60 protein-coding genes and 2 tRNA genes are annotated in these 55,123 nt (G+C 59.0%); 35 read left to right on the top strand and 27 right to left on the bottom strand.

All coding sequences use genetic code 11. The annotated features are described in order from the left end of the window. From EGI20_RS01810 to EGI20_RS01830, 5 genes are all read left to right on the top strand, one after another. Positions 1–1,246 (top strand): HAMP domain-containing protein (locus tag EGI20_RS01810; protein ID WP_498629180.1); only part of this gene is annotated, 1,246 nt, incomplete at its 5' end. A gap of 33 nt (positions 1,247–1,279) precedes the next feature. Beyond that, positions 1,280–1,822, top strand: coding sequence for a chemotaxis protein CheW (locus EGI20_RS01815; RefSeq protein WP_498629182.1), 543 nt, complete (start codon positions 1,280–1,282; stop codon positions 1,820–1,822). 7 nt (positions 1,823–1,829) lie between these two features. Continuing rightward, a complete protein-coding gene (locus EGI20_RS01820; RefSeq protein WP_498629184.1) occupies positions 1,830–2,432 on the top strand; it encodes a chemotaxis protein CheD in 603 nt (200 codons plus the stop codon). Then, positions 2,432–3,247, top strand: coding sequence for a CheR family methyltransferase (locus tag EGI20_RS01825; RefSeq protein ID WP_498629186.1), 816 nt, complete (start codon positions 2,432–2,434; stop codon positions 3,245–3,247). Before EGI20_RS01820 ends, EGI20_RS01825 begins: the two co-directional genes overlap by 1 nt. Further along, entirely contained in the window at positions 3,244–4,335 is a 1,092-nt protein-coding gene (locus tag EGI20_RS01830) for a protein-glutamate methylesterase/protein-glutamine glutaminase (protein WP_498629188.1), read from the top strand. The genes EGI20_RS01825 and EGI20_RS01830 overlap by 4 nt, the downstream gene beginning before the upstream one ends. A gap of 144 nt (positions 4,336–4,479) precedes the next feature. Here EGI20_RS01830 and EGI20_RS01835 read toward each other — a convergent pair whose 3' ends face one another. Continuing rightward, positions 4,480–4,758, bottom strand: a complete 279-nt coding sequence (locus EGI20_RS01835; RefSeq protein ID WP_498629190.1) for a YMGG-like glycine zipper-containing protein — start codon at positions 4,756–4,758, stop codon at positions 4,480–4,482. Between the two features lie 116 nt (positions 4,759–4,874). After that, positions 4,875–5,444, bottom strand: a complete 570-nt coding sequence (dcd, locus tag EGI20_RS01840; RefSeq protein WP_498629192.1) for a dCTP deaminase — start codon at positions 5,442–5,444, stop codon at positions 4,875–4,877. Between the two features lie 216 nt (positions 5,445–5,660). On the opposite strand from dcd, the gene EGI20_RS01845 reads away from it, so the two are divergent. The 3 genes from EGI20_RS01845 to EGI20_RS01855 all read left to right on the top strand — a co-directional run bounded on the left by EGI20_RS01845 (position 5,661) and on the right by EGI20_RS01855 (position 9,056). Beyond that, complete coding sequence (locus EGI20_RS01845; protein WP_498629194.1) at positions 5,661–5,888, top strand: FeoA family protein; 228 nt, start codon at positions 5,661–5,663, stop codon at positions 5,886–5,888. Next, the gene (feoB, locus tag EGI20_RS01850; RefSeq protein ID WP_498629195.1) at positions 5,885–7,651 is read left to right on the top strand and encodes a ferrous iron transport protein B; all 1,767 of its coding nucleotides are present in this window, start codon (positions 5,885–5,887) and stop codon (positions 7,649–7,651) included. Before EGI20_RS01845 ends, feoB begins: the two co-directional genes overlap by 4 nt. Before the next feature lie 133 nt (positions 7,652–7,784). Further along, complete coding sequence (locus tag EGI20_RS01855; RefSeq protein ID WP_498629197.1) at positions 7,785–9,056, top strand: DEAD/DEAH box helicase; 1,272 nt, start codon at positions 7,785–7,787, stop codon at positions 9,054–9,056. On the opposite strand, the gene EGI20_RS01860 is transcribed toward EGI20_RS01855, so the two are convergent. Beyond that, positions 9,030–9,686, bottom strand: a complete 657-nt coding sequence (locus tag EGI20_RS01860; protein WP_498629261.1) for a TIGR01621 family pseudouridine synthase — start codon at positions 9,684–9,686, stop codon at positions 9,030–9,032. The two genes, EGI20_RS01855 and EGI20_RS01860, sit on opposite strands and share 27 nt — an antisense overlap. A gap of 26 nt (positions 9,687–9,712) precedes the next feature. Beyond that, positions 9,713–10,189, bottom strand: coding sequence for an acyl-CoA thioesterase (locus EGI20_RS01865; protein WP_220789271.1), 477 nt, complete (start codon positions 10,187–10,189; stop codon positions 9,713–9,715). A 260-nt stretch (positions 10,190–10,449) separates the two neighbouring features. Here EGI20_RS01865 and EGI20_RS01870 point away from each other — a divergent pair, with 260 nt between their 5' ends. After that, a complete protein-coding gene (locus EGI20_RS01870) occupies positions 10,450–11,106 on the top strand; it encodes a YiaD family glycine zipper/OmpA-like lipoprotein (protein WP_498629199.1) in 657 nt (218 codons plus the stop codon). 69 nt (positions 11,107–11,175) lie between these two features. On the opposite strand, the gene EGI20_RS01875 is transcribed toward EGI20_RS01870, so the two are convergent. Together EGI20_RS01875 and EGI20_RS01880 are read right to left on the bottom strand one after the other, a co-directional pair. Then, positions 11,176–11,859, bottom strand: a complete 684-nt coding sequence (locus EGI20_RS01875) for an LrgB family protein (protein WP_498629201.1) — start codon at positions 11,857–11,859, stop codon at positions 11,176–11,178. Continuing rightward, positions 11,847–12,266, bottom strand: a complete 420-nt coding sequence (locus EGI20_RS01880; protein ID WP_498629203.1) for a CidA/LrgA family protein — start codon at positions 12,264–12,266, stop codon at positions 11,847–11,849. Before EGI20_RS01880 ends, EGI20_RS01875 begins: the two co-directional genes overlap by 13 nt. 101 nt (positions 12,267–12,367) lie before the next feature. Here EGI20_RS01880 and EGI20_RS01885 point away from each other — a divergent pair, with 101 nt between their 5' ends. The 4 genes from EGI20_RS01885 (at position 12,368) to EGI20_RS01900 (ending at position 14,599) form a co-directional block, all read left to right on the top strand. Further along, positions 12,368–13,267, top strand: a complete 900-nt coding sequence (locus EGI20_RS01885; RefSeq protein ID WP_498629205.1) for a LysR family transcriptional regulator — start codon at positions 12,368–12,370, stop codon at positions 13,265–13,267. Continuing rightward, complete coding sequence (locus EGI20_RS01890) at positions 13,264–13,728, top strand: LEA/WHy family protein (protein WP_498629206.1); 465 nt, start codon at positions 13,264–13,266, stop codon at positions 13,726–13,728. Before EGI20_RS01885 ends, EGI20_RS01890 begins: the two co-directional genes overlap by 4 nt. Before the next feature lie 276 nt (positions 13,729–14,004). Continuing rightward, on the top strand, positions 14,005–14,253 hold the full coding sequence (locus EGI20_RS01895; protein ID WP_498629208.1) for a hypothetical protein: 249 nt from the start codon (positions 14,005–14,007) through the stop codon (positions 14,251–14,253). Positions 14,254–14,350: 97 nt separating this feature from the next. Continuing rightward, positions 14,351–14,599, top strand: a complete 249-nt coding sequence (locus tag EGI20_RS01900; RefSeq protein ID WP_498629210.1) for a hypothetical protein — start codon at positions 14,351–14,353, stop codon at positions 14,597–14,599. 38 nt (positions 14,600–14,637) lie between these two features. Here EGI20_RS01900 and EGI20_RS01905 read toward each other — a convergent pair whose 3' ends face one another. Then, positions 14,638–14,769, bottom strand: a complete 132-nt coding sequence (locus EGI20_RS01905) for a DUF3149 domain-containing protein (RefSeq protein WP_124734170.1) — start codon at positions 14,767–14,769, stop codon at positions 14,638–14,640. A 144-nt stretch (positions 14,770–14,913) separates the two neighbouring features. Between EGI20_RS01905 and EGI20_RS01910 the strand changes: the two genes are divergently transcribed. Continuing rightward, a complete protein-coding gene (locus EGI20_RS01910) occupies positions 14,914–15,993 on the top strand; it encodes a glycerol-3-phosphate dehydrogenase/oxidase (RefSeq protein WP_498629212.1) in 1,080 nt (359 codons plus the stop codon). Positions 15,994–16,045: 52 nt separating this feature from the next. Here the strand turns inward: EGI20_RS01910 and sucD are convergent, their stop codons facing one another. The 14 genes from sucD to EGI20_RS01980 all read right to left on the bottom strand — a co-directional run bounded on the left by sucD (position 16,046) and on the right by EGI20_RS01980 (position 30,270). Beyond that, positions 16,046–16,930 carry a succinate--CoA ligase subunit alpha gene (sucD, locus tag EGI20_RS01915; protein ID WP_124734168.1) on the bottom strand — a complete coding sequence of 295 codons (885 nt, stop codon included), beginning with the start codon at positions 16,928–16,930 and terminating at the stop codon, positions 16,046–16,048. Positions 16,931–16,957: 27 nt separating this feature from the next. Continuing rightward, on the bottom strand, positions 16,958–18,127 hold the full coding sequence (gene sucC, locus EGI20_RS01920; RefSeq protein ID WP_124734167.1) for an ADP-forming succinate--CoA ligase subunit beta: 1,170 nt from the start codon (positions 18,125–18,127) through the stop codon (positions 16,958–16,960). A gap of 100 nt (positions 18,128–18,227) precedes the next feature. Next, positions 18,228–18,491, bottom strand: a complete 264-nt coding sequence (locus EGI20_RS01925; RefSeq protein WP_498629215.1) for a hypothetical protein — start codon at positions 18,489–18,491, stop codon at positions 18,228–18,230. A gap of 45 nt (positions 18,492–18,536) precedes the next feature. Further along, complete coding sequence (lpdA, locus tag EGI20_RS01930; RefSeq protein WP_124734165.1) at positions 18,537–19,967, bottom strand: dihydrolipoyl dehydrogenase; 1,431 nt, start codon at positions 19,965–19,967, stop codon at positions 18,537–18,539. Between the two features lie 51 nt (positions 19,968–20,018). Further along, complete coding sequence (locus EGI20_RS01935; protein ID WP_124734164.1) at positions 20,019–20,204, bottom strand: hypothetical protein; 186 nt, start codon at positions 20,202–20,204, stop codon at positions 20,019–20,021. 71 nt (positions 20,205–20,275) lie between these two features. Continuing rightward, complete coding sequence (odhB, locus tag EGI20_RS01940; protein WP_498629217.1) at positions 20,276–21,508, bottom strand: 2-oxoglutarate dehydrogenase complex dihydrolipoyllysine-residue succinyltransferase; 1,233 nt, start codon at positions 21,506–21,508, stop codon at positions 20,276–20,278. A gap of 59 nt (positions 21,509–21,567) precedes the next feature. Next, entirely contained in the window at positions 21,568–24,396 is a 2,829-nt protein-coding gene (locus tag EGI20_RS01945) for a 2-oxoglutarate dehydrogenase E1 component (protein ID WP_498629218.1), read from the bottom strand. A gap of 128 nt (positions 24,397–24,524) precedes the next feature. After that, positions 24,525–25,814 carry a citrate synthase gene (gene gltA, locus EGI20_RS01950; RefSeq protein ID WP_498629220.1) on the bottom strand — a complete coding sequence of 430 codons (1,290 nt, stop codon included), beginning with the start codon at positions 25,812–25,814 and terminating at the stop codon, positions 24,525–24,527. 43 nt (positions 25,815–25,857) lie between these two features. Then, positions 25,858–26,109, bottom strand: a complete 252-nt coding sequence (locus tag EGI20_RS01955; RefSeq protein ID WP_124734160.1) for an FAD assembly factor SdhE — start codon at positions 26,107–26,109, stop codon at positions 25,858–25,860. Then, positions 26,106–26,816 (bottom strand): succinate dehydrogenase iron-sulfur subunit, encoded by a 711-nt coding sequence (locus EGI20_RS01960; protein ID WP_498629222.1) that lies wholly within the window; start codon positions 26,814–26,816, stop codon positions 26,106–26,108. Before EGI20_RS01960 ends, EGI20_RS01955 begins: the two co-directional genes overlap by 4 nt. A 13-nt stretch (positions 26,817–26,829) precedes the next feature. Next, complete coding sequence (gene sdhA, locus EGI20_RS01965) at positions 26,830–28,617, bottom strand: succinate dehydrogenase flavoprotein subunit (RefSeq protein WP_498629224.1); 1,788 nt, start codon at positions 28,615–28,617, stop codon at positions 26,830–26,832. After that, a complete protein-coding gene (sdhD, locus tag EGI20_RS01970) occupies positions 28,614–28,961 on the bottom strand; it encodes a succinate dehydrogenase, hydrophobic membrane anchor protein (RefSeq protein WP_160794355.1) in 348 nt (115 codons plus the stop codon). Before sdhD ends, sdhA begins: the two co-directional genes overlap by 4 nt. Further along, positions 28,955–29,329 (bottom strand): succinate dehydrogenase, cytochrome b556 subunit, encoded by a 375-nt coding sequence (gene sdhC / locus EGI20_RS01975; RefSeq protein ID WP_124734156.1) that lies wholly within the window; start codon positions 29,327–29,329, stop codon positions 28,955–28,957. The genes sdhD and sdhC overlap by 7 nt, the downstream gene beginning before the upstream one ends. 215 nt (positions 29,330–29,544) lie before the next feature. Continuing rightward, on the bottom strand, positions 29,545–30,270 hold the full coding sequence (locus tag EGI20_RS01980) for a GntR family transcriptional regulator (protein ID WP_498629227.1): 726 nt from the start codon (positions 30,268–30,270) through the stop codon (positions 29,545–29,547). Between the two features lie 201 nt (positions 30,271–30,471). Between EGI20_RS01980 and EGI20_RS01985 the strand changes: the two genes are divergently transcribed. The 3 genes from EGI20_RS01985 to lysS all read left to right on the top strand — a co-directional run bounded on the left by EGI20_RS01985 (position 30,472) and on the right by lysS (position 34,248). Next, positions 30,472–31,458, top strand: coding sequence for a malate dehydrogenase (locus EGI20_RS01985; protein WP_124734154.1), 987 nt, complete (start codon positions 30,472–30,474; stop codon positions 31,456–31,458). 113 nt (positions 31,459–31,571) lie between these two features. Further along, positions 31,572–32,679, top strand: a protein-coding gene (gene prfB, locus EGI20_RS01990; protein WP_220789270.1) for a peptide chain release factor 2 whose coding sequence is annotated in 2 segments (ribosomal slippage) — positions 31,572–31,655 and positions 31,657–32,679 — 1,107 coding nt in all. Because the reading frame shifts where the segments join, the coding sequence is not laid out codon by codon here. A 63-nt stretch (positions 32,680–32,742) separates the two neighbouring features. Further along, complete coding sequence (gene lysS, locus EGI20_RS01995; RefSeq protein ID WP_124734153.1) at positions 32,743–34,248, top strand: lysine--tRNA ligase; 1,506 nt, start codon at positions 32,743–32,745, stop codon at positions 34,246–34,248. A gap of 101 nt (positions 34,249–34,349) precedes the next feature. On the opposite strand, the gene EGI20_RS02000 is transcribed toward lysS, so the two are convergent. Further along, complete coding sequence (locus EGI20_RS02000; protein ID WP_498629230.1) at positions 34,350–34,556, bottom strand: hypothetical protein; 207 nt, start codon at positions 34,554–34,556, stop codon at positions 34,350–34,352. A gap of 13 nt (positions 34,557–34,569) precedes the next feature. Between EGI20_RS02000 and EGI20_RS02005 the strand changes: the two genes are divergently transcribed. From EGI20_RS02005 to EGI20_RS02015, 3 genes are all read left to right on the top strand, one after another. Continuing rightward, a complete protein-coding gene (locus EGI20_RS02005; protein WP_498629232.1) occupies positions 34,570–35,901 on the top strand; it encodes a TRZ/ATZ family hydrolase in 1,332 nt (443 codons plus the stop codon). Then, on the top strand, positions 35,898–36,596 hold the full coding sequence (ubiG, locus tag EGI20_RS02010) for a bifunctional 2-polyprenyl-6-hydroxyphenol methylase/3-demethylubiquinol 3-O-methyltransferase UbiG (RefSeq protein ID WP_124734151.1): 699 nt from the start codon (positions 35,898–35,900) through the stop codon (positions 36,594–36,596). Before EGI20_RS02005 ends, ubiG begins: the two co-directional genes overlap by 4 nt. A gap of 350 nt (positions 36,597–36,946) precedes the next feature. Then, positions 36,947–37,612, top strand: a complete 666-nt coding sequence (locus EGI20_RS02015; protein WP_498629235.1) for a GntR family transcriptional regulator — start codon at positions 36,947–36,949, stop codon at positions 37,610–37,612. Between the two features lie 26 nt (positions 37,613–37,638). Here the strand turns inward: EGI20_RS02015 and EGI20_RS02020 are convergent, their stop codons facing one another. Both EGI20_RS02020 and EGI20_RS02025 read right to left on the bottom strand, forming a co-directional pair. Continuing rightward, positions 37,639–38,130, bottom strand: a complete 492-nt coding sequence (locus tag EGI20_RS02020; RefSeq protein WP_498629237.1) for a dihydrofolate reductase — start codon at positions 38,128–38,130, stop codon at positions 37,639–37,641. Next, positions 38,127–38,921: a thymidylate synthase gene (locus EGI20_RS02025; RefSeq protein ID WP_124734148.1), complete on the bottom strand. Its 795-nt coding sequence runs from the start codon at positions 38,919–38,921 to the stop codon at positions 38,127–38,129. Before EGI20_RS02025 ends, EGI20_RS02020 begins: the two co-directional genes overlap by 4 nt. Positions 38,922–39,114: 193 nt before the next feature. Here EGI20_RS02025 and flhB point away from each other — a divergent pair, with 193 nt between their 5' ends. The 6 genes from flhB to EGI20_RS02055 are packed head-to-tail and all read left to right on the top strand — an operon-like array spanning position 39,115 to position 46,228. Continuing rightward, entirely contained in the window at positions 39,115–40,281 is a 1,167-nt protein-coding gene (gene flhB, locus EGI20_RS02030) for a flagellar biosynthesis protein FlhB (protein WP_498629239.1), read from the top strand. An 8-nt stretch (positions 40,282–40,289) separates the two neighbouring features. Then, entirely contained in the window at positions 40,290–42,392 is a 2,103-nt protein-coding gene (gene flhA, locus EGI20_RS02035; protein WP_498629241.1) for a flagellar biosynthesis protein FlhA, read from the top strand. Between the two features lie 14 nt (positions 42,393–42,406). Then, on the top strand, positions 42,407–43,849 hold the full coding sequence (gene flhF / locus EGI20_RS02040) for a flagellar biosynthesis GTPase FlhF (RefSeq protein WP_498629243.1): 1,443 nt from the start codon (positions 42,407–42,409) through the stop codon (positions 43,847–43,849). A 1-nt stretch (position 43,850) separates the two neighbouring features. Further along, positions 43,851–44,714, top strand: a complete 864-nt coding sequence (locus EGI20_RS02045; RefSeq protein ID WP_124734144.1) for a MinD/ParA family ATP-binding protein — start codon at positions 43,851–43,853, stop codon at positions 44,712–44,714. Positions 44,715–44,716: 2 nt separating this feature from the next. Then, a complete protein-coding gene (locus EGI20_RS02050; protein ID WP_498629246.1) occupies positions 44,717–45,463 on the top strand; it encodes an RNA polymerase sigma factor FliA in 747 nt (248 codons plus the stop codon). 15 nt (positions 45,464–45,478) lie between these two features. Beyond that, the gene (locus EGI20_RS02055) at positions 45,479–46,228 is read left to right on the top strand and encodes a flagellar motor protein (RefSeq protein WP_124734142.1); all 750 of its coding nucleotides are present in this window, start codon (positions 45,479–45,481) and stop codon (positions 46,226–46,228) included. Here the strand turns inward: EGI20_RS02055 and EGI20_RS02060 are convergent. Then, on the bottom strand, positions 46,225–47,628 hold the full coding sequence (locus tag EGI20_RS02060; RefSeq protein ID WP_498629248.1) for an exonuclease domain-containing protein: 1,404 nt from the start codon (positions 47,626–47,628) through the stop codon (positions 46,225–46,227). The two genes, EGI20_RS02055 and EGI20_RS02060, sit on opposite strands and share 4 nt — an antisense overlap. A gap of 241 nt (positions 47,629–47,869) precedes the next feature. Between EGI20_RS02060 and EGI20_RS02065 the strand changes: the two genes are divergently transcribed. The 3 genes from EGI20_RS02065 (at position 47,870) to EGI20_RS02075 (ending at position 49,459) form a co-directional block, all read left to right on the top strand. Continuing rightward, positions 47,870–47,946 (top strand) — tRNA-Arg (locus EGI20_RS02065). A 3-nt stretch (positions 47,947–47,949) separates the two neighbouring features. Next, positions 47,950–48,024, top strand: a tRNA-Glu gene (locus EGI20_RS02070). A gap of 142 nt (positions 48,025–48,166) precedes the next feature. Further along, complete coding sequence (locus EGI20_RS02075) at positions 48,167–49,459, top strand: L-cysteine desulfidase family protein (protein ID WP_498629250.1); 1,293 nt, start codon at positions 48,167–48,169, stop codon at positions 49,457–49,459. A gap of 38 nt (positions 49,460–49,497) precedes the next feature. Here the strand turns inward: EGI20_RS02075 and coq7 are convergent, their stop codons facing one another. Then, on the bottom strand, positions 49,498–50,118 hold the full coding sequence (coq7, locus tag EGI20_RS02080) for a 2-polyprenyl-3-methyl-6-methoxy-1,4-benzoquinone monooxygenase (protein ID WP_124734139.1): 621 nt from the start codon (positions 50,116–50,118) through the stop codon (positions 49,498–49,500). A 142-nt stretch (positions 50,119–50,260) separates the two neighbouring features. On the opposite strand from coq7, the gene ppa reads away from it, so the two are divergent. Continuing rightward, positions 50,261–50,794 (top strand): inorganic diphosphatase, encoded by a 534-nt coding sequence (ppa, locus tag EGI20_RS02085; RefSeq protein ID WP_124734138.1) that lies wholly within the window; start codon positions 50,261–50,263, stop codon positions 50,792–50,794. Between the two features lie 136 nt (positions 50,795–50,930). Further along, the gene (locus EGI20_RS02090) at positions 50,931–51,563 is read left to right on the top strand and encodes a hypothetical protein (protein ID WP_498629253.1); all 633 of its coding nucleotides are present in this window, start codon (positions 50,931–50,933) and stop codon (positions 51,561–51,563) included. Between the two features lie 65 nt (positions 51,564–51,628). On the opposite strand, the gene EGI20_RS02095 is transcribed toward EGI20_RS02090, so the two are convergent. After that, positions 51,629–52,192, bottom strand: a complete 564-nt coding sequence (locus EGI20_RS02095) for a phasin family protein (RefSeq protein WP_124734136.1) — start codon at positions 52,190–52,192, stop codon at positions 51,629–51,631. Here EGI20_RS02095 and minC point away from each other — a divergent pair. From minC to EGI20_RS02115, 4 genes are all read left to right on the top strand, one after another. Further along, entirely contained in the window at positions 52,191–53,186 is a 996-nt protein-coding gene (gene minC, locus EGI20_RS02100) for a septum site-determining protein MinC (RefSeq protein WP_498629255.1), read from the top strand. The genes EGI20_RS02095 and minC overlap by 2 nt on opposite strands. Positions 53,187–53,218: 32 nt before the next feature. Beyond that, on the top strand, positions 53,219–54,031 hold the full coding sequence (gene minD / locus EGI20_RS02105) for a septum site-determining protein MinD (RefSeq protein WP_124734135.1): 813 nt from the start codon (positions 53,219–53,221) through the stop codon (positions 54,029–54,031). 3 nt (positions 54,032–54,034) lie between these two features. Next, positions 54,035–54,292, top strand: a complete 258-nt coding sequence (gene minE, locus EGI20_RS02110; RefSeq protein ID WP_498629257.1) for a cell division topological specificity factor MinE — start codon at positions 54,035–54,037, stop codon at positions 54,290–54,292. Positions 54,293–54,387: 95 nt separating this feature from the next. After that, positions 54,388–55,123 (top strand): LysR substrate-binding domain-containing protein (locus EGI20_RS02115; RefSeq protein ID WP_498629259.1); only part of this gene is annotated, 736 nt, incomplete at its 3' end.

The raw sequence follows: 55,123 nt of genomic DNA on the forward strand, positions 1-55,123 counted from the left end.
GATCGACTACCAGATAAAGCTGATGAATGAGTCCGGCGAGGCAGCAGCAGAACTGTCACAGCAGACGCAGCTGCTGCTGATCGCGCTAGGCGGCATCGCGGTCACCCTGACCCTGCTGATCGGTTTCTTGATCACACGCAGCATCACCCGTCCGCTGGGCGAGGCCGTCGGCGCCGCGAAGAAGATGGCCGCCGGTGACTTCGGCTTCACACTGGAGAACCAGCACCGCGACGAAGTGGGTGAAATGGTGCGCGCGGTCGGTGCCGTCCAGACCTCGGTGCAGGCCATGGCGGCGGACACCCGCCTGCTGAGCCTGGCCGCCGTCGAAGGCCGACTGGACACCCGCGCCGAGGCCGGCAAGCATCAGGGCGAATTCAAGTCCATCGTCAGCGGCGTCAACGACACCCTGGATGCGGTGATCGGCCCGCTGCAAGTTGCCGCCGACTACGTCGCGCGCATCGCCCGTGGCGACATCCCAGCCAAGATCAGCGACAGTTACAATGGCGACTTCAACCTGCTGAAAAACAACCTGAATACCTGTATTGAGGCAGTCAACCGCCTGATTGCCGATGCCCGACAGCTGTCCGAGTCGGCGGTCGCAGGCAAGCTCGACACCCGTGCCGATGCCAGCATGCACCAGGGCGACTTCCGCAGCATTGTCACTGGCGTCAACGACACCCTCGACGCCGTGGTGTCGCCGATTCGCGACGTACAGCGAGTGATGGCCGCAATGGAACAGGGCGACATGACGCAGTCCATCACCACGCAGTACCAGGGCGACTTTGCCGCGCTGGCAGCTGCCATCAACAACACGATCGCCAAGCTGTCCGACACCATCGCCCAGATCACCACGGCGGCCGATGCGCTGTCCAATGCAGCAGGCCAGGTTTCCGCCACCGCCCAGTCGCTGTCGCAGTCGTCCTCCGAGCAGGCCGCATCGGTCGAAGAGACCACCGCCAGCCTGGAGCAGATGACCGCCTCGGTCGCACAGAACACCGAGAACGCCCGCGTCACCGACAATATGGCGTCCAAGGCGGCACGTGAAGCAGGCGAAGGCGGCAGCGCGGTCGGCAAGACGGTCGAGGCGATGAGCTCGATCGCCGACAAGATCGGCATTATCGATGACATCGCCTACCAGACCAACCTGCTGGCACTGAACGCCGCCATCGAAGCGGCGCGCGCCGGCCCCGGTGGCAAGCAGCCGCACGCTCGCGGCCAGAAGCAACGTGACGGCTGTCTTCGATGAAGCCGACTTCGAAAAATTCTGAAGGGGAGCGCGATGGAATCCGCAGCCCAGACGCCACAGCGACCCGCCAGCAAGCTGACGCCGCATGCGAGCACGCCCCAGCAGTACCTGACCTTCACCCTGCGCGGCGAAGTGTTCGCCGTCGCCATCCTCAATGTGAAGGAAATCATTGAGTACGGCACGGTCACCGAAATCCCGATGATGCCCGGCTTTATCCGCGGGGTGATCAACCTGCGCGGCAGCGTGGTGCCGGTGATCGACCTCTCCTGCCGCTTCGGCGACCATGCGACCGAGGTTTCGCGGCGCACCTGCATCGTCATCATCGAACTGCAGGAGGGGGACCAGCGCCAGGATATCGGCGTGATGGTCGATGCGGTGCTGGAAGTGCTGGAGATCGCGCCGGCCGAGATCGAGCCGGCCCCGTCCTTCGGCGCCCGCATCCGCACCGATTTTATCCAGGGCATGGGCAAGGTGAACGGCAAGTTCGTGATCATCCTTGAGGTGTTACGCGTACTGTCAGTCGAGGAAATCTCGATGCTGGCACAGGTTGCCGACGTGCTGCCGGCTGATGCCTGACCCCGCCATGAGCGACTACGCGGCCCTGCCGCCGCGCGAGATTGAGCGCCTTGCACTCAATATCCGCCCCGGCGAGTGGGCAGTAGAGCGGCAGCGCCCGATTGCCACCCTGCTGGGTTCCTGCGTCGCGGTCTGTCTGATCGATACCGGCCTGCCGCTGGCCGGCATGAATCATTTCATGCTGCCGCAGATGCGCAACAGCCGCCATGCCGACGAGGACATGCTGCTGGCCGGCGATGCCTGCATGGAAGCTCTGCTCAATGCCATGCTCAAGCTGGGTGCGGCCCGCCACCGCATCCATGCCAAGGCTTTCGGCGGCGGCAATGTAATCGACAGCACCCCGCCTGGCGTGCTCTCCATTGGCAAGCGCAACGCCGACTTCACCCAGACCTGGCTCGCGCGCGAGCGCATCCCACTACTGGCCTCCGATTTTCTAGGCCCCTGGTCGCGCAAGGTGCTGCTGGTCCCCGCGACCGGAGATGCCTGGTGCCGGCGCGCGGGGGTCGGTGCCGTTCAGGCCCAGGCACTCAAACGCGAAGAACAGGCCTACGCCGAGTCGCTGCGCCAGGTGCAAAACGGCCCCCAAACACCCCGCGTCGAGTTGTTCTAATGCCTGAAATCGCGCTCTCCGAACAGGAGTTCACCCTGCTGCGCCAACTGATCTACCGTGTTGCCGGCGTCCATCTGGCCGACAGCAAGCGGCCGCTGGTGATGGGCCGCCTGCAAAAGCGGCTACATGAACTGCAACTGGAAAACTACCTGCAGTACTACCAGCGAGTCACCGACGAGCGCCATCCGCAGGAACTGCAGACCATGGTCAACCTGCTGACCACCCACGAAACCTATTTTTTCCGCGAGTCTCAGCACTTCGACTATCTGCGCGACGAGATTCTCACCAAACGCCAAAGCCGCGCGCCGCTGCGCATCTGGAGCGCTGCCTGCTCCAGCGGCGAAGAAGCCTATACGCTGGCCATGCTGCTGTCCGAGCACCTGCCGCATGCGCCGTGGGAAGTACTCGGCTCGGATATCAGCACCCATGAGCTGGAGAAGGCCAGACGCGGCCGCTACCCGCTGGCCCGCCATGAAGGCATCCCGCCGGCCTGGCTGAAAAAATACTGTCTGAAAGGAGTGCGGACACAGGAGGGCAGCTTTCTGGTCTCACACGCACTGCGCGAGCGGGTCCGCTTCACCCAAATCAACCTGACCCAGCCTGTTGCGGCCGCGCACGGCAGCTTCGATGTGATCTTCCTGCGCAATGTAATGATCTATTTCGACAATGAAACCAAACGCCAGGTAATCGGCCATCTGCTGCCGCATCTGGCGCCGGGTGGCTATCTGTTTATCGGCCACTCTGAGACCCTGAGCGGCATCAGCGAAGGCCTGGTCAACGTACGCCCGACCATCTACCGGAAGCCCGGCGCATGAGCCACAAGCTGGGCGTCATGATCATCGATGATTCTGCCGTCATCCGCAAGAACGTCTCCCGCCTGCTCTCGGCCGCTCCCGATATCGGAGTCATCACTACCGCTGCCGCCCCCGTACTCGCCGTTGCCAAGCTGCGCCAGCGCTGGCCGGACGTAATCGTGCTCGGCATCGAAATGCAGCATGTGGACGGCCTAGCCTTCCTGCGCAAGATCATGGCCGAGCGCCCGACGCCGGTGGTGATCTACTCGTCGCATGCCGACGACAGCCGTGTCCGCCTGGACGCCCTGACCGCCGGAGCGGTCGCCATCATCCCCAAACCGCAGGCCGGTCTGCTGTCCTATCAGAAAGAAGGGGGCGGAGACATCGTACAGGCGGTGCAGGCTGCCGGCCGTGCCCAGATACGCACACCAGCACCATCCGCGAGCAAGGACACCGCCACGGGCGCCGGCAAGCGCGCGCTCCGGGCATACAATACCGCCCCGCCCCCGAACACAGCACAGATCATCGCCATCGGCACTTCGACCGGTGGCACGCTGGCGCTAGAAAAACTGCTCACCCGCTTGCCACCGGACTGCCCCGGTATCGTGATCGTCCAGCACATGCCGGAAAAATTCACCGGCCTGTTCGCCCAGCGACTGGACAGCCTGTGCGCACTTGAAGTGCGTGAAGCATGCGACGGCGACAGCGTGCGCCCCGGCTGCGTGCTGATCGCGCCGGGCGGCCGCCACATGACACTGGTGCGCAGTGGCACGCAATACCATGTCGCGATCACGGACGGAGAACGGGTGAACCGGCACAAACCCTCGGTGGACGTATTGTTCCACTCGGTAGCACACGTGGCGGCCGGCAACGCTCTTGGCATCATAATGACCGGCATGGGTGACGACGGCGCGCTCGGCCTCAAGGCCATGCGCGACGCCGGTGCCCGTACGCTGGCACAGGACGAAGCCAGTTGCGTGGTGTACGGCATGCCGGCCGTCGCGGTCCGCCTGCAGGCAGTCGAGCGCATCCTGTCACTGGACGCCATCCCCGGCGCCATCACAGCATTTGCCAACCACAGCGTCACCGCGGTCAACGCCACGCAATAGCGCCAGCAGAAAACCCTGCCCCTTAGAACCGGCTCACGGCCTTAAGCGTGGGGCCTGCATCCGCCTTAGCCAAAACAAAACCGCTGCAGAGCAGCGGTTTTGTCAGTTTGCCGGCATCCCGGCGCGAAAGAGCGAGCCCCGGACTCAATCGTCCCAGTGCTTCCAGTGTTTCTTGCGCTTTTTGCCATGGTAATGACCATGGCCCTTATAACTACTTTTTTTGGTGGTCAGCGCTACACCGGTTCCGGCACCAAGCGCGCCGCCGATAATGGCACCTTCACGGCCGCCTACCGCATTACCGACCAAAGCGCCCGTCGCGCCACCCAGTGCGCCGCCCAGAATCACATCAGTGTTCGATGCGGCCAGTGCGCCGCCTGCCGGCAATGCCAGCGCCGCCGCCACTATCCATACTGCTAATTTCATATCCGCCCCTTGCCTGACTTGCTATCAATGGCGGCATTGTAAGGCCAAGCCTGCATCAGGGTGCGGGGCAAAGTGTTGCCATTTGTTACGCACGACACACTTGCTTCACATTCGCATCAGGTACGTGGCAGGGTCACGCCGACCTGGCCCTGGTATTTGCCGCCACGGTCCTTGTACGACACATCGCACACTTCATCGGACTCGAAGAACAGCACTTGGGCCACGCCCTCGTTGGCGTAGATCTTGGCCGGCAACGGGGTGGTATTGGAGAACTCCAGCGTCACATAGCCTTCCCAGTCCGGCTCGAACGGGGTGACATTGACGATGATGCCGCAACGGGCATAGGTGGACTTGCCCAGACACACGGTCAGCACTTCGCGCGGAATGCGGAAATACTCGACGGTGCGCGCCAGCGCAAAGCTGTTGGGCGGGATGATGCAATAGCCCTTGCCCGACACCTCGACAAACGACTCGGGGTCGAAGTTTTTCGGGTCGACAATGGTGCTGTTGATATTGGTGAACACCTTGAATTCGTCGGCGCAGCGGATATCGTAGCCATAGCTCGAGGTGCCGAAGGAAATGACTTTTTGCCCGTCCACCACCTTGACCTGATCATGCTCGAACGGCTCGATCATGCCGCGCTCGGCAGCCATGCGACGTATCCACTTGTCTGACTTGATGCTCATTTCGTTTCTCTTTGGCAAAATTCTGTAGCGGGCGATTCTACCCCAAAAGCCGGCGCGATTGCTCAGGCGATATCGAGAGAAATACCAGGCATTTTTCCCGCATCAAGCAGAAACAGGCCAGATAGTAGCCAGAAAAGCTTGAGCCAGATCATTGACATAGCTTAACTACAAGCATATGTTTGAGAACAATTATCAATAAGAACGAGTTATACAGGGATGACGCTTGATAGACTACGCACCGGTGCTCACGGCATGGTCACTCGCCTGAATCTGGACGAGGACACGCTGCACCGCGTGATGGCATTCGGCCTGATACCGGGGCAGACGTTCCATATCACGCGGCGCGCAGCTTTCGGCGGCCCCATCATGCTGGAAGTCGGCACCACCCACTTTATGCTGCGTGGCAAGCTGGCACGCCAGATCGAAGTCCAAGCTCACGCATGAAACGCTTTGCCCTGATCGGTCAGCCCAATACCGGAAAGTCCTCCTTATTTAACCGCCTGACAGGCCTGTCGCAGCGCGTGGGCAACTGGCCGGGGCTGACCGTCGAACTGGCACATGCCAAGCTATTGCTGGGTGGACAGATGGTGGAGCTGGTGGACCTGCCCGGCATTCATGATCTGTCCGGTTATACCGAAGACGAAGCCGTGGTGCGAGACGTACTGTCCGCCACGGCTTTTGACGCCCAGCTTATCGTACTCAATGCAGCCCAGCTTGACCGGCAGCTTGCGCTGGCCATTCAGGCTATCGCCACCGGCATTCCCGCCCTTGTCGTACTGAATATGGCTGATGAAGCCGAGCTATTGGGCATCGATATCGATACCCGACAGCTCGCTGCCAAACTGGGCGCGCCCCTTGTCCTCGTGTCCAGCAAGCGCATGCAGGGCTGGGACGCCTTCAAAAAAGGGCTGGATAGCCTTGCGCGCAACCCCCAGCCGGCGGTTAGTGCCCGGCTTGATGCCATCGCCGACACCCGTACCGCACAAAATCATGCCAGACAGGCGCTTGCCGGCTCCTGGCATTTGCCGCCTACCCTGCCCGCCCGCCTAAGCCATCGCCTGGACCATTACCTGATGCACCCGCTGCTGGGACTGGTGCTGTTCGTCGCCATCATGGCGCTGGTTTTCAACGGGACTTACCTGCTGGGCGGACCACTGCAGGATGGACTGGGCAATGCGCTTGACTGGCTCAAAAATCACTGGCTCGCCGCGGCCGTCAGCCCCTTGCCAACCTGGCTGCAGAGCTTGCTGCTGGACGGGGTATGGCAAGGGCTCAGTACGGTACTGACTTTTGCGCCCATTCTGTTTGTGTTTTTCGTCCTGATGGCCCTGGTGGAAGACAGTGGTTACCTCGCACGCGCGGCCTATCTGACCGATGCGCTGATGTCCCGCCTGGGGCTGGATGGTCGCGCTTTTGTGATGCAGTTGATGGGCTTCGGCTGCAATGTGCCGGCCATTATGGGCACGCGCGTAATGCGCGAGAAAAAGCAGCGGCTGTTGTCCATGCTGATCATCCCTTTTTCGCTGTGCTCGGCCCGTCTGCAAGTGGTGGTGTTTTTTGCCAGCACGCTATTTTCACCTGCAGTCGCCCCCTGGGTTCTGATGGCGTTTTACGCGGTGAGTCTCGCCGTGGCGATACTCACCGCGCTGGTTTTCAAGCGTAAATATTGCGCCAGTGAAGCCTATCTGATGGAGGTGCCGCCTTACCGCCTGCCCGGCTTCAAGCATGTACTGACCCGCGCCTACGGTGAAGTGCGCGCCTTTTTCGAACTGGCCTCGACCTTTATTCTGCTGGGTGTGGTGCTGGTCTGGCTGATGACCCATATCCATCTGGGCGAGCATACACTGGCTGATCACCTGGGTACGCTGCTCTCCCCGGTACTCGACCCTATCGGCATCCGCCATGAGCTGGCCATTGCGCTACTGTTCGGCTTTGTCGCCAAGGAAATCCTGCTGGGCAGCCTGGCGGTGATCTACGGCGTCAGCGATGCCGGCCTTGCCGGTGCCGTCATGCAACACCTGGACTGGGTGTCGGCCATGAGTTTTGTACTGTTTACCCTGATCTATGTGCCCTGTTTGTCGACGGTCGCTGCCATACGCCGCGAGTCGCACAGCCTGTCTTTTACCGTCTTGTCTGTCAGCTGGTCTGTCGCACTGGCCTGGGTCTTGTGTCTGGTGTTCTATCAGATCACCAGCCGTCTGGTGTAAAGCCCGCACAATCGCGACCAGGCCAGGCGGCTTGCCGCGCGAACCTTGCGGCCTTACACTGGCCGCCGCCACAGCGCCCTGATCCGCCACAAACCGGATCGCGCTTCCCCTTTGCTTCCCCCTGATCGTACTCATGCCATTTATTGCTTTGGGCCTTATGCCCGACCTCGCCCGCGCCGCCGGCGAAAAAAACTATTTGCAAGCCACCCCCATCCAGCAAGCCGCCATCCCCGCGATCTTGCAAGGTTGCGATGTGCAAGGCTCGGCGCCAACCGGCTCGGGCAAAACAGCGGCCTTTGCCCTGCCGCTACTGCAGGCCTACAGCCAAAGCCGGCACGAGATGCCGCGCAAGACCCAGACGCTGATCCTGCTGCCCACGCGCGAACTGGCGATCCAGGTTGCCGACAGCCTGGCTTTTTTCGCCCGCCATCTGCCCCATGCCCCCAAAATCATCACGCTGGTAGGCGGCGTGGCACTGAACCCGCAACTGATGGTATTGCGTGGTGGCGCCGATATCGTGCTGGCGACACCGGGGCGCTTGCTGGATGTACTCGCGCACAATGCGCTCAGGCTTAATCACGTCAAGACGCTGGTACTGGACGAGGCCGATCGCCTGCTGGAACTGGGCTTCAGCGATGAAGTCAGCCAAATCCTCGCGCTTTTGCCGGCCAAACGGCAGAACCTGCTGTTTTCGGCCACCTTCCCGCCTGGCGTCAAGGCGCTGACCACCGGCTTATTGCAGCAGGCTGTATTGATTGACGTACCGGCAAGCTTAGCCGCTCCCCGCCCGGCCATCCGCCAGCGCGCCCTCACGGTTGATACCACACGTCGCACCGCCTTGCTGCGCCACCTGATTGCCAGCGAAGCCTGGCAGCGCACACTGGTATTTGTCGCCAGCCAGCATGGTGCGCGCCACCTGGCCGAAAAGCTGGTCAAGGCGGGGCTTAGGGCGGAAGCCTTCCACGGCGAGCTAAGCCAGGGGCGGCGCAACCGGGTATTGGCTGAATTTCAGGATGGCAAGCTGCAGGTTCTGGTGGCCACCGATGTAGCGGCGCGCGGGCTGGATATCGCCGCGCTGGATGTGGTGGTGAACTATGATCTGCCGCGCGCCAGCGATGACTATACCCACCGCATCGGCCGCACCGGGCGCGCCGGCGCCAGCGGTCTGGCCATCAGTTTTGTCACGGCACAAAACGAAGCACACTTCTATCTGATCGAAAAACGCCAGCAGCAGCGCGTGGCGCGCGAGCAGATTGCCGGCTTCGAGCCCGAGATGCCTGTCGTCACCCCCGCAAAAGCGGTGGCCGACGACAAGGGCGGCATCAAGGGCAAGCGCATGAGCAAGAAGGACAAGCTGCGCGCCGCGCAGGCGGCAGGCTCAAGCCCAGACAGCACCGACGCGTGACAGGGCGGCAGCAAAAGCGTCCGAGCCAAACAGCTCGCCCGCCTCGGGCGGGCACACAAAGGCATGGCGCTCGCCGTCCAGCATGAAACTTAAAGCATAGGCGTGCAGATAGCCCCGGTCGGCGGGGCTGCCGCCATATAGCGCATCGCCCAGTATCGGCGCAGACAGACTTTTCATCGCCACGCGCAACTGATGGGTACGCCCGGTATGCGGACGCAGCACAAACAGGCGCAAGCCCGGCGAGACCGACTCGGTACTAAAGCGGGTCACGGCAGGTTTTAGCTGACTCGGGCATAGTTTCCATGCCCCGCCTCGCCCCTTTTCCATATCCCCCTTGATCCAGCCCTGTTTTTTCTGCGGCTTGCGCTCGGACAGGGCCAGATACACTTTTTCGACCTCACGCCCGGCAAATGCTGCCGACAAGGCCGAGGCCACTGCGGCCGAGCGTGCCACCACCAGTAGGCCCGATGTCATCCGGTCCAGCCTGTGCACCGGCCACAAAGCTTCATCCGCCAGTCCTGCGCGCAGCCCCTCCATCAAGCCGGCCTCCTCGCCTTCGCGATGGAAGCTGACGCCGGGCAGCTTGCTGATGATGTAAAAGCGCGGATCGGTATGAATCAGCCTGTACATAGGCGGCAAGACGGCAGTGGCATCACTCATAGCGGGTTTTTCAATTGCTCGGCCGCAGCCATACGCATCTGCTTGCGTATCTGCGCGGCAGCAAAACGCTGTTTTTGCTCATCGGTTTCCAGCAGCAAAGGCGGCACCGGCATGGATTTGCCCTGCTCCATCGCCACCATGGTGAAATAGCAACTATTGGTGTGGCGCACGACACGGGTACGGATGTTTTCGGCAATCACCTTGATGCCTATCTCCATCGACGTACGCCCCACATAGTTGACCATGGCCAAAAAAGTCACCAACTCGCCCACATGAATGGGCTGCTTGAACAGCACCTGATCTACCGACAGCGTCACCGCGTAATGGCCGGCATAGCGGCTGGCACAGGCGTAAGCCACCTGATCCAGCAGTTTGAGCAAAGAGCCGCCATGCACATTGCCGGAAAAATTCGCCATATCCGGCGTCATCAGCACCGTCATGCTCAGCTCGCGCTGCCCCATCAAAACATCCATCTTGGTTTCCACTCCAGATCCGGCAACAAGACCGAAACAATTATTAGCACATTCTATAATGCAAAAATAATGCAAATGGACGACAATTGCGTCCAATCACACGAAAAGCCCGACATCCTGCCGCAAAATACAGTGACAAGCCACTGGTAAGCGCAATGCGGGCTATCTACCATAAAGCAAGCGTGTCATCAGAGGCCATGACAGATAAACACTCTGGCCCTCTCCCGCAACGCCTCTCCAACAAAAACAGGAAACTCGCCATGTCTAAAATGTCTCTTCGCCTGACCGCCACCGTCGTAGCCGGTGCTCTTGCCCTCACCGCGTGTACCACCAACCCGATGACTGGCCAAAGTGAAATGAACAAAGCCGCAACCTACGGCTTGGGCGGTGCGGCCGTATGCGGTGCCATCGGCGCACTGGTCTCCGGCAGCAAGGGCGCGCGTAATGCGGCACTGGCCTGTGGTGCCCTCGGTGCCGGCGTCGGCGTATATATGGACAATCAGGAAAAAGAACTGCGTGCCAAGCTGGCCAACACCCAGGTTCAGGTTAACCGCGTCGGTGACCAGATCAAACTGGTGATGCCGGAAAACATCACTTTTGCACTTAACAGCGCTTCGCTCAATAGCGGCGCACAGCGCTCGCTCGCCGATGTGGCCGGCGTACTCAACCAGTACCCGGAAACCACCATCACCGTCAATGGCTATACCGACAGCACCGGTGCGCTGGCTTACAATATGAAGCTGTCGCGTGAACGCGCACAATCGGTGGCCAATATCCTGCGCAACAATGGCGTAGCCGGCAACCGCATCGCAACCCAGGGTTATGGCCCGGAAAGCCCGGTTGCCAGCAATGCCACGGCAGCAGGGCGCGCCCAGAACCGCCGTGTGGAAATCCTGATCAATCCCAAGCCACAATAAGTCCGCTTTTCTACGCAAAAAGCCGCCGCTCCCGGCAAGGGGGGCGGCGGCTTTTTTACCTTCCAGCGCTTAAAGCAACAGACCGATCAAAGGCGCCAGCAGCACCATCGCCACCCCGCACAACATCATGGTCAGGCTGGCAACCACGCCTTCTTCCTCGCCGATTTCACCGGCTTTGGCCGTGCCCGCACCATGGGCTGCCGCACCAAACAAGGCACCGCGCGCCAAAGGGCTACGCACCCGAAACAGCAGCAACAGCAACTCGCCCAACGACATGCCGACCACACCGGTTATTACCACAAAAATCGCCACCAGTTGCGGGTTCGCCCCGAGATGAGCAGCACTCGCCAGGGCAAACGGCGTACTGACCGAGCGCGGCGCCAGACTGCGCACCACCGTTTCCGGTAGGGAAAAAGCATGCGCCAGCCAGACCGAACTGCCCACGCCGACCACGATGCCGGTAAGTACACCAGCAAGCAAGGTGATCCAGTTAGCGCGAATCAGTGCACGTTGCTGATAGATGGGGATCGCGAAGGCTACGGTCGCCGGTCCCAATAGCCAGGTCAGATAGCGTGTATCCTGCCAATAGTGGGCAAAGGGTATGTCGCACAGCAAAAGCAAAGACACCAGCAATACCGGCACCAGAAAAATAGGCGCAGACCACCAGCGCTTCAGGCGCAGGTGCAAGTGCTTAACTAATACATACAGCAGCAGCGTCACCAGCAGGCACAACACCGAACTTAGCGCAAACATAGCGCGCCCTCCTCCCGCTTGGCACGCAAATGCCTGAAGCGCAGCAAGCGGTAACAGCGATCAACGACCAGCGCGGTTGACAGCATCACGCATGCGGTCGACAGCACGATCACCGCCATAATGCGTATCCCATTCTGCTCGAACAGCGCGGTAAACTGCACCACCGCCACCACCGCGGGGATGAAAAACAGCAACATCTCGGCCAATAGCCAGCGCGAGCCTTGCTCCACCCAACTCACAGACAGCCACCTAGCTTGCAAGGCCAGAAACAGCAGTACAAGCCCCAACACGCCACCGGGCAGCGCCGGCATAAAGCGCTCGCACAAAGCCTGAGCACACCACCACCATAAGGAAAGCAAGGCAACTTGCCATACCGTGCATAGCGTTTTTTTAAGCGCGGGGACCATGGTCGTTATACTGTCGAGTGGACTGAACTATCCAGTGTATGCGCGGTCTACAAATAGATAAAATGAATTAAACTAACAATAAACATTCCAGAAAGGAATGCATGGATATTCGTGCCTTACGTTACTTTGCCGCGGTGGTACGCGAACAAAGCTTTACCCGTGCTGCCGACAGCCTGTTTGTCACCCAGCCCACCATCAGCAAAATGGTGCGCCAACTGGAAGATGAGCTGGGAACACCACTATTGCTGCGACAGGGGAAAAGCATCACGCTGACAGATGCCGGCAAGGTGACGCTTGCCCGCGCCGAAGACATGCTGCACAGCATGCAGTTGCTCAAACGCGAGCTAATTGACCTGTCTGAACTCAAATCCGGCGAACTGGTATTCGGCTTGCCGCCCATGGTGGGCGCGGCCTACTTTGCCCCTGTTGTCAGCCGCTTTCGCGAACACTACCCCAAGATCGAACTCAAGCTGGTTGAAACAGGGGCGCTGGCAGTAGAAAGCCAGATACGCTCAGGGGAGGTCGAGCTCGGCATTGCCGTACTGCCGGTCAATACCGACGATTTCAGCACGCTGGCCGTAGTCAACGAACCGCTCTGCCTAGTAGCGCCTGCCAACTCGGCTTGGCATGGCCGGGAATCCGTCTTGCTATCGGAGCTCACCGAGCAGGCTTTTGTACTCTATCCGCCGGACTTTACCCTGACCGCGCACATTGCCAACGCTTTCCGCCAGATGGACAAGCCGCTGAATATTGTCGGCACGAGCGCACAATGGGACTTTCTGGCCGAACTGGTCGGCGCACGCCTTGGCATTACCTTGCTGCCACACTCGGTCGCCCAGCGCCTGGATCCGGCCAAATTCGACCTGATAGCACTTGCCGACCCCGATTTGAGGTGGCATCTTGCGCTGATCTGGCGCAACGGCGCCTACCTCTCACATGCCGCCCGCGCCTGGATCGACACCACGCGCAGCGTGCTGGCCCCTACTAAGGACAAATCATGAAACGCTGGATACTGCTACTGACGCTCACCTTGCTGAGCGCCTGCTCGACCCTGGGACTGGAAAAGCCCAAGGTCAGTCTGGTCGATATCAAGCCCAGCAGCAAAAGTACACTATTTGAACAAGCTTTCGATGTCAGCCTGCGCATCAGCAACCCCAACAGTTTTGCGCTGTCGGGCAAGGGTGTGAAATTCGCGTTGCAAGTCGATGACAAAAGGCTGGCAGACGGGATGAGCAACAAGCCGTTTGAAATTCCGGCCCGCTCAAGCAGTGTCATCACCGTCAGAATGCACACCTCGCTAGCGGACTGGCTCAAGCAACTGGGCAATGCATTGGCCAGCCCGAATAGCGGCATCGCCTACCAGCTGGAAGGACAGATTACCGATGTGAACGGCATTGCCAGCCTGCCTTTTAGCAGCAAGGGCAACTGGTCTTTGGCCGAAAAAATGGGATTCAAACCTTAATGGACAAAAGGCGGTGCACAGTACGCCGCCTTCTCCCGCACCACCATGCCAGCTGCGCCTTGACTGCAGCACGACACCCACTGTCGTCCCCGGCAAATTTGCCCGCATAGCCAGACGCACCCTCGCCCTGCACTACGCTTTAGCTTTAGCTTTTCCTACCACCAAGCGAATAGACATAGGCGCCCATTAGTCATACCATTTGTAGCACATACACATAAACCATCCGGCTACCCCCGCTACAAGCTTGCGCGGGGGCGATGCGACAAGGTGACCATGATGCCCATTGTGCTTGGTTTGCTGATTGCGCTACATATCTGCTGGCCAGTCTGGCGTAAACAGCTAGCCAGCCGCAGTTTATGTGCGAGCGATTATGTACTGGCACTAGCCATCGGCACGCTGGAACTTGGACTGATGGCCATGCAATACCATTCCATCCCGGCAGCGACCACCTATCTGTTTGCCGGCATCCCCGCCGCCACCTATTTGCTTGCCACATCACTGGACATGTTTTCAGCAGAGTCTTAATTCTGTAAGGCCGGCTCAATGCAACAATTAATTGCGATCACTTGCCATATTTGATATAAAACTCTTAACCTTTGTCATTAAAGTGAGGGATAGCATGATGGCTGCGTTACTAGGCGTGCTGGTTGCCGCCCATATCTGCTGGCCTATCTGGTACTGGCAACTACACGGCAAATCCTTGCGCCGCGCCAACTGGTTACTGGCATTTTTGTTTGCCGCTCTGGATCTTGGCTTTATCGCCAGCCAGATACAGGGGGAAACCGGTCAGGCCGTCCTGCTATTCTCAGGCATTCCCGCCGCCATCTATCTGCTTGCCTTCCTCACAGAAAAGCCGCACAAACAACCCTGAGCAAAAAGCATCTGGACGCCGAAGCGTCCAGTATCCGTTTAGCCCTTGGCGCTACGCGCACGCTTGATCATAATTCCGATCAGCACGCATACGATCACGGTCGTTGCCCCGATCACAGCCAGACTCGCCCGGCCCACATTATCCGACAATAACAGCGTCCACAGTTCCATCTGACTTTCCTCCCGGCTCGCTCACAAAATATGCATTAAGATTAAATTGGCACGCGAAATGTCAACTTGATCAAGATCAAGCCCCGGCCAATCCCTCGCGCTTGCGACAGGAAAAGCGCCGCCTTATTGCCTGTGGAGGAGAACATGCCGGCAATTGCCGTGATTGGTGGTGGCATCAATGGCGTGATGAGCGCATGGGCGCTGGCGCGCGCAGGCCACACGGTCACCCTGTTCGAACGCGATACGCTGATTTCCCACACAAGCCAGGCCTCGTCCAAGCTGCTGCACGGCGGACTACGCTATCTGGAAAACGGCGAGATTTCGCTGGTGCGACGTGCGCTGGCCGACCGCGACTGGTGGCTGGCACAAGACAGCAAACTGGCCAGCCCGCTGGCTATCTGCCTGCCGCTCTATCGCCACGCTCGCCGCGCGCGCTGGCAGCTCAAGGCCGGCTTGTGGCTTTATGACCACCTGGCCGGGCATTCCGCCCTGCCCCGTCATGCATTTGTGCCGCCCGCTGCCCTATTGCAAAACGGCGACCGGCTTTGCCCGCACCAGCTGCTGGGTGGCTACCGTTACTACGATGCGCAGATGGACGATGCCAGACTGGGCTTATGGGCAGCAAAACAAGCCCGTACGGCAGGCGTCAGCCTCAATGAACATGCGCGCGTCAGCAGGATCAACTGCGATGGCAGCCTGCAGCTAGACGGGCAGCATCTGCAGTTTGACGCCATCATCAATGCCTGCGGCCCGTGGGCCGAGCGCTTACTCACAGAGAGCCAGATCGCCAGCCCCTTAATGCTGGACACGGTGCGCGGCAGCCATATCGTGCTCGATCGCCCCTTGTCGCAAGGCTATCTGCTGGAAGTAGCGGGCGAGCGGCGGGTGGTGTTTGTCCTGCCCTGGCAAGGACAAACCCTGATCGGCACCACCGAACAGCGGCAAGCGCCCGATGCGCCTGTCGCGTGCAGCGATGCCGAGGCCATCTATCTGCTGAGGCTTTATAACGACTACTTCCCGCCGGCAAGTGAAAACGAGATTTGCCGGCGTTATGCCGGTATAAGGCCGCTACTGAAAAGCGCACGCGACCCCAACCGCGCGCAACGCGAACATGCACTGATTACGCAGGGCCGCTTGCTGTCGGTGTTCGGCGGCAAGTGGACCACCTCGCCTTCGCTGGCACGCGAGGTGGTTTTGCGCGTGGACCGACAGCTAAGAACATGAAAAAAGCCGCCCGGTTTACCCGGGCGGCTTCTGGTTTTGACAAGACGATCTATCAGATCATGTTCTTGCTTTTGAGCAGCTCGTACATGGTCTTGCCGATCTCGGCCGGGCTGCGGGTATAGGCGATGCCGGCTTTCTCGAAAGCCTTGAACTTCTCTTCGGCCGTGCCCTTGCCGCCGGAGATGATGGCACCGGCGTGGCCCATGCGCTTGCCTTTAGGGGCGGTCACGCCAGCGATATAGCCAACAACCGGCTTGGTCACATAGGACTTGGCAAATTCGGCCGCTTCTTCTTCGGCCGAACCACCGATTTCACCGATCATTACGATGGCGTCGGTATCCGGATCATCCTGGAACAGTTTGAGCGCATCGATATGCGACAGACCCGGGATAGGGTCGCCACCGATACCGATACAGGTCGACTGGCCCAGACCCAGAGCGGTGGTCTGCGCTACGGCTTCATAGGTCAGCGTGCCGGAGCGGCTGACGATGCCGATACGACCCGGGTTGTGGATGTGCCATGGCATGATGCCGATCTTGCACTCGCCCGGGGTGATGATGCCTGGGCAGTTCGGGCCGATCAGGCGCACGCCTGCTTCGTCGACGGCTTTTTTCACATACAGCATGTCCAGTGTCGGCACGCCTTCGGTGATGCAGACAATCAGCTTCACGCCGGAAGCGACGGCTTCAAGGATGGAATCCTTGGCAAAAGCTGCCGGTACATAGATAACCGAGGCATCCGCCTGGGTTTCACGTACGGCATCCTTCATGGTGTTGAACACTGGCAGACCCAGATGCTCGGAACCGCCCTTGCCCGGGGTCACACCGCCCACCACCTTGGTGCCGACTTTCAGCGCCTGCTCGGCGTGGAAAGTGCCGTTTTTGCCGGTAAAGCCCTGCACCAGCACCTTCGTGTCTTTATTTACGAGAACGCTCATCTTGATATCCTTGTTCGGTGCGGGTGATTACAGAGCAGCTACGGCGGCAACAATCTTCTCGGCCGCGTCGTTCAGGCCTTGGGCCGAAGTCAGCTTGAGACCGGACTCTTCCAGGATCTTGGCACCCAGTTCGGCATTATTGCCTTCCAGACGCACCACCACCGGTACCGTGACATTGACTTCCTTCACGGCTGCGATAATGGCTTCGGCGATCATGTCGCAACGCACGATGCCGCCGAAGATATTGATCAGCACGCCCTTGACCGAGCTGTCGGCCAGAATCAGCTTGAACGCTTCAACCACGCGCTCCTTGGTGGCACCACCGCCTACATCGAGGAAGTTGGCTGGCTGGCCGCCCTTGAGCTTGATGATGTCCATGGTGGCCATCGCCAGGCCCGCACCGTTCACCATGCAGCCGATATTGCCTTCCAGCGCCACATAGTTAAGGTCGAACTCGGACGCTTTCACTTCGCGCTCGTTCTCCTGGCTCTTGTCGCGCATCGCCAGCAGTTCCGGGTGGCGGTACAGCGCGTTGGAGTCGAGGTTGATCTTGCCGTCCACGCAAGCCAGTTCGCCATTTTCGCGCAGCGCCAGCGGGTTCACTTCGAACAGGGCAAAGTCGTTTTCCATAAACGCGTCGTACGCGCCCAGCATCAGCTTGCTGAATGCCGCAATTTGCGCGCCCTTCAGGCCCAGCGCAAAGGCGCAATCGCGAGCCTGGAATGGCTGCATGCCAACCAGCGGATCGACTTCGACCTTGATGATTTTTTCCGGGGTTTCTTCAGCGACTTTTTCAATCTCGACACCGCCTTCGGTGGAGACCATAAACACCACGCGCTGGCTGCCACGGTCAACCACGGCACCCAGATACAGTTCGCGCTCAACCGGGTACATGTCTTCGCACACCAGTACCGAATGCACCGGCTGGCCGGCGGCGTCGGTCTGGTAGGTCACCAGATTGGTGCCGATCAGGCGCGCAGCTTCGGCAGCGGCTTCTTCGCGGCTTTTCACCACTTTCACGCCACCTGCCTTGCCACGACCACCGGCATGCACCTGGGCCTTGACCACGGCAAACTTGCCGCCCAGCGCATCGTAGGCAGCGGCAGCTTCTTCAGCCGTAGCGGCCAGAATGCCTTTTTGTACCGGCAGGCCGTAACGGGCCAGCAGCTCTTTCGCTTGGTATTCGTGCAGGTTCATTTATGGTTTCCTTTTATTGGAAATCGGACGGCCTTCATGAGCCATCCTGATTTTTTGCCCTAAAGCTTGCGCCTTAGAGCCTGGGCTTCGCTACGGGAAATCAGGGCGCGGCGTAACGTACACGGATGGCAATCAGCAACAGACCGCCCACACACGCCAGCAACACAGGCCATTTCAGGCGCCGCCTTGCAGCGCCCGACATGACATAGACCGAAACGGGGAAGGTCGCACCAGCCAGAAACAGCTTGATCCCCCGCATACGGTCGAATACACCGGCCTCATCAAAGCCGATTTTCACTAGCCACATCAAGGCTGCCACCAGCATCAGCACGCCCAGCATGACTGCGTTGGCAATCAACTCCATCAGGCACTTTCATAAGACCAGCCCCGAAGAGCCGGCCGGATTCAATCAACCGTGCAGTGCGCGCTTGTCAACGGCCAGCGCCGCTTCGTGCACCACTTCGGACAAGGACGGATGGGCATGGATAATGCGCGCCAGATCTTCGCTGGCCGCCTTGAATTCCATGGACACCACGCCTTCGGTCACCAGCTCGGACACCATAGGCCCGATCATGTGCAGACCGAGGATGCGGTCGGTCTTGGCACAGGCCAGGATCTTGACCGTGCCTTGTGCCTGACCCAGGCCCAGCGCGCGACCGTTGGCGGCAAAGCCGGAAGAACCCTTCTTGTACTCGATGCCTGCGGCCTTGAGTTGCTCTTCGGTCTTGCCGACCCAGGCGATTTCCGGACTGGTGTAAATCACCCAAGGGATCACGTTAAAGTCGACATGCGGCTTCTGGCCGGCGATACGCTCGGCCACCGCTACACCCTCTTCGGACGCCTTGTGCGCCAGCATAGGGCCGCGCACCACATCGCCAATCGCCCACACATTCGGCAAATTGGTGTGGCAGTTGTCGTCCACCACCACGAAGCCGCGCTCGTCCAGCTGCAAGCCGACTGCGTCGGCACCCAGGCCGCTGGTATTAGGCACGCGGCCGATGGAGACGATCAGCTTGTCGAATTCGGCTACCGTCGCTTCGCCGCCGACTTCATAGGCCACACTGACCTTGTCACCCAGATTCTTGATCTCGCCTATCTTCACGCCCAGCTTGATATCCAGCCCGGTGTTTTTGGTCAGCGTCTTGAAGGCTTCCTTGGCAATTTGCTGGTCGGCTGCAGCAAGGAAGGTCGGCATGGCTTCAAGGATGGTGACGTCGGCACCGACGCGCTTCCACACCGAGCCCATTTCCAGACCGATCACACCGGCACCGATCACGCCCAGACGGGCAGGCACTGCATCTACATTCAGCGCGCCTTCGTTGTCGAGCACGGTGACGTTGTCGATAGTGACACCCGGCAACTGGCGCACGCTGGAGCCGGTGGCAACAATCACATGCGTCGCTTCAATGGCATCGACCGTGTCGCCGTTTTTCACTTCCAGCTGCCACTTCTCGCCGCTGCGACCCTTGAGCGAGCCCAGGCCATGCAGACTGGTCACCTTGTTCTTCTTGAACAAGAAGCCGATACCGGCGGTGAGCTTGTCAACGATGCCGTCCTTGCGCGCAATCATCTTGGCCGCGTCAAACTTGGCGCCTTCCACGCTGATGCCGTGTTCAGCAAAATCGTGGGCAATGGCGTGGAAGTTTTCGCTCGACTGCAACAGCGCCTTGGACGGAATGCAACCGACGTTCAGGCAGGTACCGCCCAGCGACGGCTTGCCGCTTTTGCCGACAAAGGCATCGATACAGGCAGTATTAAAACCCAGCTGGGCGGCACGAATAGCGGCAACATAACCGCCGGGGCCGGCGCCGATCACAACGACGTCGAATTGTTGGCTCATGGTGTATTCCCTTGATAGGCCAGGCGCTACCCGCAGTGGGCAGACGCCGGCTCAGGTCTTGCTGACAGCAAGCAGCAAGATACCGAATGCAATCATGAACAGGATCAGGATGGATTTACCGAAGGTCGAGAACCAGTCTTCCTTCACCCCCATTTTGCGCTTCTTGATCATCAAGAAAGCCAAAGCAAAAGCGGCGAGGATGGAAGCAATGCCGTAGAACCAGTCGGGGATATTCATAAAGCTCCGTTCATGTCTTGTGGCGCACCGGCTGCGGCGCCCTTCACGGGCGCCTCAGCCGGCAGGCCGGATTACAAATCAAGAATGAGGCGGGCCGGGTCTTCTAGCAGATCCTTGATCGTCACCAGCGTCAGCACCGCCTCGCGACCATCGATGATACGGTGGTCGTAAGAGAGCGCAAGATACATCATCGGGCGCGCAACGATCTGACCATTCTCAACAACTGCGCGATCTTTGGTCGCGTGCATGCCCAGAATCGCCGATTGTGGCGGGTTGATGATAGGCGTGGACATCATCGAGCCGAAAGTGCCGCCGTTGGTGATGGAGAAGGTGCCACCGGTCAGGTCTTCCATCGACAGCTTGCCGTCGCGTGCCTTGACCGCAAACTCGGCAATCTGCTTCTCGATTTCGGCGATAGACATCTGGTCGGCGTTGCGCAGGATAGGTACCACCAGACCGCGCGGGCTGCCCACGGCGATACCGATATCGAAGTAGCCGTGATACAGGATGTCGTTACCGTCAACCGAGGCGTTCACCACCGGGAATTTCTTCAGTGCCGCGACCGCCGCCTTGACAAAGAAGGACATGAAACCCAGCTTGACGCCGTGTTCCTTCTCGAACCTGTCCTTGTACTTGGCGCGCAGATCCATCACCGGCTTCATATTCACTTCATTGAAGGTGGTGAGGATGGCGTTTTGAGCCTGGCTTTGCAGCAGACGCTCGGCTACGCGCTGACGCAGGCGGCTCATCGGCACGCGCTGTTCAGGACGGTCGGACAGCAGCGCACCGGCGTTCACCGCCGATGGGGTGCTGGCCAGTGCCGCACCGCTTACGCTGGAAGGCGCGGCCAGTACCGGGCCGGCCTGTACCGGCGCCAGCGGCTTGGCAGCGGCAACCTGCACATCTTCTTTCAGGATGCGGCCATCACGACCGGAGCCGGCAACATTCGCTAGGTTCACGCCACTCTCGGCGGCCAGTTTGGCGGCCGACGGCATGGCGGCAGCAGGCGCAGCGGCAACAGCCGCCACTTCCGGCGCGGCGGCAGGGGCAACGTCACCGGCCTTGGCTGCGGTGTCGATACGGGCAATCAGCTGGCCGGAAACGACGGTAGCGCCATCGGCTTCGATGATTTCAACGATCACACCTGCCAGCGGTGCCGGCAGTTCCAGCACGACTTTGTCGGTTTCCAGATCGATCAGATTTTCGTCGCGGGCGACGGCTTCACCGACCTTTTTGTGCCAGCTCATCAGCGTGGCTTCGGATACGGACTCGGGCAGTTGCGGAACTTTGACTTCGATAATCATATTCTTCTCCGTTGGGGGCCGCTGCATGCGGCCCCGGAACTAGCACTTCAGGTGTGATCTTATTTGCCGAACGACAGGGCTTCTTCGACAAAAGCCTTCAGTTGGGCTACGTGTTTGCTCATATAGCCAACGGCCGGCGATGCGGACGACGGACGGGCCGCATAAGACAGCGTCTGCTTGGCACCCATCAGGTCTTCCAGACGGTGACGCAACTGGTACCAGGCACCCTGATTCTTCGGCTCTTCCTGCACCCACACCACCTCGCTTGCCTTAGGGAAGCGGGCAAGTTCTGCGGCCACCTGTTCGGTCGGGAAGGGGTAGAGCTGCTCGATGCGCACAATGGCGACATCCTGTTCCAGTTCGCGCTCCTTGCGGCCAGCGACCAGGTCGTAATACACCTGACCGGCACACAAGAGCACGCGCTTGACCTTTTTCGGGTCGGCCATCGCGTTGTCACCGATCACGGCACGGAAGGTGCCGTTGCTGCAATCCTCGATCGCGCTCATCGAGTCCTTGAAGCGCAACAGACGCTTGGACAGGAAGATCACCAGCGGTTTACGGAACGGGCGCAGCATCTGGCGGCGCAGCACATGGAACATCTGGCTGGCTTCGGACGGCATCACGATTTGCATATTGTGCTCGGCGCACAGTTGCAGCCAGCGTTCCAGACGAGCCGACGAGTGCTCCGGGCCCTGACCATCGTAGCCATGCGGCAAGATGGTGGTCAGACCGCACAGGCGACCCCACTTGGTTTCACCCGAGGCGATAAACTGGTCGATGGCAACCTGGGCACCGTTGGCGAAATCGCCGAACTGCGCTTCCCAGATCACCAGCTGATCCGGGCTGTTGCATGCATAGCCATACTCGTAGGCCAGCACCGCTTCTTCGTTGAGGATGGAGTCGATGACCAGGAAGTCGCCCTGGTTTTCCGACATATGACGCAGCGGCACATAGCTGCCGTCGTCCCACTTCTCGCGGTTCTGGTCATGGAACACCGCATGGCGGTGGCTGAAAGTGCCGCGTCCCGAGTCTTCACCCGAAATACGCACGCCATAGCCGGACTCGACAAGAGATGCGTAAGCCAGCGTCTCGGCCATGCCCCAGTCTACCGGCTGCTCGCCGGCGGCCATGGCGATACGGCCCTTGACCACGCGATCCACCGTATTGTGCAGCTTGAAGCCTTCCGGCACCTGGGTGAACTTGTCGGTCAGGCGCTGGATATCGGCCAGCGGCAAGGAGGTATCGGTCGGGTGCGCCCAGTCCGTCCCCATAAACGGGGTCCAGTCGACGGCAAACTCACGGCGGTAGTTGGTCAGCACGGTCTGCTCGACGTGCTCGCCCTTGTCCAGCGCATCGCGGTAAGCCTGAATCAGCGCCTGCCCTTCTTCGGCACTCATCACGCCCTCGCCCACCAGACGCTCGGCGTACAGCGCACGCGAGCCCGGATGCTTGGCAATCTTCTTGTACATCATCGGCTGGGTCAGATAAGGATCATCGCCCTCGTTGTGGCCCAGTTTACGGAAGCACACCAGATCGATCACCACGTCCTTGTTAAAGGTCATGCGGTAGTCGAGAGCCGCCTGCATCACATAGCACACCGCTTCCGGGTCATCGCCGTTAACGTGGAAAATCGGTGCCTCGATCATCTTGGCTACGTCGGTGCAGTAGCTGGTAGAGCGGATATCGCGCGTGTCCGAGGTGGTGAAACCGACCTGGTTGTTGATCACGATATGGATGGTGCCACCGGTACCGTAACCGCGCGTCTGCGACAGGTTGAACGTACCCTGGTTGACACCCAGGCCGCCAAAGGCCGAGTCGCCGTGCAGCAGCACCGGCACCACGGTCTTGCGCTCGCCATCCTTGCGTCGCTGCTGGCGCGCGCGTACCGAACCTTCAACCACCGGGTTGACGATTTCGAGGTGGGACGGGTTGAACGCCAGCGAAACATGCATCGGGCCGTTAGGCGTCGGAATGTCGCTGGAGAAGCCCATATGGTATTTCACGTCGCCGGAAGCCAGCTCCTTCGCCGGCTTGCCTTCGAACTCGGCAAACAGGTCGCGCGGCAGCTTGCCCAGCGTGTTGACCAGTACGTTCAGGCGGCCACGGTGGGCCATGCCGATAATCAGTTCCTGCACGCCCTGCGCCGTTGCGTTCTGGATCAGATGATCCAGTGCCGCGATCATGCTTTCGCCGCCTTCGAGCGAGAAGCGCTTCTGGCCGACATAGCGGGTATGCAGATAGCGCTCCAGCGTTTCGGCGGCGGTAATCTGCTTGAGGATGCGGCGCTTGCTCTGGGCATCATAATGCGGCGTGGACAGATCACCCTCGAAGCGGCGCTGCACCCAGCGCTTTTCCTCGGTCTGGGTGACGTGCATATACTCGACGCCGATATTGCCGCAGTAGGTCTGCTTCAAGCGGGCCAGAATCTCGGACAGCGGCAACTGCTGCGGGCCGATCATGGAGCCAATATTGAACTGCAATGCCATATCCGCATCGGTCAGGCCATGGGTGGCCGGATCGAGTTCACGCAACTGCACCTGATCCATGCGCTTGAGCGGGTCAAGGTTGGCGTGACGCGAACCCAGTACGCGGTAAGCCGAAATCAGCTTCAGTACCGCCACCTGCTTTTGCATGGACTCCCAGTCACCTACCGCGCTCACGCGCTGGCCGGCTACCGGCTTTTTCGTCAGCTGGATAAACGACTGCTGGATGGGCAGATGCGGTACATCGCGCTCGGCCGCACCCGGGGCAAGGGACAGCTTGTCAAAATATTCACGCCACTGGTCAGGGGTGGAGCTCGGATCAGCAAGGTACTGCTCGTACAGCTCCTCGATGAAAGGTGCATTCCCGCCAAACAGGTAGGAATGGCCAAACATAGCTTGCATCATGGGTTCGGGCCCTTTGATTCGGTTTAAGACAGCTACCAGAAGCGTTCTGGCAAACCCCTTTGGCTTGCCGCAACGCTCCCGTGGAAAAAACCGGCCACCCAGGCAGAAGGTAGCCGGCCTTGCATCAATCAGCGGTCGCTGACTGGTGCCACATCGCGACGCTCGGCACCGGTATACAACTGGCGCGGACGGCCGATTTTCTGTTGCGGGTCGGCAATCATTTCGGTCCAGTGTGCAATCCAGCCCACGGTACGCGCCAGCGCGAAGATAGGCGTGAACATGGAGACCGGGATACCAATGGCCGACAACACGATGCCGGAGTAGAAGTCGACGTTCGGATACAGCTTGCGCTCAACGAAGTACGGGTCTTCCAGCGCAATCTTCTCCAGCGCCATCGCCAGCTTGAACTTAGGATCATCCTGCAGACCCAGTTCGCGCAGTACTTCGTCGCAGGTCTCTTTCATGATCGCGGCACGCGGGTCCATATTCTTGTACACGCGGTGACCGAAGCCCATCAGCTTGTAGCGCTTGTCCTTCACGCCATCCATGAACTCGGCCACATTGTCGGCGCTGCCGATTTCGTCCAGCATCTTCAGTACCGCCTCGTTGGCGCCGCCATGCGACGGACCCCACAGGCAGGCGATACCGGCAGCGATACAGGCAAACGGGTTGGCACCGGACGAGCCAGCCAGACGCACGGTCGAAGTCGACGCGTTCTGCTCGTGATCGGCATGCAGCGTGAAGATACGGTCCAGCGCGCGCGCCAGGACCGGATTAACCTTGTACTCTTCGCACGGGGTCGAGAACATCATGTGCATGAAGTTCTCGGCATAGGTCAGGCCATTCTTCGGATAGGAGAACGGCAGACCCTTGCTGTAGCGATAAGCCTGGGCGGCAATGGTCGGCAGCTTGGCGATCAGGCGATGCGCCGAAATGCGGCGGTGTTCGGCATTGGTGATGTCGAGCGAGTCGTGATAGAAGGCAGACAGCGCGCCGACCACACCCACCATGACCGCCATCGGGTGCGCATCGCGGCGGAAGCCCTTGAACAGGCTGAACAGCTGATCATGCAGCATATTGTGACGCATGATGCCGCGCACGAACTCGGTGCGCTGGGCGGTATTCGGCAGTTCGCCGTTCAACAGCAAATAGCAGACTTCGAGGTAGTCGCACTTCTCGGCCAGCTGCTCGATCGGGTAGCCGCGGTAGTACAGCATGCCCAGATCGCCATCGATAAAGGTGATCTTGGATTCGCACGAAGCCGTCGCCAAGAAGCCCGGGTCGAAGGTAAACATGCCGGTCTTGTTGAAAGAGCGGATATCCACCACTTCCGGCCCCAGCGTGCCAGCCAGCACCGGCATTTCAATCTGGTCGCGGCCTTCGTTGTAGGACAGCGTAACTTTCTTGTTCGTTTCCACAGACTTACTCCCTGGTATATAGGTATTGTTTTGCGACCACTACTCAGACACTGCGCAACATGGCGACGATAGGCGCGAGCGTCACATCGTCGGTTTCCACCTTGCCGTTCACCAGTTCCAGAAACTCCGTATCCGGCAGATCCAGAATCCGCACATAGGCGGCAAACTCGTCAGGCGTCAGCTGGTCGTAACGCTCGGCCAGAAAACGCGTCAGCACCAGATCCAGCTCCAGCAGGCCGCGACGCGAGCGCCAGCGCACCCGCTTTTTTTCGATCGGATCGATGAGTTCACTCATACCGCACGCTTGACCATCAGGTCCTTGATCTTGCCGATGGCGCGCGTCGGGTTCAGGCCTTTAGGGCAGACATCGACGCAGTTCATGATGCTGTGGCAGCGGAACAGGCGATACGGGTCTTCCAGATTGTCCAGGCGCTCGCTGGTTGCTTCGTCGCGGGTGTCGGCGATAAAGCGGTAGGCGGCCAAAAGGCCGGCCGGACCGACGAACTTGTCCGGGTTCCACCAGAAGCTCGGGCACGAGGTCGAGCAGCAGGCGCACAGGATGCACTCGTACAGGCCATCCAGGTCCTTGCGGTCTTCGGGCGACTGCAGGCGCTCGCGCTCAGGCGCAGGGCTGTTGTTGACCACATACGGCTTGATCGAGTGGTACTGGGTGAAAAACTGGGTCATGTCGACGATCAGGTCGCGAATCACCGGCAAGCCAGGAATCGGACGCAGTTCGATCGGCTGCTTCAGGTCGCGCACATCGGTCAGGCAGGCCAGGCCGTTCTTGCCGTTGATGTTCATCGCATCCGAACCGCACACGCCTTCACGGCAGGAGCGGCGGAAAGAAATGGTCTCGTCCTTGACCTTGAGCTTGACCAGCGCGTCCAGGAGTTTACGGTCGGTCGAATCGATTTCGACCGAAATATCCTGCATATAGGGCTTGGCGTCCTGATCCGGGTTGTAGCGATAGACGCGGAACTGGATGGTTTCGTTAGTCATGATGTCTGTCGCCTCAGTAGGAACGGGTCTTCAGGGCGATGGCTTCGACGGTCAGCGGGGTCATATTGACCGGCTTGTAGTCGAGCTTGTTGCCATCGCGGTGCCACAGCGTGTGCTTGAGCCAGTTCTGGTCGTCACGGCCGTTCGGATTGGCCGGCGTATCTTCGGCATCGTCGCGCACATGGGCGCCACGGCTTTCGGTACGGGCATTGGCCGAGATCATGGTGGCTTTGGCCACTTCGATCAGGTTTTCCAGCTCCAGCGCTTCCAGGCGGGCGGTATTGAATACCTTGGACTTGTCGGCGATTTCGATGGTCTTGATCATCTCTTCGACTTCGAGAATTTTGGCCACGCCCTGGGCCAGCATGTCCTTAAAGCGGAACACGCCGCAATGCGCCTGCATGGTGCGCTGCATGGCGCTACGCGCTTCGTGCACATTGGTGCCGTTGGTCTGGCCGTCCAGTCGTGCCACACGCGCTACCGAACGCTCGATGGCCGCCATATTCAGCTCAGGCAGGTTCTCGGGCTGGGTCTTGATGAAGTCGATCATCGAGTTGCCCGAGCTCTTGCCGAACACCAGCAAGTCGAGCAGCGAGTTGGTACCCAGACGGTTGGCACCATGCACCGAGGCGCACGCGCATTCGCCGGCGGCGTAGAAGCCCTTGACGATATCGCTGTGGTTGTCGGTGGTGGACAGCACCACTTCGCCCTTGTAGTTGGTCGGAATGCCGCCCATCTGGTAGTGGCAGGTCGGCACCACCGGAATCGGCGCCTTGATCGGGTCGACACCGGCAAACTTGATCGAGATTTCGCGGATGCCCGGCAGCTTGGACATGATCACCTCGGGGTCGAGGTGGGTGATGTCCAGCAGCACATGATCCTTGTTCGGGCCGCAACCACGGCCTTCATTGATTTCAGTCACCATGGCGCGCGACACCACGTCACGCGAAGCCAGATCCTTGGCGTTCGGCGCGTAACGCTCCATAAAGCGTTCGCCGTCCGAGTTACGCAAAATACCGCCTTCGCCGCGCACACCCTCGGTGATCAGCACGCCCGCGCCGGCAACGCCAGTCGGGTGGAACTGCCAGAATTCCATGTCTTCCAGCGGGATGCCGGCACGTGCTGCCATACCCAGGCCGTCACCGGTATTGATGAAGGCATTGGTGGACGAAGCATAAATACGGCCGGCACCGCCGGTAGCGAACAAGGTGGCCTTGGCCTGGAACACGACGATTTCCGAGGTTTCCATTTCCATGGCGACCACGCCCTGCACATTGCCGTCGGCGTCGCGGATCAGGTCCAGCGCCATCCATTCAACGAAGAACTGGGTATTGGCGCGCACATTACGCTGATACAAAGCATGCAGCATGGCGTGACCGGTACGGTCGGCAGCGGCGCAGGCGCGGCGCACCGGCTTCTCGCCGAAGTTCGACATATGGCCGCCGAACGGACGCTGGTAGATAGTGCCATCGTCGTTGCGGTCAAACGGCATGCCGAAGTGTTCGAGCTCGACCACCACTTTCGGTGCTTCGCGGCACATATATTCGATGGCATCCTGGTCGCCCAGCCAGTCCGAACCCTTGACGGTATCGTACATATGCCAGTGCCAGTGATCCTTTTCGGAGTTGCCCAAGCTGGCGGACACCCCGCCCTGCGCCGCTACGGTATGCGAGCGGGTCGGAAAAACCTTGGAAATGACTGCGGTCTTGAGACCGGCTTCAGACAACTGCAAGGCTGCGCGCATGCCGGCGCCGCCGGCGCCGACGATTACTGCATCAAAATGGCGAACTGGTAGGTTCATTGCAGACCCCAAACAACTTTAACCGAATAGATGAAACAGCCCGTGAGCCACACGATGGTGAACACATGCAGGCTCAGGCGCAGACCGGTAGGCTTGATGTAGTCCATCCAGACATCACGGATACCGACCCAGACGTGCAAAAATAGCGCGAGCAAGGTGATCTGGGTAAACAGCCGCACCCAGGTCTGGCTAAACAGGGCTTTCCAGCTGTCGAAATCGGAAGGCATGGCCAGCAGCAGCACGACCAGTGCTACGGTGTAAGCCAGCATGACGACAGCGGTCACGCGCTGCATGATCCAGTCGCGCAAGCCGTAATGGGCACCAACCACGTTGCGGTTTACCATAACAAGAACCCCAGAATAGCGGTCAGGACAAGGCTGACAATCAGCACCAGCTTGGCGGTCGCACGCGCGGTTTCCAGCTCCAAGCCTTTGTGCACATCAAGAAACAGAAAACGGATGCCGGCGCAGAAGTGGTGCAGGTAAGCCCACAAAAAGCCGATCAGCACCAGTTTCATCAGCGGGTAGGCGATGATGGCGCGAAAAGTATCGAAGTCCTGAGCAGAACTCAGCGTACCTGCAAACAGGTACATCAAAAGAGGCAGGGAGAAAAAGAGCGCCACACCGCTGACCCGATGCAGGATCGAGACGATACCCGGCACGGGCAATCTGATCTTGCCAAGATCTAGGTGCTTTGGTCGTTGCTTCTGCATATGGCTTCCTAAGTATGTTTTTTTGACCAAACCGTTGTAACCGGGCTCTGGACGACAAGCCCACCAAACCAGTGCTTCATCTTGCAAAGCCGGAGACAAAAGCCTGACCAACCCTGCTTGACGCAGTGCGCCATCGACTAGATGGCTGCGCCATTCTACCAAACACAAACGACATTATCATCGAGTTCGTCATTATTTTGTGCTATGCGATAACCTTAAGGCATTGCTGTATAAGCCAAGACATCGGTCAGGCAGTAACGCTGCCGCCATAGCACCGCGCCCCCCATCAGCGGACCGGACAAGGTCAGCACCGACAACGCGGCACGTCCTTGCTCCACGCTCAAAAGCGCCGCTTCTTCCCGCGGCAAGTGCTCAACCCGGAACTGCTCGGCATGCACATGCACCCTCACCCCGTAGCGCCGCAGCAGGAGCTCATGCAGACTGGCCGAGCGCGCACGCAAAGCGCGGGCATCCAGATCGTCAAAACGCTCGGCACTAAGCAGGATCTCGTCGGTCGCAACCGGCAAGCCCTGATGCCGCCACAACAAGCGCACCCGAAACAGCGGCGCCCCGCGCCTCAGCAACAGGGCCGATGCGACCTCCTCGCCGGCGCTCAATCGCGATACGCCGAGAAACTCCCGCACCAGTACATCGGCCGGCCCGCCAAACACACCAGGCGTCACAACCGCCCCGCCGCCCCAGTCTCCCGGCAGCGGTGCGACAAAAGTCCCCTTGCCCTGCAAACGCAGCAACACGCCATCCGCGACCAACTCCGCCAGTGCCTTGCGCGCCGTCCCCTGGCTCACCCCCAGTTCGGCAGCCAGATCCCACTCACTGGGCAGCATCTCGCTCTCGCCCCACTCCCCGGCACACACCCTTTGCAACAGATGCGCCTTGGCCTGGCGATAAAGCGGTTCTTTACTGATGGCATTTGCATTCATCGCATGCTTTTTATCACCAAATTTCCGCCGAGTAAATACAAGTCTTATATAAGACACACAAGTTGACGCACAACTCTAAAAATACCTGTACCAATCCGCACACAAACCAGCACAAATAAATAAATGGCCGTGGTAAACTCATTTGCCGCAATATTGCAAAGCACCATTCCGAGCTGTGAATATCAAAGGAGAATGCGAGAAATGAAAGCCCCCGTACGTGTTGCCGTTACCGGCGCTGCCGGCCAGATCGCCTACAGCCTGCTGTTCCGCATTGCCAGCGGTGAAATGCTGGGCAAAGACCAGCCAGTCATCCTGCAATTGCTGGAAGTGCCGTTTGAAAAGCCACAGCAGGCGCTCAAGGGCGTGATGATGGAGTTGCAGGACTGCGCTTTCCCGCTGCTGACTGATATGGTTGGTACCGATGACCCGCTGGTGGCTTTCAAGGACGCCGAATACGCACTGCTGGTCGGTGCCCGTCCACGCGGCCCGGGCATGGAGCGCGCCGATCTGCTGCAGGAAAACGCCAAGATTTTCACCGCACAGGGCAAGGCACTGAATGACGTTGCCCACCGCGACGTGAAGGTGCTGGTTGTCGGCAACCCGGCCAACACCAATGCCTATATCGCGATGAAGAGCGCGCCGGATCTGCCGGCCAAGAACTTCACCGCCATGCTGCGACTGGACCACAACCGTGCAGCCAGCCAGCTCGCAGCCAAAACCGGCAAGGCCGTTGCCTCCATCGAAAAACTGCTGGTCTGGGGCAACCACTCGCCAACCATGTACGCCGACTACCGCTTTGCTACCATCAACGGCGAAAGCGTCAAGGCCATGATTGGTGACGAAGCCTGGAACCGCGACGTATTCCTGCCAACCGTAGGCAAGCGTGGCGCCGCCATCATCGAAGCGCGCGGCCTGTCTTCCGCCGCCTCCGCCGCCAATGCCGCCATCGACCATATGCGCGACTGGGCACTGGGCACCAACGGCAAGTGGACCACCATGGGCATTCCATCCGACGGCAGCTACGGCATCCCTGAGGGCGTGATGTACGGATTCCCGGTAACGTGCGAAAATGGCGCATACGAGATTGTGCAAGGCTTGGAAATTGATGAATTCAGCCGCGACCGGATGAACTTCACCCTGAACGAGCTGGAAGAAGAGCGCGCAGCGATTGCTCACCTGCTGGGCTGATTTCCCGCCCCGCTAAAAAAAGCGCACCTTTTGGTGCGCTTTTTTGTCTTTGCATCTAGACACGCGATACATTTGTATTTAATTATTCTCTGAACTAAATGGAGATCACCACCATGATCGAAGCCGAAATCCTCAACCAGATCGATGCCAAGCTGACCGATCTGACGACCCGCAACACCGATATTCGGGGGTATCTTTGACTACGACGGCAAAAAAGACCGTCTGGAAGAAGTTACCGGCCTGACCGAAGACCCGAACATCTGGAATGACCAGAAAAAAGCCCAGGAACTGGGGCGCGAACGCAAGATGCTGGAAGATGTCGTGCTGGTCATCGAAGGCATACAGTCGGCACTGACCGACAGCCGCGAACTGTTCGACATGGGTCGCGAAGAAGAAGACGACGACACCATCCTCGCCGTACAGGCCGATCTGGCCGAAGCCGAAGCCAAGCTGGCCAACCTTGAATTCCGCCGCATGTTCAGCGATCCGATGGATCCGAACAACTGCTTCGTCGATATCAAGGCCGGTGCAGGCGGTACCGAAGCACAGGACTGGGCCGGCATGCTGCTCAGAATGTATGTGCGCTGGGCCGAACGCCGCGGCTTCAAGGTCGAAGTACTGGAAGAGTCCGAAGGTGAAGTCGCCGGCGTCACCAGCGCCACCATCAAGATCGAAGGCGAATACGCCTATGGTCTGCTGCGCACCGAAGTGGGCGTACACCGTCTGGTACGCGTGTCGCCGTTCGATTCCAACGCGCGCCGCCACACCTCGTTTTCCTCGGTCTTCGTCTACCCGGAGGTGGATGATTCGTTTGAAATCGACATCAACCCGTCCGACGTGCGTACCGACACCTACCGTGCCTCCGGCGCCGGTGGTCAGCACATCAACAAGACCGACTCGGCCGTGCGCCTGACCCACAACCCGACCGGTATCGTGGTGCAGTGCCAGAATGACCGCTCGCAGCACCGCAACCGCGATGAAGCGTGGCAGATGCTGCGTGCCAAGCTGTACGAACTGGAACTGAAAAAGCGCAACACCGCCAAGCAGGAACTGGAAGACAGCAAAACCGATGTGGGCTGGGGACACCAGATCCGCTCCTATGTCTTTGACCAGTCGCGCATCAAAGACCTGCGTACCGGCTATGAAGTCGGCAACATCAAGGGCGTGATGGACGGCGACCTCGATCCATTTATCGAAGCCAGCCTCAAGCAAGGGGTCTAAATTGGCTACAACAACCGAAATGCGGCCCCGCTGCTGCGTCAATCCGTAATGACTGGAGACACAATGTCTGAACACGAAACTGCATCACCCATCCAGGATGAAAACCAGATCATGGCCGAGCGCCGCAGCAAGCTAAAAGCGCTGCGTGAAGGCGGCGTGGCCTTCCCAAACGACTTCCGCCGCGAAGACATGGCCGGCGACCTGGCCAAGAAGTGCAGCGACAAGAGCAAGGAAGATCTGGAAGCCCAGAAGATCCAGGTAGTCGTAGCCGGACGGATGATGCTCAAGCGTGTCATGGGCAAGGCCAGCTTCGCGACGCTGCAAGACAGCAGCGGCCGTATCCAGCTTTACATCAACGACCAGGGCGTGGGCGCCGAAAAGCACGAGTCTTTCAAACACTGGGACTTGGGCGACATTCTGGGCGCCAAGGGCGAACTGTTCCGCACCAACAAGGGCGAACTGTCGATCAATGTCACCGAGCTGCGCCTCTTGTCCAAGAGCCTGCGTCCGCTGCCGGACAAGCACCACGGTCTGGCCGACCAGGAAACGACCTATCGCCAGCGCTATGTCGACCTGATCGTCAACGAAGCCTCGCGCGACACTTTCATCAAGCGCTCCAAGATCGTGCAAACGGTACGCGACGTGATGGTGGGCGAAGACTACCTCGAAGTCGAAACGCCGATGATGCACCCGATCCCGGGCGGCGCCGCAGCCAAGCCGTTTGCCACGCACCACAATGCGCTGGATATGCCGCTGTATCTGCGTATCGCACCCGAGCTGTATCTGAAGCGTCTGGTAGTCGGCGGTCTTGAGCGTGTATTCGAGATCAACCGCAACTTCCGCAACGAAGGCATGAGCACCCGTCACAACCCAGAATTTACCATGATGGAGTTCTACGAAGCCTATAGCGGCTACGAACGCATGATGGAAATGACGGAAAAAGTGATCCGTGCCTGCGCCATGGCGGCTTGTGGCACCACGCGCATCAGCTACGGTGGCAAGGATGTCGACCTGGAAAGCCCGTTCGCGCGCTTCACCATCGTCGGTGCCATCCAGCACTTCAACCCGCAGTACAGCGACGAACAGCTGGCCGATGCCGAATGGCTGAAGAGCGAGATCAAGAAGCTGGGCGGCAAGCTGCCACCGGCGCCGGGCCTTGGCAGCCTGCAGCTGACCCTGTTCGAAGAGTGCGCCGAAGGCCTGCTGTGGAACCCGACCTTCATCATCGACTACCCGGTCGAAGTGTCGCCACTGGCACGCGGCTCGGATGCAGACCAGTCGATCACCGAGCGTTTCGAACTGTTTGTGGTCGGCCGCGAACTGGCCAACGGCTACTCCGAGTTGAACGACCCGGAAGACCAGGCCGCCCGCTTTATGAGCCAGGTTGAACAGAAAGACGCCGGCGACGACGAAGCCATGCACTATGACGCCGACTACATCCGCGCCATGGAATACGGCCTGCCACCGACCGGCGGCTGCGGCATCGGCATCGACCGTCTGGTGATGCTGCTGACCGACGCACCGTCGATCCGCGATGTGATTTTGTTCCCGCACATGCGCCCTGAGTGAGTTTTGAACGCATTGCTTGCCTAGCTTGACCACACCCCCGTCAGCCAAGACTGTCGGGGGTTTTTTATGCCGAAAACTCGCCGCCTCCTGCCCCTGGCATATTACAAGGGCCGCCAGCGATTTGCATGCCGGCTCATACCGTAGCCATACCCGTGGCTCATTTCGCACAAACCCTGCCGCCAGCGCATAAAGACGCCTGCGCCGAGGATATTTCCTTGGCACGCAAACATGCCAGTCATCATGTCCATTGCAAGCCTCAGGTTGCCGAAGAGCCATGCCGTGCCTACAATCGCGCCAAGCTCAGCCATCAGGACCCCTACCATGTCGAACCCTGCTTTTGATCTCTTGATTTCTGCCCGCTGGATGATCACCGTCGAACAAGATGGTGAAATCCTGGAAGACCATGCTCTGGCCATCAATAACGGGACGATTGTCGCCCTGCTGACGCCTTCGGAGTCGGCTGCCGCCACCGCCAAGCAGCATGTGCGGCTGGATAACCATGTATTGATGCCCGGCCTGATCAATCTGCACGGCCACAGCGCCATGACCCTGCTGCGTGGTCTGGCGGACGACAAGGCGCTGATGGACTGGCTGTCCAATCACATCTGGCCCGCCGAAGGCCAACATGTGCGCGACGAATTTGTCTTTGATGGCGCGCTGATTGCCATGGCGGAAATGATCCGTGGCGGCACCACCACCATCAACGACATGTACTTCTATCACGGAGCCATGGCGCGCGCCGGCCTCGCTGCGGGCATGCGTACCTTTGTCGGTGCGTCCATCCTCGAGTTTCCGACCAATTACGCCAACAATGCCGACGAATACATCAGCCGCGCACTGGATGAGCGGCGTGAATTTCTGGGTGAAGAGCTGATTACCTTTACCCTGGCACCGCATGCGCCTTACACCGTTTCCGACAACACTTTCCGCAAGGTGGTGATGCTGGCAGAAGAACAGGACATGCTGATCCATTGCCACATCCATGAGTCGGCAGGCGAAATCAGCGACAGCATGCGCGACCACCACCAGCGGCCACTGGCACGACTGAAAGCACTGGGACTGCTCTCTCCGCGCCTGATTGCCGCACATATGGTGCATCTCTCGGATGACGAGATCGAGCTGGCCGCCCGCCATGGCATCTCGGTGGCGCATAACCCAAGCTCGAATATGAAGCTGGCCTCGGGCATTGCCCGCATTCCCCAGCTGCTGGCCGGCGGCGTCAATGTCGGCATCGGCACCGATGGCGCAGCCTCCAACAACAAGCTGGACATGCTGGCCGAAACGCGCATGGCCGCCCTGCTGGCCAAGGTCGGCGCGATGGACCCGACCGCCGTGCCGGCGGCCACCGCCATCCGCATGGCAACGCTCAATGGTGCACAGGCTCTGGGCATTGCCGACAAGGTTGGCAGCATCAAGGTCGGTAAACAGGCCGATTTGATTGCCATTGATCTGGCCACCGTAGAAACCGCTCCCATATTCGACCCGATTTCCCATGTGGTTTACGCCGCAGGGCGCGAGCAGGTCAGCCATGTCTGGGTCAAGGGGCAAGCCCTGATGGCACAGCGCCAGCTCAAGACACTGGACGAAGCACAACTGATAGCCAGCGGCAGAAGCTGGCGTGAACGCATTCTGGCAGGAGATCAAAACGCATGAGTAATGTCGACGCACAAGAACTGGAAAAATTCAGCCAACTAGCCCACAAGTGGTGGGACAAAGACAGCGAATTCAAGCCGCTGCACGAGATCAACCCGCTGCGCCTTGATTTCATCGATGGCTATGCCGCACTCGCCGGAAAGGCCGTACTCGATGTGGGATGCGGCGGCGGCATCCTGGCCGAAAGCATGGCAGAGCGCGGAGCCAGCGTGACCGGCATAGATCTGGCCAAGAAATCACTGAAAGTGGCGCAACTGCATAGTCTGGAATCGGGTGTGCCTGTCGAATACCGCTGCGTGGCGGTGGAAGATCTGGCGGCAGAAAAGCCGGGCTATTACGACGCGGTAACCTGCATGGAAATGCTGGAGCATGTACCGGACCCGCAAAGCATCGTGCGTAGCTGCGCGCGTCTGGTCAAACCGGGTGGCACCGTGTTTTTCTCCACCCTCAACCGCAATCCCAAGGCTTACCTGCTGGCGGTGGTGGGGGCCGAATATGTACTCAATCTGCTCACCCGCGGCACCCACGACTATGCCCGCTTCCTCAAGCCTTCCGAGCTGTCGCGCATGGCACGCAACGCAGGGCTGGAGCTACTGGATATCCGCGGCATGAGTTACAACCCGGTCACCGGCATCCACAAGCTGGGGTCCGACACCGACGTCAACTACCTGATGGCTTGCCGTCGCATAGACTGATACCTCAATGAAAAAAACCTCTCCAGCCCAAGGCCGGAGAGGTCAACACCCGTGTCGTTCCTGCAAGACTCCCCAAGAGGAGCGCCTGTTGCCATCCCGAAATGGCAGCCAGACTTGCTTGCATGATATGAATTTAGCGAAGAACTGTTAGCCCCTGTTTTTACCCTCGCGCGGCCCAGATCAAACAAGCGTTTGAATCCTACGTCCACAGCAAAATACCCGCAAGGCATTTCACGTCAACCAAGACATAAGTGATGGTTTTCCGCCACAATACAAAGCAGCAGCGAATGCTAAAATAGCCGCCAGCGGCAAACCGCCATAGCCAACCCGACAGATCACGCCGAGCCTGCATGCCCTTTAAAGCCAACGACTCTCTGACCGAGCAAATCGCCCAGCATCTGGGCAAACTCATTATCCAAGGCACGCTCGCACCGGCAGAGCGTATTCAGGAGTTGCGCATCGCCGCCGAACTGGACGTCAGTCGCGGCTCGGTACGCGAAGCCCTGCTGATTCTGCAAAGGCGTCATCTGGTCGAGATCTATCCGCGTCGCGGCGCCGTCGTCGCCAGCCTGACGCAGGAAGATGTCAGGGCATTTTTTGAGCTGTGGTTTTTATTGCTAAACCGGGCCGCCACCAATCTGGCCCTGTCCTGGAAAAATGATGATCTGGCGCACTTTTTTGCGCTGGAAGCGGAGCTGGCCGAGCATAAGCTGCATGCCGATTTCAACGCCTTTTTTGACACCAGCTTTATCTTTTTGCAGACGCTGTACGACTTTGCCGGCAACCGCTATCTCGAAGATGCCCTGAATAATCTGCAGCCGGTGACCCAGCGCTGCCTGTACGCCATTTTCCGTAGCGGCGACATGCAACTGGAGCGCGCGCAATATTTTATCAGTGACCTGCTTAAAGCCATCATCGCACGCGACCTTGCGCGTCTGGATGCGGTCACTCAGCATTTAAGCGATACCTACCGCGCATTGGTACAAGAGGCCACGGCGACACTGGCCAAGGCATAAAAAAACGGGGCTATACCCCGTCAGCCTTACTTGCGCAACCAGGTCTGATACGACCAGTGCAAACCGTCTTCCCGGCTATGCCCTTCTTCTGCCGTCTGCTGCCATTCATTTTCAGCCCAAGCCGGAAAATGGGCATCTCCCGCGACATCCAGATCAATCAGCGTCAGCTCCATTTTTGCCGCCAGCGGCAAAGCCTGTGCAAACAGCTCGCCGCCACCGATCACACAGGCCTCGGCTACCGAGGCAACAGAGGACAGCGCTTCGGGGAGCGAGTGCACGACCTCGGCGCCCTCGGCCTGCCAGCCAATCTGGCGCGTCACCACGATATTGCGCCGCCCGGGCAAAGGCCGGCCGATGGAGTCCCAAGTCTTGCGTCCCATAATAATGGGCTTACCCAGCGTCACCGCCTTGAAATGCTTCAGATCCTCAGGCAAATGCCAAGGCAGGCGGTTGTCCACGCCTATTACCCTGTCGTTTGCCATGGCGACCACCAAGGTCATCATCAGTGGCGTACTCATACCGCCACCTGCGCCTTGATATGCGGATGCGGATCGTAGCCTTCCAGCTCGAAGTCTTCAAAACGGAAGGCAAACAGGTCTTTGACCGCCGGATTGATCTTCATGCGCGGCAAAGCGCGCGGTGCGCGTGACAACTGCAGTTCGGCCTGCTCCAGATGATTGCTATAGAGGTGGGCATCGCCCAGCGTATGCACGAAGTCCCCCGGTTCAAGGTCGCACACCTGCGCCACCATCATGGTCAGCAAGGCATAGCTGGCGATATTGAACGGTACGCCCAGGAAGATATCGGCCGAGCGCTGATACAGCTGGCACGACAGGCGGCCACCCGCCACATAGAACTGGAACAGGCTGTGGCAAGGCGGCAAGGCCATCTCGTCGACCAGCGCCGGATTCCACGCCGACACCATCAGCCGGCGCGAGTCCGGATTGGTCTTGATCATCTGCACTACATTGGCAATCTGGTCGATATGACGGCCATCGGCCGCCGGCCATGAACGCCACTGGTAACCGTATACCGGCCCCAGATCGCCGTTCTCATCGGCCCACTCGTCCCAGATGCGCACGCCGTTTTCCTTGAGGTAACGGATATTGGTGTCGCCGGACAAAAACCACAGCAACTCGTGCACGATGGACTTCAGGTGCAGCTTCTTGGTCGTGACCAATGGAAAGCCGTCCTGCAAGTTGTAACGCATCTGATAGCCGAACACCGAACGGGTGCCGGTACCGGTGCGGTCGGATTTTTCATCGCCATGTTCAAGCACATGGCGCATCAGGTCTTGGTACTGCTTCATGGCGCACATCCGTTAAAATTCAGGCTATCTAGTTTACAGGCAAAAAAGCGCATCCAACAGCGTTGAAAAACCAGCCTATTTGCAAAAAATACGACAACAATTCAAGCATTTTGAATATGAGGGACTTAAAACTCCGTCAATGGTAAACTCGCCGCCACACCCTGAACCCTGAATAAAAAAACCGGCAGCGCGCATGGCAGAAGACTCCGATCTGGAACGCACAGAACCCGCCTCAGAGCGCCGGCTGCAACAGGCGCGCGAAGACGGCAATGTGCCACGCTCGCGTGAGCTGGCGACTTTTGCCGTCACCATGACCGGGGTTGCGCTCTTGATCGCGCAGGGGCCGGCCCTTTACCGCGCGGTGGGCGACATCGCAGTAGGCATGCTGCGCTTTGACAACCAGAAGCTGAAAACGCCGGAACTGGCGGTCGAGGCATTCAAAAGCGCCTGTATCGACATGTTTATGGCGCTACTGCCCTTTTTAGGCGGCCTGGCCATCGTCGCCTTATTCACACCGCTCTTGATCGGCGGCTGGAATCTGACGCTCAAGGCGATTGAGCCGAAATTCTCCAAGCTCAACCCGGCCTCAGGCATCAAACGCATGTTTTCGGTACAGGCGCTGGCCGAGGGCGGCAAGGCCATTATGAAAAGCGCACTGATCGGTGGCGTCGCGACCTGGGTGATCTGGAGCGAGCGCGGCGAGCTGATGGGACTGGTGAGCCAGCCGCTGGAGCAGGCGCTGGGCAGCATGATGGGGCTGCTCGAACACACTTTCCTGATCGTGGTCGGTGCCATGCTGTTGCTGGTGGCGGTGGATGTGCCACTGCAGCTATGGCAGTACCACAAAAAACTCAGGATGACCAAGGAAGAGCTCAAGCAGGAAAGCAAGGAGCAGCAAGGCTCGCCCGAAGTCAAAGGCCGTATCCGCCAGCTGCAGCGCGAGGCGGCACGCCGGCGCATGATGCAGGAAATACCCGGTGCCAATGTGATCGTCACCAACCCGACCCATTACGCTGTGGCACTCAAATACAGCGACGACATGCGCGCGCCTCAAGTCGTGGCCAAGGGCACGCTTAAGCTGGCTGAGCGCATTATTGCCGCCGGCAGCGAGCATAAGATTGCCACCATGCGCGCACCAAGCTTTGCCCGCGCCCTGTATTTTCATGCCGAACTGGGCGCGGATATTCCCCCCAAGCTGTTCTCGGCGGCGGCGCAGGTGCTGGCTTATATCTACCAGCTCAAGGTCTATGAAAGCCAGGGCGGTCTGGCACCGGTTTACCCGGAAAAGCTGGAAGTGCCGCCTGAACTGGACCCGAACAATAAACAAAAAACAGCAGCCAGACCGGCTGATGTGCACTGACTGACGGCATGAACCAGATTCTAGATTCACTGAAGATGCTCAAGCTGAGCAAACTGGCAGGGCCGGTACTGATCATCCTGATTCTGGCGATGATGGTACTGCCGCTACCGCCGGTAATACTGGATATCTTCTTTACCTTCAATATCGCGATTTCGGTCATTGTGCTGATGGTCGGCATCAACACGCGCCATCCGCTGGAGTTTTCCGCCTTTCCCGCCGTGCTGCTGATCACCACCTTGTTGCGGTTGTCGCTCAACGTCGCCTCCAGCCGGGTGATTCTGATGGAGGGCCATACCGGCCCGGCCGCCGCCGGTAAGGTGATCGAATCCTTTGCCCACTTTCTGATCGGCGAGAATGTCGCCATCGGCATTATCGTGTTCATTATCCTGACCATCATCAACTTTATGGTGATCACCAAGGGTGCAGGCCGGATTGCCGAAGTATCGGCCCGCTTTACACTGGACGCGATGCCGGGCAAACAGATGGCGATCGATGCCGACCTCAATGCCGGCCTGATCGGCGAGGACGATGCCAGAAATCGTCGTCAGACTATTACCGAAGAAGCCAACTTCTTCGGCGCCATGGATGGTGCGTCCAAATTTGTCCGTGGCGATGCCATGGCCGGCATCATGATCATCGTGATCAATATTGTCGGCGGCCTGATCATCGGCATGATGCAGCATGATATGCCGGCAGGCGAAGCCGCCAAGACCTATACCCTGCTCACCATTGGCGATGGCCTGGTCGCCCAGATTCCGGCCCTGATCATCTCTACCGCCGCCGGCATCGTGGTGGCACGCGTCGGCACCGACAAGGACTTGTCCGAGCAGTTTATCGGCCAGCTATTTTCCAACCCGCATGTGCTCTATATCACGGCAGGTGTGATCGGCCTGATCGGTCTGATCCCCAATATGCCGCATACGGCCTTCCTGCTGATTGCCGGCTCACTGGCGGCGCTGGCTTGGTGGCAAGAGAAGCGCCAGCAAAGGGAAAAACTGGCACAAGCACAATCCAGCCAGATCGCCACACCCACCGCTTTGTCGGCTTCGGGCGGAGAACAGGCCATGGCCGAGGTCAGCTGGAATGATGTGCAACCGGTGGACATGCTGGGGCTGGAGGTCGGTTACCGGCTGATTCCACTGGTCGACCGCGATCAGGATGGCGAGCTGTTGCGCCGCATTCGCGGCATACGCAAGAAAATGGCGCAAGAGATGGGCTTTCTGGTCGCCGCCGTCCATATCCGCGACAATCTGGAAATCCGCCCCAATGCCTACCGCATCCTGCTCAAAGGAGTCGAAGTCGGCGTAGGCGACGCCTATATCGGTCAGTTTCTGGCCATCAACCCCGGCCATGTCAGCGCAGAAGTGCCCGGTACGCCGACCACCGACCCGACTTTCGGCCTGCCCGCGCTATGGATAGATGCAGCCCGGCGCGAAGAGGCACAAAGCCTGGGCTACACCGTGGTCGATGCCAGCACCGTGGTCGCCACCCATCTGTCCAATCTGCTGCAGTCACATGCGGCCGAGCTATTGGGCCGCGAAGAAGTCCAGGCCCTGATAGACCATCAGGCCAAAGAATCGCCCAAGCTGATCGAAGACTTGGTGCCCAAAGTCATTGCGGTGGGCATTTTGCAAAAGGTTCTGCAGCAGCTACTCAGCGACGGCCTGAATATTCGCGACTTTCGCACCATTATCGAAACGCTGGCCGACCATGTGCCCGTTACCCAGGACATCGACGAGTTGACCGCTGCAGTGCGTACCGCCCTGTCGCGCGCCATTGTCCAGCAACTCTTCCCCGGCGAGAATGAACTACCGCTGATGTCGCTGGATCCGCAACTGGAAAACATCCTGTTGCAGGCGGTGCAGTCCAAGGCCGGTGGCGGACTGGAGCCGGGGCTGGCGGAAAATCTGCTGGCCAATGCCGCCCACCAGACCGAAGAAGTCGAAAACCAGGGGCTGAATCCGGTACTGCTGACGCCTCCGGGCTTACGTCCCCTGCTCGCACGTTTTCTGCGTCGGGCGCTGCCGCAGTTACGCGTCATTTCGCATAATGAAATACCGGATAGCAAAACCATCCGTATAATCGCAGTTATTGGGGCCGGCAAGGGTTGAGGACGACATAACAGATGGTGGTCAGAAAGTTTTACGGTAAAACTACGCGCGACGCCTTGCGTCAGGTCCGCGAGGCGCTAGGTGCAGATGCGCTGATCCTGTCCAACCGCCCAACCCAGGGCGGTGGCGTAGAGATCATGGCCGTAGCCGATGCCGATGTTGCCGCCCTGTCGGATACGCTGGCACCGGCTGCCACCCGCCACCCGCCGCGCAAGACACCGGCGCCATCTGCCATCCTGCCCGCTCAAGGCAATGCTGCCGCGCGTGCGCTGTCGCGCAGCTATGCCATGCCGATCGAACCGCTGGAAGAACCGCCGCCTACGGCGCAGCCAGAACGCAGACATGCCGCAACCACAGCCGCCGAGCCTGTACGCCCTGCCGTTTTCAGCGCCGCTGCACGACCGGCGCCGGCTCCGCCAGCACCCGTAGCCTCGCCCCCTGCCCCTACCGCAGAAGCCAAGCCATCTGCTGCAGTACAAGGTGCACGCGCGAGCCTGCCGCCAGAAGAAGATATTGCCGACGACATCCGCCATATCGGTGAAGAAATCCGCCTGCTGAAAAGCCTGCTGCAAAACCAGCTGGCCACCTTTGCCTGGTCGGAAATGGAAGGGCAAACCCCCAATCGCGCCGAACTGTTCCGCTATTTGCTGACGGCAGGCTTTAGCCCGGCGCTGATACGCCAGCTCACCCAGAAACTGCCCCCGCAGTACGATGCAGAAGTCGCACAAAAATGGGCGCGCTCGGCACTGATGCATAATTTGAAGTGCATGGATCCTGCCAGCGACATCATCGATCAGGGGGGGATTTTTGCACTGGTAGGCCCAACAGGCGTAGGCAAAACAACCACAGTCGCCAAACTCGCCGCCCGCGCCACCATGCGCTATGGCGCCGAGGGTGTGGCGCTGATCACCACTGACAGCTACCGGATCGGCGCACAGGATCAGCTGCGCATCTACGGCAAGATTCTGGGTGTGCCGGTATTCTCGGTACAAAACGAAGGCGATTTACAGCTGACACTGGCCGATCTGACCCAGCGCCGGGTGGTGCTGATTGATACAGTCGGCATGAGTCAGCGTGATCAGCGCGTCCTGCAGCAAATCCGCATGTTTGCCACGGCCGGCCGGCCGGTACGCCGCCTGCTGCTATTGGCTGCCAATGCCGATGGCCGTACGCTGGAAGACGTGGTCAAACATTTTCGCAGTGATGACCTGACCGGGTGCGTGCTGTCCAAGGTCGATGAAGCCGTGATGCTGGGTGCCAGCCTGGACGTCATTATCCGCAACCGCCTGCGCCTGTTTTACATCACCAATGGCCAGCGCGTACCGGAAGACCTGCATTGTGCCAATGCGGACTTTCTGATTGACCGGGCCTTGCGCGCAGGACAGCTGGCGACCCCGTTTCATGGGCAGGCCGATGAAATCCCGATGATCAATGCCGCACAGTCAGGCTGGTTGTAACATGAGTGACCAGGCCGCCAGCCTAAGGCAACTCAGCCAGCAAAGCGCGCACCTGCCGCCCTTATTCGCCCTCACCGGTGCCAGCCATAGCGGCATCTCGACCCTGTGCGCGGGGCTGGCTGCGGCCAGCGCGCTACAGGGAAAGCGCCCCCTGTTGCTGGATCACCAGAATGGCCAGGAGCTGGCACGCCTGGCTGGCGTTCCGCCCTCCGCGTCGCTGGCCAGCCTGAACATCAGCCGCGGCGGCCTGACCGACCTGATGGTGAATTCGCGTCATGGCGTAACGCTGGTTAATCTGTATGCCCAGCCGGAAGAACGCCACCGCCTGTCGGCCCGCGTGTGGCAACGTCTGGCCAGCGAATTTTCCGCGCTGGAAAAAGACTGCGGTCTGACGCTGGTCGATGCGCCGGACCCGACCCAGGATGCAGCACCACTGGTGATTGCCGACAACCTGATTCTGGTCATCAGCCCGCAAGCCGAATCCATCACTCGCGGCTATGCCAGCATGAAACGGCTGGCCGGCGAATTCGGCCGCCGCCGTTTCAATGTGCTGGTCAACCGAGCAAGCGGGCAGGAAGAAGCGCAAAACGTGTTCGCCCGCTTGTCATCCGTAGCCGGCGACTATCTCGGTGTTTCCTTGCGCTGGGTCGGTTTTGTGCCGGAAGATCAGGCCATACGCAAGAGTCAGGCATTGCGCCGGCCAGTGGTGGAAGCCTTTCCGGATAGCGAAGCAGCCCAGGCATTCAGCCAGCTGGCCGCCATGCTGCCTTTGTGGCATGCACCGGACACCGGCCATGCCCGCTCCAGTTATCTGGAACAATTGTTGAGCACCAGCAAGACCCTTACCGAAATCACGGATCGTTAATCATGGCTCTGGCCACGCATCAAGCCCACGCCTACGCACAAGCTGCCGCCACCGATCGCCCGGATGTCATGCAGTACACGCCTTTGGTCAGGAAGATTGCCAGCCTGATGATGGCCCGCCTGCCGGCATCGGTCGAGCTGGATGATCTGGTACAAGTCGGCATGATCGGGCTACTGGAAGCCGCACGCCAGTTCGATCCGCTGCAAGGCGTACAGTTCGAAACCTTTGCCGGCACGCGCATCAAGGGCGCCATGCTCGATGAGCTGCGGCGCATAGACTGGATGCCGCGCCAGCTCAGGCGCAATGCCCGCATGATTGAAGACGCGATCAAACGCGCAACCCAAACGCTGGGTTATACGCCTAGTGAAAGCGAAATTGCCGACGAACTGGCGGTATCGCTGGAGGATTACCAGGCCATGCTGGGCGACTGCATGGGCGTGCGTCTGGTGTACTTTGAAGACTTTCATAGCCATGACGGCGAAGAGCTGAATGATGCACTGGCCAATATCGCGGACGACAATACGCCGGACCCGCTCCTGACGCTGGCCGACAGCGGTTTTCGTCAGGCGCTGATAGATGCCATCGCGACCTTGCCCGAACGTGACCAGCTGGTGATGAGCCTGTATTACGAGCAGGACCTCAATCTCAAGGAAATCGGCGCGGTACTGGGGGTCTCCGAGTCCCGCGTCAGCCAACTGCATACCCAGGCCGTCACCCGCATCCGCAGCAAGCTACGCGAATGGCTGTAAACAACAAGGATAGACGTGGATAAACTCAGCATCATTGCCATCATGGGCGGGCTGACCGCCATTCTGGCAGGACAAGCACTGGAAGGCGGCCACTTAGGCTCGCTACTGCAACTTACCGCCTTTATGATCGTAATCGGCGGTACGGCCAGCGCCGTCATGCTGCAAAGCACACCACGCCAGTTCGTCAACGGCCTGAAAATGCTCAAGTGGGTGTTTTATCCGCCGCAGTTCAATCATGAAAAAATGATACGCGACATCATCCAGTGGAGCCAAAGTGCGCGCAAAGGCGGCTTGTTGTCGCTGGAGGGCTATGTCTCCCTGCAGCACGATCCTTACACCAAAAAAGCCCTGCAGATGCTGGTTGACGGTGCGGCCCCCGAAACGCTGCGTTCGGTGATGGAAGTCGAGATCACCATGTTTGAACATGCACGCAAACAAGCCGCCAAAATCTGGGAGTCCGCCGGCGGCTACGCGCCAACCATCGGCATTATCGGCGCGGTTCTTGGCCTTATCCATGTCATGGAAAACCTGTCCGACCCGACCAAACTGGGCTCGGGCATTGCCGTTGCCTTTGTCGCCACCGTTTACGGCGTCGGTTCGGCCAACCTGTTTTTCTTGCCGGTCGCCGTCAAACTCAAAAACCTGATCGCGACCGAAATTGCCACCAAGGAGCTGATACTGGAAGGCGTTATCGCCATTGCCAACGGCGAGAACCCGCGCATTATCGAAAGCCGCCTGCGCGGCTTCCTTGCCATGTATGCCTAAGCTGCCGGCAACTCATGCAGCGTGATCCCGGGTGCCGGCTTTTTTAGCCAGTGCTGCAATAGTTTGTATACCGCCAGATCAAACACCGGCGTGCCTTGCAAGCAGGTCACATCATCACCCGAGCCCAAGTAGCACCACCGCTCGAACACATGGGACACCGACTCGCCGGTCACCTCGTCGTTTTCGGTCAATGCAATCGCACCTGCGTACGGCCAGCTTTGGGTTTTCAGGCGCAGCAAAGCATTTTGCAAGCGCGCATTATGCGCAGCGGCGCTTTCCTTACCGCAACAGGCCCCCAGACAGCGCCGGTTTTTAAAGCTTTGGCATGATGCACCTTTGCGGCTCGTGACCGTTTCGACCTCCAGAATGGCCGGACATAGCTGATGCGCACGCGCAAGCTCGCTCAATGCCTTCTTGGCTTCGCGTGGACTACGAAACAGGCCATACAAATCGGCCGTACGCGAAAAGTCCAGCGTGCGCGCAAGGCTGACGCTCACCCGCAAAAAGCCATCCTCCCCCGCTTCGCTCAATTGCAAGGCACACAATTCGTTCGTCTGGCGCGCACGCGGGTTGTAACGCGGCCGCAAGGCGGACACCTGCTGCAATTCAAGCAATGCTGCGCCAAACTCACCCAGTGTTTCCTGCCACGCTACATGGGCAATGCGCTCATGGATGCGCGGCAGCTTGGCGTCCAGCGTCCCCGCACCATAGTGGGCAAACACCCTTTGCCTGAGGTTAAGGCAACGCCCGGCATAGAGCGCCTCGCCATTGGCGCCATAGAGGGTATACACCCCCGGCGTATCCGGCAGGGTATCGGCCAGCTCCTGCGTCATGCCCTCCGGCACACTAGGCAGCGCCAATAAGGCCGCTGCCGCAGAGCACACAGCCTCGGCACCCAGTTCGTTCCGTGCCAGACATAAAAACCGGTATACGGCCTCGGCATCCGCCAGCGCACGGTGCCGTGCCGGCAGCACGAGTTGGTGCCGCTCGATAATGCTGTCCAGACTGTGTTTGAAGTATTGCGGGTACAAGCGGCGCGATAACTTGACCGAGCACAGGGTGTTGGCGTTGAACGCCAAGCCGGCGCGGCGAAATGCATTTTTGAGAAAACCGTAATCGAAGCGCGCGTTATGGGCAATCAGCAAACGCCCTTCCAGCTTTTGCCACAAGGCAGGTGCCAGTTCGGCAAATGCCGGTGCATCAGCCACCATCGCATTGCTGATCCCGGTCATGTCTTCGATGAAGGGCGGAATGGGTTGGCTGGGGTTGACCAGCATTTCGATGCGTTCGACGTTTTCGCCGTCCACCAGAATCAGGCCGATTTCAGTAATCCGGTCGCGGGTAATGTGGCCTCCCGTCGTTTCCAGATCGACAATTACGTAAGCTTGTTCAAACAACATGGGCAGATCCGCTTAAAAACCGAAATATTTTTCAGCCTGACCGGCCAAAAACAGAGATTCACAAACCACTGACAAATAAGGCATTTTTAACGCGATACTGTCAGAAAATGGCAACAATAAGGACGTATTCTAAACGACGACGAACAATTTAATCAGAAAAAGTGTTGACGAAAAAAGAAGGCTTCCGTATAGTTCGCATCTCTCGCAGCAGACAACGCAGCGAGACACAGCAAGAAACAGTGCACCCGTAGCTCAGTTGGATAGAGTATTTGGCTACGAACCAAAGGGTCGGGCGTTCGAATCGCTCCGGGTGCACCAGCAGTCCCTATAGTTTAGCGGTTAGAACACTGCCCTTTCACGGCGGCGGCCGGGGTTCGATTCCCCGTGGGGACGCCAGAATAAAAATAAGGCCACTATCACCCGATAGTGGCCTTATTGCATTTACACACCATTCCCGCACTTCATTTCTGTATAAAATATCCGCCATTTGCTTGCCCGCCCTCCGGCCGGGCCTGTTCCGCACAAGAGGCTGCACACCATGAGCAATCCGACACCACTCTGGGCCGAGTTTATCAAGGCTGTCAAACACGAAGTCATTCCGGCACTAGGCTGCACCGAACCCATCTCGCTGGCACTGGCCGCCGCCATCGCGCGTGAACAGTTGGGCACCCTGCCCGAACGCATCGACGCCAAAGTATCCTCCAACCTGATGAAAAACGGCATGGCAGTGACCGTCCCGGGCACCGGCATGGTCGGCCTGGCCATTGCCGCAGCAGTCGGCGCCATTGGCGGCGATCCGCAAGGCGGCTTGCAGGTACTGAAGAAGCTGACACCCGAACAGGTCGCAGCAGGCAAAGCCATGCTGGATGCCAAGCAAGTCAGCGTCAGCATCACCGATGTTCCCAACATCCTCTATAGCGAAGCGACACTCTACGCCGGGGGCGAATCGGTGCGCGTCTGCATTGCCAACGCCCACACCAATGTAATCCTGATCGAGAAAAACGGCGAAACCCTGTGGCAGGCCGCCAGTCAGGGCACGACAGCAGGCGGGCACTATTCGCTAGGCCATGCCCGCATGCATGATGTCTACGAATTCGCCACCCAGATAACACTGAGCGAGATCGAATTCATTCTGGAGGCCGCACGCCTGAACAATGCATTATCAGATGAGGGCATGAGCGGCCGGTACGGCCTGCATATAGGCGCAACCTTGCAGCGTCAGGTCAAACAAGGCCTGCTCTCCCAAGGCCTGCTTACCGAAATCATGATGCGCACCACGGCGGCATCGGACGCCCGCATGGGCGGCGCCCCGCTGCCGGCCATGAGCAATTCCGGTTCAGGCAATCAGGGCATCGCCGCCACCTTGCCGGTCGTCGTGGTCGCACGCCACCTGAATGCCGACAATGAAAAACTGGCACGCGCGCTTATGCTGTCCCACCTGACGGCCGTCTACATCCACAGCAAGCTGCCTGCCCTGTCCGCCCTGTGCGCAGTCACCACCGCCTCCATGGGGGCCGCTGCCGGCATGGCCTGGCTACTTGATGGCAAGGAAGAGTCGGTCAATATGGCGATTTGCAGCATGGTAGGCGACCTGGCAGGCATGATCTGCGATGGCGCATCCAATAGCTGCGCCATGAAAGTCTCAACCTCGGCCGCATCGGCCTACAAGTCGGTACTGATGGCGCTGGACGACAGCCGTGTCACCGGCCACGAAGGCATTGTGGCGCATGATGTCGATGAGTCGATCAGCAATCTGTGTGCGCTCGCCAGTCGCAGCATGCTGGAAACCGACCGCCAGATTATCGAAATCATGGTGCAAAAAGCGCGTTAAAAAACAGGCGACCGATAACGGTCGCCCTGAACAGTCAATCAGATGCGGTAGCTGGCGGCCGTCATCAGTCTGGATGAAAGCTTCATCCCCTGGCGCACCGGCAGGGGCAAACGAGCAGCGCCCAGCGCATGCGCCATATCCGCGTGTCTGAGCTCGTCATCGCGCATCTGCGTCACAATGGCCCGGCTTTTGCCATCCTCTTCGGGCAAGCTTTGCAAATGGCTATCCAGATGCGCGCCAACCTGATGCTCCGTCTCCTCCAGAAACCCCAGATTCCAGCGATCCCCAAGCAAACCGGCCGCTACCCCTATCGCCAGCGAACCGCCATACCACAAAGGATTAAGCACACTGGTGCGCCCGCCGAGCTCACGGATACGCTGCTCGGTCCAGGCCAGATGCTCGACCTCCTCATGCGCGGCCTCTTTCAAGGCCTCACGGGCAGCAGGATCACGCGCCGTCAGCGCCTGCCCCTGATACAGCGCCTGTGCACACACCTCACCACAATGATTCACCCGCATCAAACCCAGCGCATGCTGTTTTTGCTCATCACTCAGCGTCACCTCATCCAGGTTTTTACCGGGATGAGGGCGCGAACTCAGCGCCGGCGCAAACAAGGTACGCAAGCCCTTGTCAAACTCGACAATAAATTTATCAATCATGTGATGCCTTTTTGCCATATCCAATGAACATCATTATACCTTCACAGCACACGCTACGGATGCCTGCGATATAATCGTCCGACAGCAGCACCCCTGCATCACGCCCAGCCATAAGGGCATATACAAACAAGGACCCGAGTCGATGAACCTGAACGCAATTTCCGCCGGCAAGGATATGCCGAACGACATCAACGTCGTAATCGAAATCTCCGCCAATGGCGCCCCTATCAAGTACGAACTGGACAAAGACTCCGGCGCGATCTTCGTTGACCGCTTTATGGGCACCGCCATGTTCTACCCGGCCAACTACGGCTTTGTGCCGCAGACCCTGTCGCTGGATGGTGATCCGGTAGACGTTCTGGTCGTGACCCCATTCCCGCTGCCGCCAGGCGTGGTCGTTCGCTGCCGTACGCTGGGCATGATCAAGATGGAAGACGAATCCGGCATTGATGCAAAACTGGTGGCCGTACCCGTTGAAAAACTGTGCCCGATGTACAGCAATATCCAGAAACTGGAAGACCTGCCTGAACTGCTGCGCAACCAGATGGTGCACTTCTTCGAGCACTACAAAGACCTGGAAAAGGGCAAGTGGGTCAAGGTACAAGGCTGGGGCACCATGGAAGAAGCCAAAGCCGAGCTGGTGGATGGTATCGCGCGTCACCTACAGGAAGGCTGATAGCCGGTTCGCTCCGCGAAAAAAGCCGGCCTTGCCGGCTTTTTTCGCATGAGACAAGCAACAAGCGGAGAACCCCGATAGGCAGACCGCACTATCCGTGAAAGAATCCGGCGTCGTTTGGTAACAGGGCAAAAATTTGGACATCGTGGCGCACGGCGCAACTCCCGAGCACATCCTCCGGCGCTTGCAGCAAAAAGGCTATACCGTCAGCCGGCAATATGCCGCTGCAACGGGTGCCGCACGTCTAAGCCACCCTGATTTCACCCTTGACCTGTCCGGTCCGACGCCAGAACAGGCTAGGCTGCAAGCCCAGGCAGGTCGTTATATTGATCTTGCCGGACACTGGCATCCTGCCGGAGAGTATATGGGTTATGTCCTGTATGCCGGCGGCAGTGATACTGCCGTTGCCCTGGCCCGCCCCCTTCTGGATGCACTGGCACCGCTCAACAGCGCCTGGCTGATGACCGGCCCCGCTGGCAGCGCAACCTTTATGCGCCAATATATGGATGCCTTGGGCTATAGCCTGCACTACGGACGGGCTGCACACGATACGCAGTTCACACCCGCCGATTTACTGCAGCACCTGCAAGAGCAGACACACCTGCTCGAGCGGATCAGACAACTGGCACAGCGCTATCTGGCAAGCCACCCTTCCACGACACCTGCGACATCAAACCTCCCGCCAGACACCAGACAACCCCACTTTGCCCAAGCCCTGGCACAGTGGTTATTACTATTGAGCGACACGTCCATACCCGGACCAAATTGAGCCGCCGGTAAAAACGACAAAACGGCCCTTGCGGGCCGTTTCCATATAGCAGAACAACAATACAATCAGGCAGCAGCGCCCGGCTTTTTGCGCGAAACAGCAGCACCGGTCGCCTTGGCAGTGTTCGCCGCAGCTTCTGCGCTAGCCTCGGCAAAATCGCTACCCATTTTTTTCGCGGTCTTCGACACATTATCAAAAGCAGCGCTCGACGTGGTGATCAGCGTCTTGAGTGCATTGACAGCAACATCGGAGCCGGCAGGCGCGTTCTTGCTCAGTTTGTCCAGCGAAGTCAGTACCGCCTGGTTAGACTCGGAGACATGGTCTTCAAAGAAGGCAGCCAGTTCATTCTGGGTCTGCACAGCAGCATCATACAGATTGCGCGCCACATTCAAGCTTTGATCGATAGCAGGCTGCGCCTGGCTGGACTGATACTCGGCAAATGCCTTTGGATCCTTGATCTCGGTCAGCGCCTTGACAGCTTGGGCATTATCGTTCAGCAGCTTGCGCGACAATTCCAGCTGCAGGCTGGCCATGCGCTCGGTGCCGGACAAAACGATGGAAGACAGGCGAACTGCCTTATCGAGATTGGCCTGACCGAAGGCTGCAAAATCTTGTGCATTGGTAAACATGCGAGACTCCTCTTTCACAAAAATTTCAGATCACAACAGCACCAAACCCATCAGCGCCAAACCGATGTTGCGCTGCAACAATGTGGATATTAGACAGGCACTTGCACCCGGTCAAGGGAATGTTGCGCTGCGCCATTCCATCCCCTTACTTTCGATGCATTTGTACAACACCTATCAATTTCACAACAGCAAATCAACAAAACAACATATTGCCAGTCCATACGCGTTGAAAGACTGCTATCAAAGATTTACACTCTGGCAATTGATTAAATCTATGCAGACTCAAGACACCACAATGAGCCAGACGGCCACTCCTCTCGAAATAAAGTCCGCCAGCCTGGATTTGCTGGCACTTCAACTGCGCAGCTCCGATCCTGTGCAGATAGAAGCCGAACTGGACCATCGTTTTGGCCAGCGCTTCACCGATCAACATGAGGCTTTTGTACTTGATCTTGAGCTGCTGACAGAACCTGCCGGGCTTGATCTGGCCGCCGTACTGGCCAGCTGCATCAAGCGCGGCATCCGCATTGTCGCCCTGCGCCATCCTGATCCGGCGCTGGAAGCGCTAGCCCGACGCCATCATCTGGCTTATACAGCATCAGGCACACCAGGCCGCCCCCAAGTCCAAGCAAATATCGTGCCTGCGCAAATTGCGCTGCGCCACACCATGATCATCGACAAGCCGGTGCGCGCCGGTCAGCAAATCTACGCCAAGGATGGCGATCTGATTGTGCTGGCCATGGTCAGCGCGGGTGCCGAAGTGATTGCCGATGGCCATATCCATGTCTACGCCCCCTTGCGCGGCCGGGCATTGGCCGGCGCTCACGGCAATACGCAGGCACGTATTTTTGTCCATGCCATGGAGGCTGAGCTGGTCTCCATCGCCGGCGTGTACCGCACCATAGAACAGACACTTCCTGCTTCGATCCAGGGCAAGCCGACACAGATTTATCTGGAAAACGAACGCCTCGTCATCACCGCCATTGGCGAATGACTGGCCGACCATCTTCATCAAGGGATATAGACGTGGCAAAGATTATTGTTGTGACCTCAGGTAAGGGTGGCGTAGGCAAAACCACCACCAGCGCCAGCTTCGCCTCCGGCCTTGCCTTGCGCGGCCATAAAACTGCTGTCATCGACTTCGATGTCGGTCTGCGCAATCTGGATCTGATCATGGGCTGCGAACGGCGCGTGGTCTACGACCTGATCAATGTGGTGAATAACGAGGCCAGCCTCAATCAGGCACTGATCAAGGACAAGAACTGCGACAATCTCTACGTATTGCCGGCGTCACAGACACGCGATAAGGATGCGCTATCGGAAGAAGGCGTAGAGCGCGTACTGAAAGATCTGGCCGACATGGGTTTTGAGTACATCGTATGCGACTCTCCTGCCGGTATCGAACGCGGCGCACTGATGGCGCTCTATTTTGCCGATGAAGCCATTATCGTAACCAATCCTGAAGTCTCGTCGGTACGCGACTCGGACCGTATCCTCGGCATTTTGTCATCCAAATCCAAGCGCGCAGTCGAAGGGCGCGAGCCGGTCAAAGAGCACTTGCTGATTACCCGCTACTCGCCCTCCCGAGTGGAAAAAGGCGAAATGCTGTCGGTGGATGATGTAAAAGAAATTCTACGTGTACCGCTGATTGGGGCGATTCCCGAGTCACAAAGCGTACTGCAGGCATCCAACTCGGGCACTCCCGCCATTCACATGAAGGGCAGCGATGCTGCCGAAGCCTACACCGATGTAGTGTCGCGCTTTTTGGGTGAGAGTTGCCCGATGCGCTTTATCGAGCCCCCCAAGGTCGGCCTGCTCAAACGCCTGTTCGGAGGTTAATGGATGTCGCTGATTGATATGATTTTTGGCAAGCGCCAGAAAACAGCTACCATCGCACGCGAGCGCCTGCAGATCATTCTTGCGCACGAACGCGGCGGTCGTGGTGCACCGGATTATCTGCCGGCCTTGCAGCGTGAATTGATGGAGGTCATTTCGAAGTACGTTGCCGTCAACCAGGATGACATCAAGGTTCAACTGGAACGTCAGGACAACTTTGAAGTACTGGAAGTCAACATCGTGCTGCCGGAAAAAAACCGCTAACACTGACAAGGCTTGCTGCCCATGCCTAAACGCATGGGCACGCCCCCTTTCGCCCGCCCTGCGAGGCACGCCTCAGGCGTAATTGACTCTTTTGTATGACGCTAACTGAACTTCGTTATATCGTGGCGGTTGCACGCGAGCGCCATTTCGGGCGCGCCGCCCAAACCTGCTTTGTCAGCCAGCCCACCCTCTCCATTGCCATCAAGAAACTGGAAGACGAACTGTCGGTCACGCTCTTCGAGCGCGGCGGACAGGAAGTCGCGGTCACCGAAATAGGCGAGCGGGTGGTGGAACAGGCAAGGCGCGTGCTGGAAGAAGCCGAAACGCTGAAACATCTAGCCGGTGAACACCAGAACGAACTGGCGGGTCCGCTGAAGCTGGGCGTCATCTTTACCATCAGCCCGTACTTGCTGCCCAAACTAATCCCGGCGCTGCGTATTCTGGCGCCCGACATGCCGCTCATTCTGGAAGAAAACTATACCGCGCGACTGGCCGAAATGCTCAAGCGCGGTGAAGTTGACGCCATTATCGTTGCCGATCCGTTTGACGAGCCCGGCACCCAGGCATGGCCACTCTATGACGAGGCCTTTGTCGTTGCCACACCCAAGGGTCACCCGTGGGAAAAGCGCAAGCATATCAATGCCGACGAACTGTCACACGAAAGCGTATTGCTTTTGTCTGCCGGCAACTGCTTCCGTGATCAGGTTTTGCAAAGCTGTAGCGAACTGGCCATGCGTCAGAGTCAGGCGGGCGGGCTGGCCAGTGCGGTACAGGGTAGCTCGCTCAATACCATACGCCATATGGTCGCCAGCGGCATGGGGATCACCGTAT

The sequence above is a fragment of the Aquitalea sp. S1-19 genome, assembly GCF_024343515.1.

Excerpts from the sequence above, each read along its gene's own strand:
- EGI20_RS01815 (WP_498629182.1), top strand. The coding sequence starts at position 1,280 with ATGGAATCCGCAGCCCAGACGCCACAGCGACCCGCCAGCAAGCTGACG.
- EGI20_RS01820 (WP_498629184.1), top strand. The coding sequence starts at position 1,830 with ATGAGCGACTACGCGGCCCTGCCGCCGCGCGAGATTGAGCGCCTTGCA.
- EGI20_RS01825 (WP_498629186.1), top strand. The coding sequence starts at position 2,432 with ATGCCTGAAATCGCGCTCTCCGAACAGGAGTTCACCCTGCTGCGCCAA.
- EGI20_RS01830 (WP_498629188.1), top strand. The coding sequence starts at position 3,244 with ATGAGCCACAAGCTGGGCGTCATGATCATCGATGATTCTGCCGTCATC.
- EGI20_RS01835 (WP_498629190.1), bottom strand. The coding sequence starts at position 4,758 with ATGAAATTAGCAGTATGGATAGTGGCGGCGGCGCTGGCATTGCCGGCA.
- dcd (WP_498629192.1), bottom strand. The coding sequence starts at position 5,444 with ATGAGCATCAAGTCAGACAAGTGGATACGTCGCATGGCTGCCGAGCGC.
- EGI20_RS01845 (WP_498629194.1), top strand. The coding sequence starts at position 5,661 with ATGACGCTTGATAGACTACGCACCGGTGCTCACGGCATGGTCACTCGC.
- feoB (WP_498629195.1), top strand. The coding sequence starts at position 5,885 with ATGAAACGCTTTGCCCTGATCGGTCAGCCCAATACCGGAAAGTCCTCC.
- EGI20_RS01855 (WP_498629197.1), top strand. The coding sequence starts at position 7,785 with ATGCCATTTATTGCTTTGGGCCTTATGCCCGACCTCGCCCGCGCCGCC.
- EGI20_RS01860 (WP_498629261.1), bottom strand. The coding sequence starts at position 9,686 with ATGTACAGGCTGATTCATACCGATCCGCGCTTTTACATCATCAGCAAG.
- EGI20_RS01865 (WP_220789271.1), bottom strand. The coding sequence starts at position 10,189 with ATGGATGTTTTGATGGGGCAGCGCGAGCTGAGCATGACGGTGCTGATG.
- EGI20_RS01870 (WP_498629199.1), top strand. The coding sequence starts at position 10,450 with ATGTCTAAAATGTCTCTTCGCCTGACCGCCACCGTCGTAGCCGGTGCT.
- EGI20_RS01875 (WP_498629201.1), bottom strand. The coding sequence starts at position 11,859 with ATGTTTGCGCTAAGTTCGGTGTTGTGCCTGCTGGTGACGCTGCTGCTG.
- EGI20_RS01880 (WP_498629203.1), bottom strand. The coding sequence starts at position 12,266 with ATGGTCCCCGCGCTTAAAAAAACGCTATGCACGGTATGGCAAGTTGCC.
- EGI20_RS01885 (WP_498629205.1), top strand. The coding sequence starts at position 12,368 with ATGGATATTCGTGCCTTACGTTACTTTGCCGCGGTGGTACGCGAACAA.
- EGI20_RS01890 (WP_498629206.1), top strand. The coding sequence starts at position 13,264 with ATGAAACGCTGGATACTGCTACTGACGCTCACCTTGCTGAGCGCCTGC.
- EGI20_RS01895 (WP_498629208.1), top strand. The coding sequence starts at position 14,005 with ATGCCCATTGTGCTTGGTTTGCTGATTGCGCTACATATCTGCTGGCCA.
- EGI20_RS01900 (WP_498629210.1), top strand. The coding sequence starts at position 14,351 with ATGGCTGCGTTACTAGGCGTGCTGGTTGCCGCCCATATCTGCTGGCCT.
- EGI20_RS01905 (WP_124734170.1), bottom strand. The coding sequence starts at position 14,769 with ATGGAACTGTGGACGCTGTTATTGTCGGATAATGTGGGCCGGGCGAGT.
- EGI20_RS01910 (WP_498629212.1), top strand. The coding sequence starts at position 14,914 with ATGCCGGCAATTGCCGTGATTGGTGGTGGCATCAATGGCGTGATGAGC.
- sucD (WP_124734168.1), bottom strand. The coding sequence starts at position 16,930 with ATGAGCGTTCTCGTAAATAAAGACACGAAGGTGCTGGTGCAGGGCTTT.
- sucC (WP_124734167.1), bottom strand. The coding sequence starts at position 18,127 with ATGAACCTGCACGAATACCAAGCGAAAGAGCTGCTGGCCCGTTACGGC.
- EGI20_RS01925 (WP_498629215.1), bottom strand. The coding sequence starts at position 18,491 with ATGGAGTTGATTGCCAACGCAGTCATGCTGGGCGTGCTGATGCTGGTG.
- lpdA (WP_124734165.1), bottom strand. The coding sequence starts at position 19,967 with ATGAGCCAACAATTCGACGTCGTTGTGATCGGCGCCGGCCCCGGCGGT.
- EGI20_RS01935 (WP_124734164.1), bottom strand. The coding sequence starts at position 20,204 with ATGAATATCCCCGACTGGTTCTACGGCATTGCTTCCATCCTCGCCGCT.
- odhB (WP_498629217.1), bottom strand. The coding sequence starts at position 21,508 with ATGATTATCGAAGTCAAAGTTCCGCAACTGCCCGAGTCCGTATCCGAA.
- EGI20_RS01945 (WP_498629218.1), bottom strand. The coding sequence starts at position 24,396 with ATGATGCAAGCTATGTTTGGCCATTCCTACCTGTTTGGCGGGAATGCA.
- EGI20_RS01955 (WP_124734160.1), bottom strand. The coding sequence starts at position 26,109 with ATGAGTGAACTCATCGATCCGATCGAAAAAAAGCGGGTGCGCTGGCGC.
- EGI20_RS01960 (WP_498629222.1), bottom strand. The coding sequence starts at position 26,816 with ATGACTAACGAAACCATCCAGTTCCGCGTCTATCGCTACAACCCGGAT.
- sdhA (WP_498629224.1), bottom strand. The coding sequence starts at position 28,617 with ATGAACCTACCAGTTCGCCATTTTGATGCAGTAATCGTCGGCGCCGGC.
- sdhD (WP_160794355.1), bottom strand. The coding sequence starts at position 28,961 with ATGGTAAACCGCAACGTGGTTGGTGCCCATTACGGCTTGCGCGACTGG.
- sdhC (WP_124734156.1), bottom strand. The coding sequence starts at position 29,329 with ATGCAGAAGCAACGACCAAAGCACCTAGATCTTGGCAAGATCAGATTG.
- EGI20_RS01980 (WP_498629227.1), bottom strand. The coding sequence starts at position 30,270 with ATGAATGCAAATGCCATCAGTAAAGAACCGCTTTATCGCCAGGCCAAG.
- EGI20_RS01985 (WP_124734154.1), top strand. The coding sequence starts at position 30,472 with ATGAAAGCCCCCGTACGTGTTGCCGTTACCGGCGCTGCCGGCCAGATC.
- lysS (WP_124734153.1), top strand. The coding sequence starts at position 32,743 with ATGTCTGAACACGAAACTGCATCACCCATCCAGGATGAAAACCAGATC.
- EGI20_RS02000 (WP_498629230.1), bottom strand. The coding sequence starts at position 34,556 with ATGGCTGAGCTTGGCGCGATTGTAGGCACGGCATGGCTCTTCGGCAAC.
- EGI20_RS02005 (WP_498629232.1), top strand. The coding sequence starts at position 34,570 with ATGTCGAACCCTGCTTTTGATCTCTTGATTTCTGCCCGCTGGATGATC.
- ubiG (WP_124734151.1), top strand. The coding sequence starts at position 35,898 with ATGAGTAATGTCGACGCACAAGAACTGGAAAAATTCAGCCAACTAGCC.
- EGI20_RS02015 (WP_498629235.1), top strand. The coding sequence starts at position 36,947 with ATGCCCTTTAAAGCCAACGACTCTCTGACCGAGCAAATCGCCCAGCAT.
- EGI20_RS02020 (WP_498629237.1), bottom strand. The coding sequence starts at position 38,130 with ATGAGTACGCCACTGATGATGACCTTGGTGGTCGCCATGGCAAACGAC.
- EGI20_RS02025 (WP_124734148.1), bottom strand. The coding sequence starts at position 38,921 with ATGAAGCAGTACCAAGACCTGATGCGCCATGTGCTTGAACATGGCGAT.
- flhB (WP_498629239.1), top strand. The coding sequence starts at position 39,115 with ATGGCAGAAGACTCCGATCTGGAACGCACAGAACCCGCCTCAGAGCGC.
- flhA (WP_498629241.1), top strand. The coding sequence starts at position 40,290 with ATGAACCAGATTCTAGATTCACTGAAGATGCTCAAGCTGAGCAAACTG.
- flhF (WP_498629243.1), top strand. The coding sequence starts at position 42,407 with ATGGTGGTCAGAAAGTTTTACGGTAAAACTACGCGCGACGCCTTGCGT.
- EGI20_RS02045 (WP_124734144.1), top strand. The coding sequence starts at position 43,851 with ATGAGTGACCAGGCCGCCAGCCTAAGGCAACTCAGCCAGCAAAGCGCG.
- EGI20_RS02050 (WP_498629246.1), top strand. The coding sequence starts at position 44,717 with ATGGCTCTGGCCACGCATCAAGCCCACGCCTACGCACAAGCTGCCGCC.
- EGI20_RS02060 (WP_498629248.1), bottom strand. The coding sequence starts at position 47,628 with ATGTTGTTTGAACAAGCTTACGTAATTGTCGATCTGGAAACGACGGGA.
- EGI20_RS02075 (WP_498629250.1), top strand. The coding sequence starts at position 48,167 with ATGAGCAATCCGACACCACTCTGGGCCGAGTTTATCAAGGCTGTCAAA.
- coq7 (WP_124734139.1), bottom strand. The coding sequence starts at position 50,118 with ATGATTGATAAATTTATTGTCGAGTTTGACAAGGGCTTGCGTACCTTG.
- ppa (WP_124734138.1), top strand. The coding sequence starts at position 50,261 with ATGAACCTGAACGCAATTTCCGCCGGCAAGGATATGCCGAACGACATC.
- minC (WP_498629255.1), top strand. The coding sequence starts at position 52,191 with ATGCGAGACTCCTCTTTCACAAAAATTTCAGATCACAACAGCACCAAA.
- EGI20_RS02095 (WP_124734136.1), bottom strand. The coding sequence starts at position 52,192 with ATGTTTACCAATGCACAAGATTTTGCAGCCTTCGGTCAGGCCAATCTC.
- minE (WP_498629257.1), top strand. The coding sequence starts at position 54,035 with ATGTCGCTGATTGATATGATTTTTGGCAAGCGCCAGAAAACAGCTACC.